The 57,671-nt window shown below is 71.8% G+C and carries 49 protein-coding genes and 1 pseudogene (1 of these 50 running past the window's edge); 19 read left to right on the top strand and 31 right to left on the bottom strand.

The features are described from left to right. From AB0M11_RS16170 to ybaK, 5 genes and pseudogenes are all read left to right on the top strand, one after another. Nucleotides 1–198, top strand: the end of a protein-coding gene (locus AB0M11_RS16170) for an oxidoreductase (RefSeq protein WP_365705721.1). 1,380 nt of this gene lie to the left of the window's left edge; 198 of the gene's 1,578 nt are visible here — the last part of the coding sequence; its start codon lies off the left edge, out of view; it ends in the stop codon at nt 196–198. Between the two features lie 28 nt (nt 199–226). After that, nucleotides 227–313: pseudogene (locus AB0M11_RS16165) on the top strand (pentapeptide repeat-containing protein); the annotation flags it as partial. A 108-nt stretch (nt 314–421) separates the two neighbouring features. Further along, nucleotides 422–1,474: a hypothetical protein gene (locus tag AB0M11_RS16160; RefSeq protein ID WP_365705719.1), complete on the top strand. Its 1,053-nt coding sequence runs from the start codon at nt 422–424 to the stop codon at nt 1,472–1,474. An 11-nt stretch (nt 1,475–1,485) separates the two neighbouring features. After that, on the top strand, nt 1,486–2,226 hold the full coding sequence (locus AB0M11_RS16155; RefSeq protein WP_365705717.1) for an LON peptidase substrate-binding domain-containing protein: 741 nt from the start codon (nt 1,486–1,488) through the stop codon (nt 2,224–2,226). A 17-nt stretch (nt 2,227–2,243) separates the two neighbouring features. Next, complete coding sequence (gene ybaK / locus AB0M11_RS16150) at nt 2,244–2,750, top strand: Cys-tRNA(Pro) deacylase (protein ID WP_365705715.1); 507 nt, start codon at nt 2,244–2,246, stop codon at nt 2,748–2,750. Between the two features lie 63 nt (nt 2,751–2,813). Here ybaK and AB0M11_RS16145 read toward each other — a convergent pair whose 3' ends face one another. The 4 genes from AB0M11_RS16145 to AB0M11_RS16130 form a co-directional block, all read right to left on the bottom strand. Beyond that, a complete protein-coding gene (locus AB0M11_RS16145) occupies nt 2,814–3,488 on the bottom strand; it encodes an AAA family ATPase (RefSeq protein WP_365705713.1) in 675 nt (224 codons plus the stop codon). Between the two features lie 34 nt (nt 3,489–3,522). After that, complete coding sequence (locus tag AB0M11_RS16140; protein WP_365705711.1) at nt 3,523–4,350, bottom strand: ABC transporter permease; 828 nt, start codon at nt 4,348–4,350, stop codon at nt 3,523–3,525. 94 nt (nt 4,351–4,444) lie between these two features. After that, nucleotides 4,445–5,419, bottom strand: a complete 975-nt coding sequence (locus tag AB0M11_RS16135) for an ABC transporter ATP-binding protein (protein ID WP_365705810.1) — start codon at nt 5,417–5,419, stop codon at nt 4,445–4,447. 253 nt (nt 5,420–5,672) lie between these two features. Next, complete coding sequence (locus AB0M11_RS16130) at nt 5,673–6,896, bottom strand: NYN domain-containing protein (RefSeq protein ID WP_365705708.1); 1,224 nt, start codon at nt 6,894–6,896, stop codon at nt 5,673–5,675. Between the two features lie 220 nt (nt 6,897–7,116). Between AB0M11_RS16130 and AB0M11_RS16125 the strand changes: the two genes are divergently transcribed. Continuing rightward, nucleotides 7,117–7,293, top strand: a complete 177-nt coding sequence (locus AB0M11_RS16125; RefSeq protein WP_365705705.1) for a hypothetical protein — start codon at nt 7,117–7,119, stop codon at nt 7,291–7,293. Between the two features lie 111 nt (nt 7,294–7,404). Here AB0M11_RS16125 and dnaE read toward each other — a convergent pair whose 3' ends face one another. Beyond that, entirely contained in the window at nt 7,405–10,944 is a 3,540-nt protein-coding gene (gene dnaE, locus AB0M11_RS16120) for a DNA polymerase III subunit alpha (RefSeq protein WP_365705703.1), read from the bottom strand. Nucleotides 10,945–11,166: 222 nt separating this feature from the next. On the opposite strand from dnaE, the gene AB0M11_RS16115 reads away from it, so the two are divergent. The 4 genes from AB0M11_RS16115 to AB0M11_RS16100 all read left to right on the top strand — a co-directional run bounded on the left by AB0M11_RS16115 (nt 11,167) and on the right by AB0M11_RS16100 (nt 16,011). After that, complete coding sequence (locus tag AB0M11_RS16115) at nt 11,167–12,516, top strand: DUF2252 domain-containing protein (protein ID WP_365705700.1); 1,350 nt, start codon at nt 11,167–11,169, stop codon at nt 12,514–12,516. A 67-nt stretch (nt 12,517–12,583) separates the two neighbouring features. Beyond that, nucleotides 12,584–13,276, top strand: a complete 693-nt coding sequence (locus tag AB0M11_RS16110; RefSeq protein WP_365705698.1) for a hypothetical protein — start codon at nt 12,584–12,586, stop codon at nt 13,274–13,276. A 127-nt stretch (nt 13,277–13,403) separates the two neighbouring features. Next, complete coding sequence (locus AB0M11_RS16105) at nt 13,404–14,246, top strand: thioredoxin domain-containing protein (protein ID WP_365705695.1); 843 nt, start codon at nt 13,404–13,406, stop codon at nt 14,244–14,246. Between the two features lie 94 nt (nt 14,247–14,340). Beyond that, on the top strand, nt 14,341–16,011 hold the full coding sequence (locus AB0M11_RS16100) for an alkaline phosphatase D family protein (RefSeq protein ID WP_365705692.1): 1,671 nt from the start codon (nt 14,341–14,343) through the stop codon (nt 16,009–16,011). A 6-nt stretch (nt 16,012–16,017) separates the two neighbouring features. On the opposite strand, the gene AB0M11_RS16095 is transcribed toward AB0M11_RS16100, so the two are convergent. After that, the gene (locus tag AB0M11_RS16095; protein ID WP_365705687.1) at nt 16,018–16,587 is read right to left on the bottom strand and encodes a dienelactone hydrolase family protein; all 570 of its coding nucleotides are present in this window, start codon (nt 16,585–16,587) and stop codon (nt 16,018–16,020) included. 122 nt (nt 16,588–16,709) lie between these two features. Between AB0M11_RS16095 and AB0M11_RS16090 the strand changes: the two genes are divergently transcribed. Then, nucleotides 16,710–17,828 (top strand): mechanosensitive ion channel domain-containing protein, encoded by a 1,119-nt coding sequence (locus tag AB0M11_RS16090; protein WP_365705808.1) that lies wholly within the window; start codon nt 16,710–16,712, stop codon nt 17,826–17,828. 27 nt (nt 17,829–17,855) lie between these two features. Here the strand turns inward: AB0M11_RS16090 and AB0M11_RS16085 are convergent, their stop codons facing one another. From AB0M11_RS16085 to AB0M11_RS16060, 6 genes are all read right to left on the bottom strand, one after another. After that, nucleotides 17,856–18,596 (bottom strand): SDR family oxidoreductase, encoded by a 741-nt coding sequence (locus AB0M11_RS16085; RefSeq protein ID WP_365705685.1) that lies wholly within the window; start codon nt 18,594–18,596, stop codon nt 17,856–17,858. 161 nt (nt 18,597–18,757) lie between these two features. Further along, entirely contained in the window at nt 18,758–20,344 is a 1,587-nt protein-coding gene (locus AB0M11_RS16080) for a Na+/H+ antiporter (RefSeq protein WP_365705683.1), read from the bottom strand. 61 nt (nt 20,345–20,405) lie between these two features. Continuing rightward, on the bottom strand, nt 20,406–20,876 hold the full coding sequence (locus AB0M11_RS16075; protein WP_365705681.1) for a GNAT family N-acetyltransferase: 471 nt from the start codon (nt 20,874–20,876) through the stop codon (nt 20,406–20,408). Beyond that, nucleotides 20,873–21,817: an RluA family pseudouridine synthase gene (locus AB0M11_RS16070; protein ID WP_365705679.1), complete on the bottom strand. Its 945-nt coding sequence runs from the start codon at nt 21,815–21,817 to the stop codon at nt 20,873–20,875. The genes AB0M11_RS16075 and AB0M11_RS16070 overlap by 4 nt, the downstream gene beginning before the upstream one ends. 163 nt (nt 21,818–21,980) lie before the next feature. Next, the gene (gene lspA / locus AB0M11_RS16065) at nt 21,981–22,595 is read right to left on the bottom strand and encodes a signal peptidase II (RefSeq protein ID WP_365705677.1); all 615 of its coding nucleotides are present in this window, start codon (nt 22,593–22,595) and stop codon (nt 21,981–21,983) included. Between the two features lie 67 nt (nt 22,596–22,662). Next, nucleotides 22,663–23,469, bottom strand: coding sequence for a TraR/DksA C4-type zinc finger protein (locus AB0M11_RS16060; protein ID WP_365705675.1), 807 nt, complete (start codon nt 23,467–23,469; stop codon nt 22,663–22,665). A gap of 602 nt (nt 23,470–24,071) precedes the next feature. Between AB0M11_RS16060 and ileS the strand changes: the two genes are divergently transcribed. Further along, entirely contained in the window at nt 24,072–27,209 is a 3,138-nt protein-coding gene (gene ileS / locus AB0M11_RS16055) for an isoleucine--tRNA ligase (RefSeq protein ID WP_365705673.1), read from the top strand. 211 nt (nt 27,210–27,420) lie between these two features. Here ileS and AB0M11_RS16050 read toward each other — a convergent pair whose 3' ends face one another. From AB0M11_RS16050 to rsmH, 16 genes are all read right to left on the bottom strand, one after another. Further along, a complete protein-coding gene (locus AB0M11_RS16050) occupies nt 27,421–28,698 on the bottom strand; it encodes a DivIVA domain-containing protein (protein WP_365705671.1) in 1,278 nt (425 codons plus the stop codon). 55 nt (nt 28,699–28,753) lie between these two features. Continuing rightward, on the bottom strand, nt 28,754–29,038 hold the full coding sequence (locus AB0M11_RS16045) for a YggT family protein (protein ID WP_046729537.1): 285 nt from the start codon (nt 29,036–29,038) through the stop codon (nt 28,754–28,756). Between the two features lie 51 nt (nt 29,039–29,089). Further along, entirely contained in the window at nt 29,090–29,731 is a 642-nt protein-coding gene (gene sepF / locus AB0M11_RS16040) for a cell division protein SepF (protein ID WP_365705668.1), read from the bottom strand. Between the two features lie 126 nt (nt 29,732–29,857). Beyond that, on the bottom strand, nt 29,858–30,577 hold the full coding sequence (locus tag AB0M11_RS16035; RefSeq protein ID WP_365705666.1) for a YggS family pyridoxal phosphate-dependent enzyme: 720 nt from the start codon (nt 30,575–30,577) through the stop codon (nt 29,858–29,860). Nucleotides 30,578–30,583: 6 nt separating this feature from the next. After that, nucleotides 30,584–31,312: a peptidoglycan editing factor PgeF gene (gene pgeF / locus AB0M11_RS16030; protein WP_365705664.1), complete on the bottom strand. Its 729-nt coding sequence runs from the start codon at nt 31,310–31,312 to the stop codon at nt 30,584–30,586. Between the two features lie 10 nt (nt 31,313–31,322). Continuing rightward, nucleotides 31,323–32,519 (bottom strand): cell division protein FtsZ, encoded by a 1,197-nt coding sequence (ftsZ, locus tag AB0M11_RS16025; protein ID WP_365705662.1) that lies wholly within the window; start codon nt 32,517–32,519, stop codon nt 31,323–31,325. 277 nt (nt 32,520–32,796) lie between these two features. Beyond that, entirely contained in the window at nt 32,797–33,594 is a 798-nt protein-coding gene (locus AB0M11_RS16020; RefSeq protein ID WP_365705806.1) for an FtsQ-type POTRA domain-containing protein, read from the bottom strand. A gap of 29 nt (nt 33,595–33,623) precedes the next feature. Beyond that, nucleotides 33,624–34,712, bottom strand: a complete 1,089-nt coding sequence (gene murG / locus AB0M11_RS16015) for an undecaprenyldiphospho-muramoylpentapeptide beta-N-acetylglucosaminyltransferase (protein ID WP_365705660.1) — start codon at nt 34,710–34,712, stop codon at nt 33,624–33,626. Nucleotides 34,713–34,718: 6 nt separating this feature from the next. Continuing rightward, a complete protein-coding gene (gene ftsW, locus AB0M11_RS16010; protein WP_365705658.1) occupies nt 34,719–36,071 on the bottom strand; it encodes a putative lipid II flippase FtsW in 1,353 nt (450 codons plus the stop codon). A 66-nt stretch (nt 36,072–36,137) separates the two neighbouring features. Beyond that, the gene (gene murD, locus AB0M11_RS16005) at nt 36,138–37,571 is read right to left on the bottom strand and encodes a UDP-N-acetylmuramoyl-L-alanine--D-glutamate ligase (protein ID WP_365705656.1); all 1,434 of its coding nucleotides are present in this window, start codon (nt 37,569–37,571) and stop codon (nt 36,138–36,140) included. Next, complete coding sequence (mraY, locus tag AB0M11_RS16000; protein ID WP_365705804.1) at nt 37,553–38,623, bottom strand: phospho-N-acetylmuramoyl-pentapeptide-transferase; 1,071 nt, start codon at nt 38,621–38,623, stop codon at nt 37,553–37,555. The genes murD and mraY overlap by 19 nt, the downstream gene beginning before the upstream one ends. Beyond that, nucleotides 38,623–40,035, bottom strand: a complete 1,413-nt coding sequence (murF, locus tag AB0M11_RS15995; protein ID WP_365705654.1) for a UDP-N-acetylmuramoyl-tripeptide--D-alanyl-D-alanine ligase — start codon at nt 40,033–40,035, stop codon at nt 38,623–38,625. The genes mraY and murF overlap by 1 nt, the downstream gene beginning before the upstream one ends. Before the next feature lie 28 nt (nt 40,036–40,063). After that, complete coding sequence (locus AB0M11_RS15990; protein WP_365705652.1) at nt 40,064–41,728, bottom strand: UDP-N-acetylmuramoyl-L-alanyl-D-glutamate--2,6-diaminopimelate ligase; 1,665 nt, start codon at nt 41,726–41,728, stop codon at nt 40,064–40,066. Between the two features lie 42 nt (nt 41,729–41,770). Further along, on the bottom strand, nt 41,771–43,756 hold the full coding sequence (locus tag AB0M11_RS15985) for a penicillin-binding protein 2 (RefSeq protein ID WP_365705650.1): 1,986 nt from the start codon (nt 43,754–43,756) through the stop codon (nt 41,771–41,773). A 5-nt stretch (nt 43,757–43,761) separates the two neighbouring features. Continuing rightward, nucleotides 43,762–44,352 carry a septum formation initiator family protein gene (locus AB0M11_RS15980; protein ID WP_365705648.1) on the bottom strand — a complete coding sequence of 197 codons (591 nt, stop codon included), beginning with the start codon at nt 44,350–44,352 and terminating at the stop codon, nt 43,762–43,764. Between the two features lie 33 nt (nt 44,353–44,385). After that, nucleotides 44,386–45,342: a 16S rRNA (cytosine(1402)-N(4))-methyltransferase RsmH gene (gene rsmH, locus AB0M11_RS15975; protein WP_365705646.1), complete on the bottom strand. Its 957-nt coding sequence runs from the start codon at nt 45,340–45,342 to the stop codon at nt 44,386–44,388. 288 nt (nt 45,343–45,630) lie between these two features. Between rsmH and AB0M11_RS15970 the strand changes: the two genes are divergently transcribed. From AB0M11_RS15970 to AB0M11_RS15955, 4 genes are all read left to right on the top strand, one after another. Further along, nucleotides 45,631–46,242 carry a carbonic anhydrase gene (locus AB0M11_RS15970; RefSeq protein WP_365705644.1) on the top strand — a complete coding sequence of 204 codons (612 nt, stop codon included), beginning with the start codon at nt 45,631–45,633 and terminating at the stop codon, nt 46,240–46,242. A gap of 334 nt (nt 46,243–46,576) precedes the next feature. Continuing rightward, nucleotides 46,577–47,617, top strand: a complete 1,041-nt coding sequence (locus AB0M11_RS15965; protein WP_365705642.1) for a MoxR family ATPase — start codon at nt 46,577–46,579, stop codon at nt 47,615–47,617. Beyond that, the gene (locus AB0M11_RS15960) at nt 47,617–48,963 is read left to right on the top strand and encodes a DUF58 domain-containing protein (RefSeq protein WP_365705640.1); all 1,347 of its coding nucleotides are present in this window, start codon (nt 47,617–47,619) and stop codon (nt 48,961–48,963) included. Before AB0M11_RS15965 ends, AB0M11_RS15960 begins: the two co-directional genes overlap by 1 nt. Next, nucleotides 48,963–51,350 (top strand): DUF3488 and transglutaminase-like domain-containing protein, encoded by a 2,388-nt coding sequence (locus AB0M11_RS15955; RefSeq protein ID WP_365705638.1) that lies wholly within the window; start codon nt 48,963–48,965, stop codon nt 51,348–51,350. Before AB0M11_RS15960 ends, AB0M11_RS15955 begins: the two co-directional genes overlap by 1 nt. Before the next feature lie 337 nt (nt 51,351–51,687). Here the strand turns inward: AB0M11_RS15955 and AB0M11_RS15950 are convergent, their stop codons facing one another. The 3 genes from AB0M11_RS15950 to AB0M11_RS15940 all read right to left on the bottom strand — a co-directional run bounded on the left by AB0M11_RS15950 (nt 51,688) and on the right by AB0M11_RS15940 (nt 53,839). Beyond that, on the bottom strand, nt 51,688–52,080 hold the full coding sequence (locus AB0M11_RS15950; protein WP_365705636.1) for a DUF3040 domain-containing protein: 393 nt from the start codon (nt 52,078–52,080) through the stop codon (nt 51,688–51,690). Between the two features lie 277 nt (nt 52,081–52,357). Then, the gene (locus AB0M11_RS15945; RefSeq protein ID WP_365705633.1) at nt 52,358–53,128 is read right to left on the bottom strand and encodes a methyltransferase; all 771 of its coding nucleotides are present in this window, start codon (nt 53,126–53,128) and stop codon (nt 52,358–52,360) included. 147 nt (nt 53,129–53,275) lie between these two features. Then, entirely contained in the window at nt 53,276–53,839 is a 564-nt protein-coding gene (locus AB0M11_RS15940; RefSeq protein WP_365705631.1) for an SAV_6107 family HEPN domain-containing protein, read from the bottom strand. A 173-nt stretch (nt 53,840–54,012) separates the two neighbouring features. Between AB0M11_RS15940 and AB0M11_RS15935 the strand changes: the two genes are divergently transcribed. The 3 genes from AB0M11_RS15935 to AB0M11_RS15925 all read left to right on the top strand — a co-directional run bounded on the left by AB0M11_RS15935 (nt 54,013) and on the right by AB0M11_RS15925 (nt 57,500). Beyond that, the gene (locus AB0M11_RS15935; protein WP_365705629.1) at nt 54,013–54,756 is read left to right on the top strand and encodes an ATP-binding cassette domain-containing protein; all 744 of its coding nucleotides are present in this window, start codon (nt 54,013–54,015) and stop codon (nt 54,754–54,756) included. Next, entirely contained in the window at nt 54,728–56,812 is a 2,085-nt protein-coding gene (locus AB0M11_RS15930; protein WP_365705627.1) for a YhgE/Pip domain-containing protein, read from the top strand. Before AB0M11_RS15935 ends, AB0M11_RS15930 begins: the two co-directional genes overlap by 29 nt. Before the next feature lie 61 nt (nt 56,813–56,873). Then, entirely contained in the window at nt 56,874–57,500 is a 627-nt protein-coding gene (locus AB0M11_RS15925) for a TetR/AcrR family transcriptional regulator (protein ID WP_365705625.1), read from the top strand. Nucleotides 57,501–57,671: the final 171 nt, after the last annotated feature.

Genomic DNA, 57,671 nt, shown 5'->3' with positions numbered 1-57,671 from the left:
GACTCCGGCGGTCACCCGGTGTGGGATCCGGCGCTGTTCGTCCTGGACCTGCTGCTCCCGGTGATCGACCTGGGCCAGGCCGGCCAGTGGCGGCTCACCGGCGGCTGGCAGTGGGCGGCGGCGGTGATGATCCTGCTGGGCTGGATCCTGGCGACGACGGTGGCGGCGGGGGCGACGCGGCTGCTGCGGCGGGGCTGACTTCCGCGGGGCCGACTTCCGCAGGGCCGACTTCCGCGGGGCCGATCTCCGCGGGGCCGATCTCCGCGGGGCAGGGGCCGACGGCAGTGCTCGCCGACTGGAACCGAACAGATGAACAACAGTCACCTTTTACTCGTCCTTGACCATCGCCCGTACAACTTTCATGGAATTGGTCATACCGTCTGGCGCTGCCCCGACCTGCGGACTTTCAATGGTCGACGCCATGGGTTCGCTGCGCGCGCTCTTCCGTTCCGCACGGAGGGCAACGACCGTCCCGCCTCCCGCCGCCGGACCGCTTCCGGCCGACGACGAGGTGTTCCTCGACGCGCCCGACGAACGGCTCGCTCCCGCGCTGGTCGGGGCCGGCCGGGGCGAGTACGTCCCCGCCGCGGGGCTGCTGGCCGGCACCCGGAGCGCGGCCGAGTGGGAGGAGCGGGACCGCTACGTCCGCCGGCTCGCCCTCTTCGCCCGCTCCCGCACCGAGTGGCTCGACCACTGGGCCGCGGCCGCCCCGCACGACCCGGACCTGCTGGTGGTCCAGGCGCAGCTCGCGGTGGACCACGCCTGGGACTCCCCCGCCCGCGCGGAACTGCTGCGCCCGCTCAGCCCCCTGATCACGGCGGCCGCGCGCGGCGACGACCGGGACCCGGTGCCGTGGCGGATCGCGCTCGACCACGCGCGCGGGACGAACGCCGGCCACAAGTACTTCGAGGAGCTGTGGGAGGCCGCGGTCCGCCGCGCCCCGCACCACTACGGCTGTCATGTGGCGGCGATGCGCTACCTGGGCACGTACTGGCACGGCTCGCACCGCGAGCGCTTCGACTTCGCCGACCTGGCCGCGCAGGACGCGCCGCCGGACTCCCTGGTCCAGGCCCTGCCCGCCCGCGCGGCCTTCGCCTACCTCACCGACGGCTGCGGCCCCGAGGTGCCGCGGGCCCGCCTGGACGCGGCGGCCGACCGGGCGATCGCCCTGTCCGCGCGGTTCACGGCGGCCGATCCCTGGCCGGCCGAGGTCCGCAACAAGCTGATGTACCTGCTGGTCCGGCTGGAACGCTGGGAGGCCGCCCGCACCCAGGCGCGGCTGATCGGCCCGTACGTCACGTCCTTCCCCTGGGACCGGATCTCCGACGATCCGCTGGGCCATTTCGTACGCCTGCGCGACCACCTGCTGGCCGGTGCGGAACCGCCGCCCGCGGTGGTCCTGATCCCCTCGCCCCAGGCCGCGGGACGCCCACCGACCGAGCACGGCGGACATGTTCTCGCCGATGACCACTAGGCTGTGGCGCCGTGACCACCGTCCGTCTCCCCCTCTTCCCGCTGAACTCGGTGCTGTTCCCGGGGCTGGTGCTGCCGCTGAACGTCTTCGAGGAGCGCTATCGCGCCATGATGCGCGACCTGCTGAAGACGCCCGAGGAAGAACCACGCCGGTTCGCCGTCGTGGCCATCCGCGACGGCCACGAGGTGGCACCGAGCGCACCCGGCATGCCCGATCCGACGGCCCAGCCCGAGCGGGGCCCGGCGGCCGGCTTCGGGCCCGAGCCGCTCAGGTCCTTCCACCGGGTGGGCTGTGTGGCGGACGCGGCGACGATCCGGGAGCGGGCGAACGGCACGTTCGAGGTGCTGGCGACCGGGACGACCCGGGTGCGGCTGCTCTCCGTGGACGCGTCGGGACCCTTCCTCACGGCGGAGCTGGAGGAGCTGCCGGAGGAACAGGGCGACGAGGCCGGGGCGCTGGCCGAGGGCGTCCTGCGGGCCTTCCGCCAGTACCAGAAGCGACTGGCGGGAGCGCGGGAGAGATCGCTCTCCACCGGTGTCGACCTCCCCGACGAGCCGTCCGTGGTCTCCTATCTGGTCGCGGCCGCGCTGATGCACGACACCCCCACCAAACAGCGCCTGCTCCAGGCCCCGGACACCGCCTCCCGCCTCCGTGACGAGCTGAAACTCCTTCGCTCGGAGACGGCGATCATCCGTAACCTGCCGTCACTGCCCGCGGCGGAGCTGACGCGGGCGCCGACGAGTCTGAACTGAGCAGGGGTCTTCCTGGCATGGCGAAGAAGCCGAAGAAGCAGCAGTCCGGGGGCGGCGGCACCCCGGCGACGGTGGCCCTGACCACCGCGGGGGTGGACTTCACGGTCCACTCCTACGACCACGACCCGGCCCACCCGTCCTACGGCGAGGAGGCGGCGGAGGCGATGGGGGTGTCGCCCGAGCGTGTCTTCAAGACCCTGGTCGCGGACGTCGACGGCGCGCTCACGGTGGCGGTCGTCCCGGTGGCCGGCACGCTGGACCTCAAGGCCCTGGCCACGGCGGTCGGCGGCAAACGCGCGGCGATGGCCGACCCGGCCCTGGCCGAGCGCACCACGGGTTATGTCCGCGGCGGCATCTCCCCACTGGGCCAGCGCAAGAGACTTCCCACTGTCCTGGACGCGTCGGCCTCGGGCCACCCCACGATCTGCGTCTCGGCGGGCCGCCGCGGCCTGGAGGTGGAACTCGCCCCGGCCGACCTGGCCACCCTCACGAACGCGACCCTGGCCCCCATCGGGCGTGCGTGACCTCTGGACGACGTCTCCGCGATGCGGGGGGGCCGGGGGCGGCAGCCCCCGGGGCGGGGTTGCCTAGGCCGGTGGAGCGGCGTACGGGCCGTCCTCGTACGGCGGCTCGGGGTCGCGCGGACCGAACAGCGCCGTCAGCCCCAGATGCACCAGCAACGCCGCCAGCGGCCACGCGAGCAACGCCCCCTTCGCCCCGAGCTTCAGCGGCGCCGAGAACGTCACCCCCTTGCCCACAGCCTTCGCGTGGGCGATCACATCCTGCTCCGGCCCCAGCCACACCCCGAGCCGCCAGGCCAGCAGAGAGCCGAGCAGGCCCCCGACGCCCAGCGCCACCACCAGCGGCACACCGCCGCGCCGCCGCCACGCGAACACGCCAGCCGCGCTCACCGCGCCGAAGGCCAGCGCCAGCAGGGTGAACGTTCCGTCCACCCCTGCCGCCTGCTCCCCCTCGCTGTCCTTGAGGTAGACCGCCCAGCTCTTGCCGGACTCGTCCCCCACCAGCGGCACATGCGGTGCCAGCCACAGCCACAGCAGCCCGAGCAGCACCCCGCTCACCGCCACCGCGACGGCGATCACGGCGCCCTCGCGCAGCTCGGTCTTCATCCCGGGACCGTCCTGTCCGTACTCGCCGTGCTGTCGGTGCTCCTCCGCGGCCTCCCCCGCAGGCGGCGGTGCCTGCCAGGCCTGGTGCGAGGACTGGTCGTGCGGCGGCGGAGGCGGCGTCAGCGGTGCGGTCACGATGCCATCGTGCCAGGTCGGCCTGTGGGGCGCGTCACCGGACGGCGGCCCTGCGGTACGCCAGGGTGGCGACGGCCAGGGAGACGACCCCCACCCCCGCGCACACGCCCAGGTCAGCGAGGACGACGGCCCAGTCGGGCCGCGTCCCGAAGGTGCGGGCGTAGGCCTCGACACCGTACGTGGAGGGCAGCAGGTCGCGGGCGAACCGGATGATCTCCGGCATCCGGTCCGGCGGCAGCACTCCGAGCAGCAGCGCCGCCGACATGCCGAGCTGACCGAGGAGCGTGGCGAGTTCGGGGCGCGGCGCGAGCAGTCCGCAGGCCGCGCCGAGCCCCGCCAGGGCCGCCCCCGCGAGCGGGATCACGGCGAGGAGGATCCACAGGTTCCCGAGCGGCAGCCCGAAGAGCACGCAGCCGAAGACGGCCGTCACCAGCGTCCCCGGCACGGTGAAGGAGGCGTAGGCCGCGGCCGCCCCGAGCACCACCGAGGCCGGCGGCACGGGCAGCGTGGCGTAGTGGTCGAGCCCGCCGCTCGCCCGCAGCTGTCCGAAGTACTGCGCGAGCAGGTTCAGCGCCACGAAGGCCACCACGACCACCGACGAGCCCGCCACCACGGACTGCGCCTCGCCCCGCGAGTCCACCACCCCGCGCATCATGATCATGATGCCGACGGACTGGAAGGTGGCGACGAACAGCAGCGGGATCCGGGCCACCCGGGCCCGGGACAGCTGCGCCCGGTAGACGGCCGCCAGCGCCGGCCACAGCCGCGCCCGCGGGCCCAGCTCCGCCACCGGGCCGCCCGACGCGGTCTCCTCCACGGCCAGGGCACCGCCCGGCAGAACGTCAGCGGGTACGACACTCATGTCGCGCTGCTCCCTTTCCGTGCGGCGCCTGCGGCCCGGACCGCTGCCGCGTCTTCCGGTACGCGCCCGGCCGCCGTCCTGTTCACGTCCGCCCTCACGCCTTCACCAGCCCCTGCCGTGCGGCGCCGCCCAGCGCCAGGTAGACGTCTTCCAGGCTGGGGGTGGCGAGGGTGAAGTCGTCGAGGGCGGCGAAAGCGGCCCCGCCGGTCACCGTGGCGACGGCGGCACGCGCCTCCTCGGGCGCGAGCCGCAGCGTCCAGCGCCGGCCGGACTCCAGGGCACGCTCCCGCAGGGCGGCCACCTCGGGCACGTCCAGCGGCGCCTGCTCCCGCCACACCAGTTCGACCCGCACCTCGTCGGCGACGCCTTCCTTGAGCCGCGCCGGGGTGTCGCAGGCGATGACCCGGCCCTGGTCGAGGACGGCGACCCGGTCGAGGACCGTCTCGGCCTCGATGACGTTGTGGGTGACCAGCACCACGGTGGCCCCCCGCTCGGCCCGCCGCCGGTCGACGGCGGCCCACACGGCCCGGCGGGCGACGGGGTCCATGCCGGTCGTCGGCTCGTCGAGCACGAGCAGCGGCCGCTCCCCGACCAGCGCGGCGGCGAAACAGGCGAGCCGCCGCTGTCCGCCGGAGAGCTTCTTGAGCGCCCGCCCGGCGATCGGCGTCAGGCCCAGCTCCTCCAGCACGGCGTCGCGCTCGGTGCGGGCCTGCCGTACGTCCAGTCCGCGCAGCCGCCCGGTGGTCTCGGCGGCGAGGGACACGGTCAGCTCGTCGAGGGCGCTGGACTCCTGTCCGAGGTAGGCGAGGATCCGCGCCGCCCGCTCCGGGTGCCGCACGATGTCGTGCCCGAGGATCTCGACGCTGCCCGCGTCGGGCCGCAGCAGGCCGGTCAGCTGCCGGACGAGCGTCGACTTGCCCGCCCCGTTCGGCCCGAGCAGTCCGAAGATCTCGCCGCGCCGGACATCGAGCTCCACCCCGTCGGTGGCCCGTACCGCGGGCACCGCGGGGGCGCCGCGCCGTCCTTTGACCGCGGCGTAGGTCTTGGTCAGCCCGCGCACCGCGCACACGACATCGCTCTGCCGCCGAAGTGCCTGACCCACGCCCGTACTCACAAAGCACGAGGGTACGGGGTCACCCCCGTTTACTCGCCTTTGGGGCGCCCGGCCATGCGAACCCGTGAGGACCGACGCGCCCCGCGGGGGCGCGGGGCCGCGTCGGACATGCGGCGCGCCGTGCGGGCGCGAGCAGCCCCACCGGCCCGCAGTCGCCGACGCACCGCCCGCCGCTCCCCGGCCGCCCCTCGCCGCCCCTCCTCGTCCGCTACTCTCCCGCCGACGCGTGCTCCGCGGCCCCCGCCGGGACATCGAACTCCCGCCAGAAACCCGCCCGGATGGCGTACCGGTCGTGCTCGTCGATCTGGTCGTCCTTGTGCGCCAGCAGCCCGAACCGCGCCGCGTACCGCAGCAGCTCGCCGTCGATCCGGTGCGGGATCCGCGGATACATCCCGGACAGCCTGTGCAGGTGGATCTGGTCCCCGAGCCGCGACATCCACCGCCGCGCGAACACCTGCCCGACCTCGTACGGATCACCGCCGACAGTCGTGATGTCCTCCTCCCGGTCGGCCCACCGCTGCTCCGCCGTGGTCAGCTGCGCCAGCGTCGGCATGGAGGCCGCCTCCGCCGACTCCGCCGCACCCCCCGGCCGGTCCACCCACCCCTTGTCGGAGGACCACCGCAGGGTGGCCGTCGCCGGGTGCTGGACCGGCTGCGCGCCCGGCGCCCGCAGCGCGGCGAGGTCCTTGGGGGTCGGCACCCCCTTGGGCGCCGGCACCCGCTCCGCCGCTCCGTTCTCCACCGCGCTCGCCGCCGGGGCCCGGCCGCCGTCCTCGGCCCTCGGCTCCGCCGCGGCGGTCAGCGACGACTCCGGCAGCGGCGCCGAGAGGATCGCGGCGATCTCCGGCCGCGGGGCCGGCGGCGGCGCGCAGACCGCGGTGAGTTCCTTGGCCCGTACCGCCTGGGTGATCCACGCCCGGTCCAGCACCCGCCGCTCGTCGGCCTCGGCGACCAGGTCCTCGGACTGGTTGTAGTCCCCGTCGGCGGCCTGCACCGCCCACAGGTGCACGGCGACCCCGTGCTCCTTGGCGGCCATCATGCCCGGCAGCAGGTCCCCGTCCCCGGTCACCAGGACGACGTCCGAGCAGGCCCCGTTCCTGGCCAGTTCGGTCAGCTCGGCGTGCATGGCCGCGTCCACGCCCTTCTGCGCCCAGCGACCGTCGCTGCGGGTCAGCGCGCCCAGCCGCACGGTGACCCGGGGCATGACGCGCAGCCGCCGGTGTTCCGGCTGGGGGACGCGGTCGGGTGCACCGTCGAACCAGTAGATGCGCAGCAGTGGACGCTCGGTGTCGGATTCCGCGCGGTCGCGCAGCGCCTGGATCAGCGCGGCGTGGTCGACGGTGATCCGGGATCGGGAGGGCTCACCGGCGAGGAGACTGGCGGCGGCACCCAGCAGATACCCGGCGTCCACCAGGACGATGCAGCGGTCCACGCGACTCACCCTCTTTCCGGGAGGTTTGCTTTTGGGGCTTCCTTCGAGTCTGCCCGACCACGCGGGGGTTAACGGCCCGAACTCGATCTTCGGCGTGGCGTTTCGGGGCCTTGCTCTCCGACAAGCCCTGTTACAGACGGTAATTATCCGAAATGCGTCTGTTGCCAGCCTATGTGAATCTGATTTCGGCCCCTAGATCCCCCACAGGAGGCAGATCACCATGGCCAAGAACAAGAACCGCAAGGGTGGCTCCCAGAACCGCACCCCGCAGGCCGAGCAGAGCCACGAGCACGGGCAGCGCGCGCAGAGCGAGTCCCACGAATCGCCGGTGTCGCACATCCAGGGCAGCCCCGCCGACGTCGCCCGGAAGAAGCAGAAGAGCTTCGGCCACAACTGAGCGGACCCCCAGGTCCCACTGGGCTGTTGAAGCCCGGACACGCAGGAGGGGCGCACCCGTGGCGGGTGCGCCCCTTCCGCGCGCTCACGGCCTCGCGTACCGGGTGCGGGCCTATCCGGCCAGGCAGGACGGGCCGAGCAGCACCTTGAGGTCACCGAAGAGCGCCGGGTCCGGCTTCACCCGGTGCCGGTCCAGCCGCAGCACCGTGGTCTTGGTCGGGCCCTGGAGCTTGATCCGGACCTCGCTGTCGCCCTTGTGGTGGCTGAGGATCTCGCCGAGGCGGCTGACCATCGGCGGGGTGACCCGGGTGGCCGGGATGGTGAGGACCACGGGCGCGTTGGTGCCGGCGTTGGACAGGTCGGGAACCGCCAGCTCCATCGCCACCAGCCGGGGCACGTCCTCGCGCTTGTCCAGGCGGCCCTTGACGAACACCACCGCGTCCTCGACGAGTTGGGTCGAGATCAGCTGGTAGGTCGCCGGGAAGAACATGCACTCGATGGAGCCCGCGAGGTCCTCGACGGTGGCGATCGCCCAGGCGTTGCCCTGCTTGGTCATCTTGCGCTGCAGGCCCGAGATGATGCCGCCGATGGTCACCACCGCGCCGTCCGCGTGCTCACCGCCGGTGAGCTGGGCGATGCCCGCGTCCGCCTTGTCGGACAGCACGTGCTCCAGGCCGAAGAGCGGATGGTCGGAGACGTACAGACCGAGCATCTCCCGCTCCTGGGCGAGGAGATAGGTCTTGTCCCACTCCTCGTCGGTGAACTGCACGTCGAGTCCGAAGCCGGGCTCGCTGCTCTCCTCCTCGCCCATCCCGCCGAAGAGGTCGAACTGGCCCTCGGCCTCCTTGCGCTTGACCGCCACCACGTTGTCGATCATCGGTTCGTACTGCGCGGTGAGCCCCTTGCGGGTGTGCCCGAGGGTGTCGAACGCGCCCGCCTTGATCAGCGACTCCGTGGTGCGCTTGTTGCACGCGACGGCCTCGACCTTGTCGAGGTAGTCGGGGAAGGAGGCGTACTTGCCCTTGGCCTTGCGGCTCCTGATGATCGAGTCGACCACGTTGGTACCGACGTTGCGCACCGCCTCCAGGCCGAACAGGATCACGTCGTCGCCCTGGGCGGCGAAGTTGTGCACCGACTCGTTGACGTTCGGCGGGAGCACCTTGATGCCCATGCGGCGGCATTCGTTGAGGTAGATCGCCGACTTGTCCTTGTCGTCCTTGACGGAGGTCAGCAGCGCGGCCATGTACTCGGCCGGGTAGTTCGCCTTGAGGTAGGCGGTCCAGTACGAGACCAGGCCGTACGCGGCGGAGTGCGCCTTGTTGAACGCGTAGCCGGCGAACGGGACCAGCACGTCCCACAGGGCCTGGATCGCCTCGTCGCTGTAGCCGTTCTTCTGGGCGCCCGCCTGGAAGATGGTGAAGTTCTTGGCCAGTTCGTCGGGCTTCTTCTTGCCCATCACGCGCCGGAGGATGTCGGCCTCGCCGAGCGAGTAGCCGGCGATGATCTGGGCGGCCTTCTGCACCTGCTCCTGGTAGACGATCAGGCCGTAGGTGACCGCGAGGACCTCTTCGAGGGGCTCCTCCAGCTCCTTGTGGATCGGGGTGATCTCCTGGAGCTTGTTCTTGCGCAGCGCGTAGTTGGTGTGCGAGTCCATGCCCATCGGGCCCGGCCGGTACAGCGCCGACACGGCGGAGATGTCCTCGAAGTTGTCGGGCTTCATCAGGCGCAGCAGGGAGCGCATGGGGCCGCCGTCGAACTGGAAGACGCCCAGGGTGTCGCCGCGCTGGAGCAGTTCGAAGGTCTTCGGGTCGTCCAGCGGCAGCGACAGCAGGTCGATGTCGACGCCCTTGTTGGACTTCACCATCTTGACGGCGTCGTCCATGATCGTCAGGTTGCGCAGGCCCAGGAAGTCCATCTTCAGCAGGCCGAGCGACTCACAGCTCGGGTAGTCCCACTGCGTGATGGTCACGCCGTCGGTGTGCCGCACCCAGACCGGGACGTGCTCGGTGATCGTCTCGCTGGACATGATCACGCCGGCGGCGTGCACACCCATCTGCCGGACCAGGCCCTCGACGCCCTTCGCGGTGTCGATGACCTTCTTCACGTCCGGTTCGTTCTCGTACATCCCCCGGACCTCGCCCGCCTCGTTGTAGCGGGGGTGGGAGGGGTTGGTGATGCCGTCCAGGTCGATGCCCTTGCCGAGGACGTCGGCGGGCATGGCCTTGGTGATGCGGTCGCCCATCGCGTACGGGTAGCCGAGCACCCGCGCGGAGTCCTTGATCGCGTTCTTGGCCTTGATCTTGCCGTAGGTGCCGATCATGGCGACCTTGTCGGCGCCGTACTTCTCGGTCACGTACCTGATCACCTCGACGCGCCGGCGCTCGTCGAAGTCGATGTCGACGTCGGGCATGGAGACGCGCTCGGGGTTGAGGAACCGCTCGAAGATCAGGCCGTGCGGGATCGGGTCGAGGTCGGTGATGCCCATGGCGTAGGCGACGATCGAACCGGCCGCGGAGCCTCGGCCGGGGCCGACCGCGATGCCGTTGTTCTTGGCCCACATGATGAAGTCGGCGACGACGAGGAAGTAACCCGGGAACCCCATCTGGATGATGACGTCCATCTCGTACTCGACCTGCTTCTGCCGGTCCTCGGGGACACCGCCCGGGAAGCGGCGCTCCATGCCCCGGCGGACCTCCTCCTTGAACCAGGTGATCTCGGTGTAGCCCTCCGGGATGTCGAACTTCGGCATGAGGTTCTTGGCCTCGAACATGCCGGTGGTGTCGACCATCTCGGCGACCAGGAGCGTGTTGGCGCACCCCTGCTGCCAGGCGTCCGAGGAGTCGATGGCGTACATCTCGTCCGTGGACTTCAGGTAGTAGCCGGTGCCGTCGAACTTGAAGCGGTCCGGGTCGGAGAGGTTCTTGCCGGTCTGGATGCACAGCAGGGCGTCGTGGGCGGCCGCCTCGTGCGCGTACGTGTAGTGCGAGTCGTTGGTGACCAGCGGGGGGATGCCGAGCTTCCTGCCGATCTCCAGGAGGCCGTCGCGGACCCGGTGCTCGATGTCGATGCCGTGGTCCATCAGCTCCAGGAAGTAGCGGTCCTTGCCGAAGATGTCCTGGTAGTCGGCGGCGGCCTTGAGGGCCTCCTCCTCCTGGCCGAGGCGCAGCCGGGTCTGGACCTCTCCCGAGGGGCAGCCGGTGGAGGCGACGATCCCCTCGGACCACTGGGCGATGGTCTCCTTGTCCATCCGGGGCCACTTCTGCAGCCAGCCCTCGGCGTAGGCGTCCGAGGAGAGCCGGAAGAGGTTGTGCAGGCCCGTGCTGTTCACGGCCCACATCGTCTTGTGGGTGTAACCACCGGAACCGGAGACGTCGTCCCGCTTCTGGTGCGGCTGACCCCACTGGATCTTGCGCTTGTTGCGGCGCGACTCCGGCGCGACGTACGCCTCGATCCCGATGATCGGGGTGACCCCGGCCTTCTTCGCCGAGTGGAAGAAGTCGTACGCCCCGTGCAGGTTGCCGTGGTCGGACATGGCGATGTGCGTCATGCCCATCTCGTTGCAGGCGTTGAACATGTCCTTGAGCCGCGCGGCACCGTCCAGCAGCGAGTACTGGGTGTGGACGTGCAGGTGCGTGAAGGGCGGCTTTGACACGGTTTCGGCCTCCAAGGGAAACAGACGTCGACGTTCTTCCCACCGGGCGCGGGCAGTCTGGCGGGACAGCGGAATCCTATGCCTCGACACTGACACCGGGCGGGCTGCCCCGCGTACCTTCATGCGAAGAAAGCGGGCACTCCCGGGGACCTTCGCGCGTTGGTCCCGGCGAGAGATCCGTGCCACATGTCAGGCATCACCCGTACCAGGAGGCACCCAGCGATGTCGGTCCCCCAGCTCAACGACGAGCAGCGCGGCGAGGAGATCCTCGCCGTCTTCGACACCGCCTTCGGCGAGCTCCTGGCCGCCGACCCGGCCGCGTTCCGCGTGAAGTTCCGGAAGATGGCGGCCTCGGCCTTCGCCTTCTACCGGGGCACGGCCGCGCTCTTCTACCACGACCTGGACGCGGAGCACGCCGGCCTCGGTGCCGGGCGGACGTACACCGGCCCGTACCTGGACGAGCGGACCTCGCGCGTGTGGATCCACGGCGACCTGCACGCGGAGAACTTCGGCACCTACATGGACTCCAACGGCCGCCTGGTCTTCAACGTCAACGACTTCGACGAGGCCTACGTCGGCCCGTTCACCTGGGACCTGAAGCGCTTCGCCGCCTCCGTCGCGCTGATCGGGTACGCGAAGGCGCTCAGCGACGAGCAGATCACCGAGCTGGTCGAGGTGTACGCGGGCGCCTACCGCGAGCGCATCCGCGCGCTGGCGACGGGCGCGAAGAGCGACGAGGTGCCGCCGTTCACCCTGGACACCGCCGAGGGCCCGCTGCTGGGCGCGCTGCGCGCGGCCCGCTCGCTGACCCGCTTCGAGCTGCTGGACTCGATGACGGAGATCCGCGACTGGGAGCGCCGCTTCGCCTCCGGCGGCGGCTCCATCGAGCTGGACGCGGCGACCCGCTACAAGGTGCTCGCGGCCTTCGACGGCTACCTGGAGACGCTCCCCGAGGCGTCCCTGTCCCGGCCGGACTCCTACCGCGTGAAGGACGTCGTGGGCCGCCGCGGCATCGGCATCGGCTCGGCCGGCCTGCCGTCGTACAACATCCTCCTGGAGGGCGCCACGGACGCCCTGGAGAACGACGTGGTGATCTACATCAAGCAGGCCCAGACCCCGGCCGTGTCCCGGCACGTCACGGACCCGGCGATCCGGGACTACTTCCGGCACGAGGGCCACCGCACGGTGATCTCGCAGCGCGCCCTGCAGGCGCACGCCGACCCGTGGCTGGGCTGGACCGAGCTGGACGGCGCGGGGCAGCTGGTCGCCGAGGTGTCGCCGTACGCGGTGGACCTGGACTGGGGCGACATCGACGACCCGGAGGAGATCGCGGCGGTCGTCGCCGACCTCGGCCGGGCCACGGCGTCCATGCACTCGGCGGCGGACGACACCTCCGGCGAGTCCCTGGTGCCGTTCTCCACCGAGCGGGCCATCGACGCCGCGATCGCCGCCGACGAGGACGGTTTCGCGGGCCTGCTCACCGACTTCGCGCACAGCTACGGCGCCCGCGCGCGTGCCGACCACCAGATCTTCGTCGACCTCTTCCGCAACGGCCGCATACCGGGGCTGTAACCTTCGCCGATTCTCAGGCCCCTTTTAGGGGTCTCCTACAGGAGTACGTGACAGACTCTCCACCGCTATGGACATATCCGGGAGCCAGCTCAGAACCGTGCGCGCGGCGCTGTTCACGGCCTTCGTCGTGACGCTCAGCACCGCGTCGCACGTGCTGCTGTCCCGGGCCCCGCTGCCGTTCGCGACGGTGGCCGCGGTCGCCGCCGGGGTGTTCGGCACGGCGTACGCGCTGGCGGGCCGCGAGCGCGGATTCGGGCGGATCGCGGCCCTGCTGGTCCCGCTGGAGCTGGCCGCCGACACGGTCCTCACCACCGGCCAGCACGCCTGCTACGGCCGGGCGGGCGGCCCCGTCGCCGGTCCGCTGCGCGCGGTCGGCCTGGACGTCCTCTGCCACGGCGGCACGGTCGGCGCCCCGCTGGCCCGGATGACCGGCGGCTCCCGCGCCGCCGCGGCCCTCGCGCAGGCCGACCCGGCCGCCGCCTGGCTGCTGCTCGCCGCACACGTGGGCGTCGGGCTGCTCGCCGCCGCCTGGCTGCGCCGCGGCGAGCGCGCCCTGACCCAGCTGCTGCGCGCCGTCGCCGCCACCACCTTCCGCCCGCTGCTCCTCGCGGTCGCCGCGGGCACGGTCCGGCCGGCTCCGGTACGGCGGCTGCCGCGCCCGGCGCCCCGCCCGGCCGCCGCCCGCGACCTGCTCCTCGCGCACTCCCTGGGACGGCGCGGACCGCCGTGCTCCGGGGCGCTCGCCCTGCCCGTCGGCTGAGTGCCTCTCCCACCCGAGCACGCCCCTCGTCCGAGCGCTCGGACCACTCCGAGCGCTCCGAGTACGACGAGTCCCCCACACGTATCCCGCGTACGACATGTGCGCGTCCCCTATGGAGATCACCAACATGAGCAAGCGGAACAGCGCAGCTGCCAAGAACGCGGCCCGGGAGCGGCTGCGCGCCGAGCGCGAGAAGCAGGCCAAGCGCGCCAAGGTCAGGCGGCAGGTCATCGTGGCCTGCTCGGTCGTGGCCGTGCTGGCCGCGGCGGGCGGCATAGGCTACGCCGTCGTCCAGGCCAACAAGCCGAGCCACTGGGAGGCCGTGAAGGACGAGAAGGTCGTCGCCCCGGCCAACACCACGGGCACCGACGGCACCACCGTCATCATCGGCAAGTCCACCGCCAAGAAGACCCTGAAGGTCTACGAGGACCCGCGCTGCCCGATCTGCGCCCAGTTCGAGCAGACCGTCGGTTCGACGGTCAAGAAGGACATCGACGACGGCAAGTTCAAGATCCAGTACATCGGCGGCACGTTCCTCGACGGCGACTCGCTCAGCAAGGGCCAGATCGGCTCGCGTGGCGAGGGCTCGAAGAACGCCATGGCGGCCATGGGCGCCGCGCTGAACGTCAGCGACGAGGCGTTCCTGGAGTACAAGACCGCCCTGTACTCGAAGAAGTGGCACCCGGACGAGTCGACCGACAAGTTCAAGAACGACAGCTACCTCATCGAGGTCGCCAACACCGTCCCGGCGCTCAAGGACAACAAGTCCTTCCAGGCCGACGTCAACTCCGGCAAGTACGACGCCTGGGCGCTGGCCATGTCGAAGACCTGGGACACCAACAAGGACGGCGTCACGGGCACTCCGAGCTTCGTCATGAACGGCAAGATCCTGACGGCCGACTCCAGCGGCAACCCGCCGATGACGGTCGACGCCTTCAACTCCGTGGTGGACGCGGCCCTGAAGGCCTGACGCCCGAGCGGAATCCCCGGCTCCACGTGAAGAGCAGGCGAACTTTGGTCAGTTCGCCTGCTCTTGTTCATACTGGTCAGTAACCTGAGCGCTCGTGACCAGTCGAAACAGATCAACACAGTCTTCCGAGAGTGCACACTCCCTCTCCCCCCGCCGCCGTACGGTCGTCAAGGCCGCGGCGGCGACCGCTGTCCTGGCCGCACCGCTGGCCGCCGCGCTGCCGGCCCGGGCCGCCACGGACGCGCCCGCCTTCCTGCACGGCGTCGCCTCGGGCGACCCGCTGCCCGACGGCATTCTGCTGTGGACCCGGGTGACGCCGACCGCCGACGCGACCCCGGGCTCCGGGGTCGGCCCGGACACCGAGGTCAGCTGGGTCGTCGCCACCGACAAGGCGCTGACGAACATCGTCTCCAAGGGCTCCACCACCGCGACCGCCGCCTCCGACCACACGGTCAAGGCCGACATCCGCGGCCTGGCGCCGGCCACCGACTACTGGTTCCGTTTCTCGGCCGGTCCCACGGACTCCCCGGTGGCGCACACCCGCACCGCGCCCGCGGCCGACGCCGCCGTCCCCGGCCTGCGCTTCGGCGTGGTCTCCTGCGCCAACTGGGAGGCGGGCTACTTCGCCGCCTACCGGCACCTCGCGGCCCGCGGCGACCTCGACGCCTGGCTGCACCTCGGCGACTACATCTACGAGTACGGCACCGGCGAGTACGGCACCCGCGACACCGTGGTCCGGGAGCACGCCCCCACCCACGAGATCATCACCCTCGCCGACTACCGCATACGGCACGGCAAGTACAAGACCGACACCGACCTCCAGGCCCTGCACGCCAAGGCGCCGGTGATCGCGATCTGGGACGACCACGAGTTCGCCAACGACTCCTGGTCCGGCGGTGCCGAGAACCACACCGAGGGCGCCGAGGGCACCTGGACGGCGCGTCAGGCCGCCGCCAAGCAGGCCTACTTCGAGTGGATGCCGGTCCGCCCGGCCATCGCCGGCACCACCTACCGGCGGCTGCGCTTCGGCAAGCTCGCCGACCTCTCCCTGCTCGACCTGCGCTCCTTCCGCTCCCAGCAGGTCTCCACGGGCAGCGGCTCGGTCGACGACCCGGACCGCACCATCACCGGCCGCGCCCAGCTCGACTGGCTCAAGGCCGGTCTCAAGGCCTCCGACACCACCTGGCGGCTGGTCGGCAACTCGGTGATGATCTCGCCGTTCGCCATCGGCTCGCTCTCCGCCGACCTGTTCAAGCCGCTCGCCAAGCTGCTCGGCCTGCCCCAGGACGGCCTCGCCCTCAACACCGACCAGTGGGACGGCTACACCGACGACCGCCGTGAGCTGCTGGCCCACCTGCGCTCCAACGCGATCACCAACACGGTGTTCCTCACCGGCGACATCCACATGGCCTGGGCCAACGACGTGCCCGTGGACGCCGGGACCTACCCGCTGTCCGCCTCGGCCGCCACCGAGTTCGTGGTCACCTCGGTGACCTCCGACAACCTCGACGACATCCTGAAGGTCTCCCCCGGCGTCGTCTCCACCGTCGCCGCCCCCGTCATCCAACTGGCCAACCGCCATGTGCACTGGGTCGACACCGACCGGCACGGCTACGGGATCCTGGACATCACCCCCGCGCGGGCGCAGATGGACTACTACGTCCTCTCCGACAAGACGAAGGCCGACGCCACCTCGTCCTGGGAACGGTCCTACCGCACCCGCACGGGCACACAGAAGGTCGAGCGCACCTACGATCCGGTGTAACCGTCGCTACAGCGTGTCGAGGAAGCCGAGTGCCACTCGCCAGGTGGCCTCGGCGGCCTCCGCGTCGTAGTCCGGCAGGCCGGGGTCGGTGTAGAGGTGGCCGACGCCCGGGTACCGGTAGATCTCCACGTCGGCGCCGGCCCGGCCCATCTGCAGATACCACGCGCTGAGCCAGTCGTCCGTCTCGAACGCGTCCGGCTCGGCCACGTGCAGCTGCACCGGCAGCTCCTCGACCGAGGCGCTGGGCGCGATGTCCGACGTGCCGTGCAGGAGCAGCAGCCCCCGGGCCCGCTCGTCGCCCAGCGCCAGCGTCTGCGCGATCGAGGCGCCCAGCGAGAAGCCCGCGTACACCAGCCCGCGCTCCGAGTACGGCGCCGCCGCCAGCACGGCCCGCTTCAGCACCTCGTCCTTGCCGAGCGACTCGTTGAACTCCATGCCCTCCTCGACCGTGTCGAAGGTGCGCCCCTCGAAGAGGTCCGGCGTCCACACCTCGTGCCCGGCGGCGCGCAGCCGGTCCGCGGCCTCGCGCACCGCGGGCCTGAGGCCGTAGGTGGAGTGAAAGAGCATGATGTTCATGCGCCCATGGTGCCAGCCGCCGCCGGGGGCACCGACCGCCCTCCACCTCGGACCGTGACGTCCTTCTCACCGGTCGACATGTTCAGGACCCCGCAAATCCGGTTACGTTCGGAGCCATGGAGATGGAGAACGTACTCCGCCCGCTGATCGTGTTCGGCGGCGCCGTCGTCCTCACCCTGCTGATCGGCTGGGCGAGCGATCTACTGCTGCGCAAGGCCGACGCGCGGCACAGCGAGACGCCGCTGTGGGGTCTGCTGCGCCGCGGCCGCATCCCCTACCAGCTGGTGCTGTGCGCGGCCATGCTCAGAGGCTCCTACGACCAGGCCGAACTGATCCGGGAGCACCGGGTCGCCGTCGGGCAGGTCCTGACCCTGGTGCTGATCGGGTCGGCCGCCTGGCTGGTGGTGCGGATCGCGGCGGCCGTCGTGCAGTCGACCTACGACCGCTACGCCCGCGCCCACCACGACGCGGCCCGGGTCCGCCGGGTGCGCACCCAGGTCTCGCTGATCATGCGGGTGGTGACGGCGATCGTCGGTGTGGTGGCCGCCGCGGCGATGCTGCTGACCTTCCCGGCGATGCGCACAGCCGGCGCCTCGCTGCTGGCCTCCGCCGGAGTCCTCGGCATCGTCGCCGGTGTGGCGGCCCAGTCCACGCTGGCGAACATGTTCGCCGGTCTGCAGATCGCCTTCGGTGACATGGTGCGTCTCGGTGACACCGTCGTGGTCGACGGCGAGTGGGGCACGGTGGAGGAGATCACCCTGACCTTTCTGACGGTACGGACCTGGGACGAGCGCCGGATCACCATGCCGGTGTCGTACTTCACCTCCAAACCCTTCGAGAACTGGTCGCGGGGCACCCCGCAGATGACCGGGATCGTCTACTGGCACGTCGACCACTCGGCACCGGTCGACGCCATGCGGGACAAGCTCCAGGACATCCTGCGCGCGTGCCCGGCCTGGGACGGGCGTGCCTACGGTCTGGTGGTCACCGACTCCACACCGAACACGATGCAGGTCCGGGCGCTGGTGACCGCCAAGGACGCGGACGACATCTGGACGGTCCGGGTGACCGTCCGCGAGCAGATGATCGCCTGGCTGTGCGCGGAGCACCCCTACGCCCTGCCCCGGGTCAACACGGCCGACGCGGTCCTGCCGCCCGGCGGGATCATCCCCTCCCAGGACGGGGTGGCGGCAGGCGCCGGCCGGCGCCTGCACGAGCGGCCGTACACCGGCCCCCGCTGACCGCTTCGCTCTCCCCGCCCCGCGCCCTCAGTGGCCGCGTTCCGCGCCGCCGTTGACCTGGATGATCTGCGAGGTGACGTGCCCGGCGGCCGGGGAGGCCAGCCAGTGCAGGGTGGCGGCGACGTCACCGGGGATGCCGGCCCGCCCCGTGGACGTCTCGGCGACGAGCCGCTCCCGCCGGGCCTCGTCGACGGGGCCGCCGAAGAACTCGGTGTCCTCGACATATCCGGGCGCGACCACGTTCACCGTGACCCCGCGCGGCCCCAGCTGCCGGGCCAGGTCGTGGGCGTAGGGGTGCAGGGCGGCCTTGGACGCCGCGTAGGACCCGGTTCCCGAGCCCCGGAAGGCCGCTATGGAGCTGAGGAACAGCACCCGGCCGCCGGGGTCGGCGAGCCGGTCCTTCAGGGCCTCCGTGAGCAGCACGGAGGTCAGCGTGTTCTGCCGGAAGTTGCCGCTCCAGACGCGGGCGACCGCGTCGAGCGGGTCACCGCTGTCCGCCTCGGGCGCGAACGCGGCGTTCCCCCCGGCGCTGTGGATGAGCACGTCCACGGTGCCGAACTCGTCGGCGACGAACCGCGCGACGTCGCGCACCTCGGCCGGCTCGGCGAGGTCCGCCGCGAGGGCGACGGCCCCCGGCACCCCCGCCCGCTCCAGCACCTCCCTGCGCCGCCCGAGGAGCAGCACCCGATCCCCGTCCCCGGCGAACACCCGCGCCGCCGCGAGCCCGATCCCGGTTCCTCCACCACTGATCACAATGTTCCGAGCCATGATCCGAGACTACGAGCGGGAAGCCGACGGCGCCTGCGACTGTCCACAGCCGCCATGTACTTGTATGACTGGCGCCCCGTGAGGGGCGCGGGGAACTGCGCGACCAGCCACGACGAAGCCGCAGCCGAACGACGGCACGTCACTGCACCCCCAGCGGAGCGTCAGCGCAGGCTGCGCACGTCCAGATGCCGCAGCACCCGGTCCACGATCTCCGGATCCGCCCCCGGCTCGCTACGCGCCGCCAGCACCTCGTGCCGCGCCGCGCTCAGCATCTCCTGCTGGATCCGCCGCAGCCGCTTCAGCCGCCGCATCCGCTTCTCGTGCCCCTCCCGCCGCTCGTCCTCCACCACGTCGGGACTGATCCGGAACCCGATCTCGAAGGCCCGCCGCAGCATCTGCTCCGTCACCTCCTCCGGCAACTCCTCGACCTGCTCGATCTCCTTCAGGCGCCGCCGTGCCGCCTTCGCCGCCCGCACCGCCAGCTCCTTCTCGATCTCCTTCTCCCGGTCGGTGTCGGCCCGTACCCCCAGCCGCTTCACCAGCCACGGCAGGGTCAGCCCCTGGAGCACCAGTGTCGCCATGATCACGCCGAAGGCGATGAAGACGATCTCGTCCCGGTCCGGGAAGGCCGACCCGTCGTCGGTCTTCAGCGGGACGGCCAGGGCCAGCGCCACCGACGCCACCCCGCGCATCCCGGACCACCACATCACGATCGTCTCCCGCCAGCTGGTCGGGATCTCCTCGTCGTAGTCCCGCCGGGCGTGCAGCCGCTTGGTCAGCCAGGTCGCCGGCAGCAGCCAGACCAGCCGTACCACCACGACCACGGCGACGATCGTGGCCGCCCAGCCGAGCAGCTCGCCCCAGCGGCCGGACGCCGTGCGGATCGCGTTGTGCAGCTCCAGGCCGATCAGCCCGAAGGCGACGCCGGTCACAAGCGTGTCGACGATGTCCCAGAAGGTGTAGCCGGCGAGCCGGGTCATCACGTCGTCGGCGTCCGTGGCGTACTCGGCGATGAACAGCGCGGTCGTGAGCACGGCCAGGACCCCGGAGCCGTGCAGTTCCTCGGCGATGACGTAGGAGGCGTACGGGACGATCAGGGTCAGACCGATCTGCAGGGTGGCGTCACCGAGCACGTCCATCAGCTTGTTGGCGCCCCAGCCGAGCACCAGACCCACCACGACCGCGACCACGGCGGACAGCAGGAAGTCCAGCCCGGCCCGCCACGGCGAGAACGTGCCGCTGACCACGGCCGCGATCGCGACGTGGTAGAGCACGATGGCCGTGACGTCGTTGAAGAGGCCCTCGCCCTCCAGGATCGACACCAGCCGGCGCGGCAGCCCGAGCTGCCCGGCGACGGCGGTCGCGGCGACCGGGTCGGGCGGGGCGACCAGGGCGCCCAGCGCGACCGCGGCGGCGATCGGCAGTCCGGGCACGATCGCGTTGGCGACGACGGCCACGCACACCGTGGTGACGAAGACCAGAGCCACCGCGAGCAGGAAGATCGGCCGTTTGTTCGCCGCGAACTGCCGCCAGGAGGTCCGCCGCACGGCGGCGTAGAGCAGCGGCGGCAGCAGGCCGGGCAGGATCAGCTCAGGCGGGATGTTGACGTTCGGCACGAAGTCGGCGACCGCGAGGACGATCCCGAACAGCGTCATCAGCACGGGCGCGGGCAGTCCGAACCGGTCTCCCACCGGGACGCTCACCAGGGCCCCGAGCAACAGCACGAACAACAGGGCCAACTGATCCACGGCGAGCGCTCCGGGTGTAGACGATCACACAACGGGCCTCCAGCCTGCCATGCGACCCCGGTCAGAGCGCGCGCCGCATCCCCCGGTGCGCGATGCCCGCCTCCTCGTACTCCGGGCCGTAGGGCTCGTAGCCCAGCCGCTCGTAGAAGCCCAGCGCGTGGGTCTGCGCGTGCAGGTCCACCGCGGTCAGGCCACGGGCGCGTGCGGCCTCCTCGATGGCCCGGACCAGCGCGACGCCCACGCCGAGGCCGCGGGCCTCCGCGATGACCGCGAGACGGCCCAGCGAGCCGAGGGACGGGGCGCCGCCCGTCCTGGCCGCGGCGACCTCGCCGTACAGCAGCCGGCCGGTGCCGAGCGGTACGCCGTCCGCGCGGACCGCCAGGACGTGCACGGCGACGGGGTCGTACGCGTCGTACTCCAGGTCCTCGGGGACACCCTGCTCGGCCACGAAGACCTGCTTGCGGACCGCGAAGCACGCCTCCAGGTCGGCGGGGTCCTCGGCGACGCGCACCACGTACGCGCGCGTGCTCATCCGTAGGTCTCCTCGCGGACCTGGTCGAGCGCCTTCTGCAGGTCGGCCGGGTAGTCGCTGGCGAACTCGACCCACTCGCCGTCCCCGGGGTGCTCGAAACCGAGCCGGACCGCGTGCAGCCACTGCCGGGTCAGGTGCAGCCGCCTGGCGAGCGTCGGGTCGGCACCGTAGGTGAGGTCGCCGACGCACGGGTGGCGGTGGGCGGCCATGTGGACGCGGATCTGGTGGGTGCGGCCCGTCTCCAGCTTCACGTCGAGCAGGGAGGCCGCGCGGAAGGCCTCGATGAGGTCGTAGTGGGTCACGGAGGGCTTGCCGTCGGCCGTGACCGCCCACTTGTAGTCGTGCTGGGGGTGGCGGCCGATCGGGGCGTCGATGGTGCCGCTGGTCGGGTCGGGGTGGCCCTGCACGAGCGTGTGGTAGCGCTTGTCGACCGTGCGCTCCTTGAACTGGCGCTTCAGCGAGGTGTACGCCCGCTCGGACTTGGCGACCACCATGAGGCCCGAGGTGCCGACGTCGAGGCGGTGCACGATGCCCTGGCGCTCGGCGGCGCCGGAGGTGGAGATGCGGTAGCCGGCGGCGGCCAGACCGCCGATCACGGTGGGGCCGGTCCAGCCGGGGCTGGGGTGCGCGGCGACGCCGACCGGCTTGACGATCACGACCACGTCGTCGTCGTCGTGCACGATCTCCATGCCTTCGACGGGCTCGGCGACGATCTGGACGGGCGCGGGCGCCCCCGGCATCTCGACCTCCAGCCAGGCCCCGCCGCGCACTCGCTCGGACTTGCCGACCACCGAGCCGTCGACCTGGACCTTGCCCGCCGCGGCCAGCTCCGCCGCCTTGGTGCGGGAGAAGCCGAACATGCGGGAGATGGCGGCGTCGACACGCTCGCCCTCCAGGCCGTCGGGCACGGGCAGGGTTCGGATCTCGGGAAGCGTACTCACCCGTCGAGTATGCCGGACGGCACCGACGGCCCCGTACGCACGCCTGTGCGGGGCTCGTGAGCGGGCCCGTGCAGGGTCCGTGCGGTGCCGTGATCGCGCCACCCGTGCAGCGCCCGTGAGCGGGCCCGTGCGAGGCCGTGAGCGCGCCCGTGCGGGCGGCCCCTCAGTCCTTGTGGACGGTCCCGTCGGGGTCCAGGCCGCGGAAGGAGAGCAGCACGATCAGGACGCCGCCGCAGACGATCGCCGAGTCGGCCAGGTTGAACACCGCGAAGCCCTTGGGCGCGATGAAGTCGACCACCTGGCCCTCGAAGACCCCCGGTGAGCGGAAGATCCGGTCGGTGAGGTTGCCGAGCGCGCCGCCGAGCAGCAGGCCGAGGGCGATCGCCCAGGGGAAGCTGTACAGCTTGCGCGCCAGCCGGAAGATCACGACGATCACGGCCGCCGCGATCACCGTGAAGATGATCGTGAAGGCACCGCCGAAGCCGAAGGCCGCGCCCGGGTTGCGGATCGCGTGGAACTCCAGCCAGTCCCCGACGACCTCGATCGGCGCGTGGTGCTCCAGCTTCGCGACCACGATCATCTTGCTGACCAGGTCGAGGGTGTACGCGAAGGCCGCCACCGCGAAGAGCACGGCGATCCGGCGCCCACGTCCGGGCCGCCGGTCCGCGGTGGACTGCTGATCCGCACCGGACGCGTCGAAGGCGCGGGGCGCCGCCGTCCGCTCGCCGCCGTCGTCCGGGGTGCCCGGCGTACCGATGATGCGTTCCGCCTCTGCCACGTGAGTCCCTCAACCTAGGTGCCTGCCTCGGGACGAGACTACGGCACGCCCCGGACGACCCCGATGCTCAGTAGCGGCGTTCCTGCTTCTGCTTGCACTCGACGCACAGGGTGGCCCTCGGGAAGGCCTGCATCCTGGCCTTCCCGATGGGGTTCCCGCAGTTCTCGCAGAGGCCGTAGGTGCCCGCGTCCAGCTTCTGCAGGGCACGCTCGGTCTGGTCGAGCATCTCGCGCGCGTTGGCGGCCAGCGCCAGTTCGTGCTCGCGGGTGATGTTCTTCGTGCCGGTGTCGGCCTGGTCGTCACCGGCGCCGTCGCCGGAGTCCCGCATCAGCCCGGCCAGGGCGCTGTCGGACGCCTCGATCTCGGCCCGCAGCCGCACCGCCTCGGACGTCAGCTCGGTGCGCGCCTCCTCGACCTCCTGCGGTGTCCACGGGTCCTCGCCGGGGCGTACCGCGAGCTCGCCCGGAGCCGCCGTGGCGACCCGTGCCTTGGGGACGGCCGTCTCCGCCGCCGTGGCCGTGCCAGGAGTCTTCTTCGCAACCACCGTCGTGGCTCCCGTCTGCTTCGCGGCCCGCGCCGCGCCCGCTTTCTTGGCCGTGCTCTTCTTGGCCGTGCTCTTCTCCGCCGCAGTCCTCGCCGCCGCGGCCCTGGACGCGCCCTTCTCCGGCTTCCCGGCCTTCTCCCGCTTCGCCGACTTCGCCCCGTCGGCCTTCTTCACCGCGGGCTTCCCCTCGGCCGTCTTCCCCGCCGGTGCCCTCTTCACGGCCTCTTTCCCGGCGGAGCCCTGCTCGGCCGGCGTCTTCCTGGAAGGAGCCGTCGCTGTCGCGCGCGTGCTCTTCTTTTCGGCGTCCCCCGCGGTCTTCTTCGCCACCATGGCCGCGGCCCCTTCACATATTGTGATCTTGCACGCGCATCGTGCTGGGACGATAAATCGACTTGAGTCCCGCGGCAACGGGGCACGCCGCCCGATCCGCCCGCCCCGCACCCCCCACGCAGCAGGTATGCATGCGTTGTGCCCAGCTCCCCGCGCGGTAATCCGCCGAGCCGGACATCACAGGATGCGAACACGCGTACCGCGCCATTCGGGTCATCTCGGCAGCCGGACGGGCCCGCTCTCCCGGCGGCGGGAAAACGGGTCGGCCGCTGTCCGTGCGGCGCCGTACACTGGGCGGAGCGAGAAGCGTGGATGGGGACGAGTAGCGGCGTACGCAGCCCAGAGCGACCCGGGGACGGTGGAAGCCCGGGGGCGAGCGCGACGTGAAGATCACCCCGGAGCCGCCGGAAGAAAGCAGCCGCTGAGGAGCGGCGGCGAGTAGAACCGGCTTCGCGACCCCAATGAGGGGGCTCACCGGCGCGTACGGCGCCCGGGGAGCCAAGGAGGGTGGTACCGCGGGAGCGCGCCGCACACGGCGTACGGAAGGCAAGGCTCTCGTCCCTCCGACGGAAGGCAGCAAGTCCGTTGGAGGAAGCTCGCAGATGACAGCGCCGACGTACCGCCAGGTGCCCGCCCAGGTCGACCTGCCCGCCCTCGAGCACGCCGTGCTCGACTTCTGGCGCGAGCAGAAGATCTTCGCCAAGACCCTGGAGCAGTCCGAGGGCCGCCCCGAGTGGGTGTTCTACGAGGGCCCGCCCACCGCCAACGGCATGCCCGGCGCCCACCACATCGAGGCGCGCGTCTTCAAGGACGTCTTCCCCCGCTTCCGCACCATGCGCGGCTACCACGTGGCCCGCAAGGCCGGCTGGGACTGCCACGGCCTGCCCGTGGAGCTCGCGGTCGAGAAGGAGCTGGGGTTCAGCGGCAAGCCGGACATCGAGAAGTACGGCATCGCCGAGTTCAACGCCAAGTGCCGGGAGTCGGTGACCCGCCACACCGACGCCTTCGAGGCCCTGACGACCCGCATGGGCTACTGGACCGACCTGGACGACGCCTACCGCACGATGGACCCCGAGTACATCGAGTCGGTCTGGTGGTCGCTGAAGACGATCTTCGACAAGGGCCTGCTGGTCCAGGACCACCGCGTCGCCCCCTGGTGCCCGCGCTGCGGCACCGGCCTGTCCGACCACGAGCTGGCGCAGGGCTACGAGACGGTCGTCGACCCCTCCGTGTACGTCCGTTTCCCGCTCACCTCCGGTCCGCTCGCCGGCCAGGCCGCGCTCCTGGTGTGGACGACCACTCCGTGGACCCTGGTGTCCAACACGGCGGTCGCCGCGCACCCGGAGGTCACCTACGTCGTCGCGACCGACGGCGAGGAACAGCTCGTCGTCGCCGAGCCGCTGCTCGCCAAGGCGCTCGGCGAGGGCTGGGAGACCACGGGCCAGACCTTCACGGGCGCCGACATGGAGCGCTGGACGTATCAACGTCCGTTCGAACTCGTAAAGTTCCCGGAACCGGCGCACTACGTCGTGAACGCGGAGTACGTCACGACCGAGGACGGTACGGGTCTGGTGCACCAGTCCCCCGCCTTCGGTGAGGACGACCTCAAGGTCTGCCGCGCCTACGGCCTGCCGGTGGTGAACCCGGTCCGTCCGGACGGCACCTTCGAGGAGGACGTGCCGCTGGTCGGCGGCGTCTTCTTCAAGAAGGCCGACGAACGGCTCACCGAGGACCTCAAGCAGCGTGGCCTCCTCTTCAAGCACCTGCCGTACGAACACAGCTACCCGCACTGCTGGCGCTGCCACACCGCGCTGCTCTACTACGCGCAGCCGTCCTGGTACATCCGCACGACGGCGATCAAGGACCGTCTCCTCGCGGAGAACGAGAACACCAACTGGTTCCCGGACACGGTCAAGCACGGCCGGTACGGGGACTGGCTGGACAACAACATCGACTGGGCGCTGTCCCGCAACCGCTACTGGGGCACCCCGCTGCCGATCTGGCGCTGCGAGGACGACCACCTGACCTGCGTCGGCTCCCGCGCGGAGCTCACCGAGCTGACCGGCACCGACCAGTCGGAGCTGGACCCGCACCGCCCGTTCATCGACGACGTCACGTTCGCCTGCCCGCAGTGCGACAAGACGGCCACACGCGTGCCGGAGGTCATCGACGCCTGGTACGACTCGGGTTCGATGCCGTTCGCGCAGTGGGGCTACCCGCACAAGAACAAGGAGCTGTTCGAGAGCCGCTACCCGGCGCAGTTCATCTCCGAGGCGATCGACCAGACGCGAGGCTGGTTCTACACGCTGATGGCCGTCGGCACGCTGGTCTTCGACAAGTCGTCGTACGAGAACGTGGTGTGCCTCGGCCACATCCTCGCCGAGGACGGCCGCAAGATGTCCAAGCACCTGGGCAACACCCTGGAGCCGATCCCGCTGATGGACCGGCACGGCGCGGACGCGGTGCGGTGGTTCATGGCGGCCGGCGGTTCGCCGTGGGCGGCCCGCCGGGTCGGGCACGGCACGATCCAGGAGGTCGTCCGCAAGACGCTGCTGACGTACTGGAACACGGTCGCCTTCCAGGCGCTGTACGCCCGTACGTCGAACTGGGCGCCGTCCGCGGCCGATCCGGCCCCGGCCGACCGCCCGCTCCTGGACCGCTGGCTGCTCTCGGAACTGCACGCGCTCACCGACCAGGTCACGCAGTCGCTGGAGGCGTACGACACGCAGCGTGCCGGCAAGCTGCTGTCGGCGTTCGTCGACGACCTGTCCAACTGGTACGTCCGCCGCTCGCGGCGCCGCTTCTGGCAGGGCGACAAGGCCGCGCTGCGCACGCTGCACGAGGTCGTGGAGACCGTCACCAAGCTGATGGCCCCGCTGACCCCGTTCATCACCGAGCGGGTGTGGCAGGACCTGGTGGCGCCGGTGACCCCGGGCGCCCCGGAGTCGGTGCACCTGGCGGCGTGGCCGGAGGCGGACCTGTCCGCGATCGACCCGGAGCTGTCCAGGCAGATGGTCCTGGTACGACGGCTCGTGGAGCTGGGGCGGGCCACGCGCGCGGAGTCGGGCGTGAAGACGCGGCAGCCGCTGTCCCGGGCACTGGTCGCGGCGGTCGGCTTCGACGCGCTCGACCCGGAGCTGCACGCGCAGATCACCGACGAGCTGAACGTGTCCTCGCTGGCCTCGCTGTCCGAGGTGGGCGGTTCGCTCGTGGACACCACGGCCAAGGCCAACTTCCGGGCGCTGGGCAAGCGGTTCGGCAAGCGGGTGCAGGAGGTCGCCAGGGCGATCGCCGGGGCGGACGCGGCCGCGCTGTCGCTGGCGCTGCGCGAGGGTACGGCGTCGGTGGAGGTCGACGGCGAGACGGTGACGCTGGCACCGGACGAGGTGATCATCACGGAGACGCCGCGTGAGGGCTGGTCGGTGGCGTCGGACTCCGGGGCGACCGTCGCGCTCGACCTGGAGATCACGGAGGAGCTGCGGCAGGCGGGGCTCGCCCGGGACGCGATCCGGCTGATCCAGGAGGCGCGGAAGAACAGTGGGCTGGATGTGGCCGACAGGATCGTGCTGAGGTGGGTGTCGACCGACCCGGCGGTGATCGCGGCGCTGGCGGAGCATGCTTCGCTGATCGCCGACGAGGTTCTGGCGACCGACTTCGCCCAGGGCGAGGGTGACGAGGGGTACGGCGACCCCTTCACCGACGAGGGGCTGTCGCTGACGTTCCGGCTGCGGAAGGCGTAGGCGCCGGCGTCTTCTCTAGGGGCCCGGTCTCCACTGTGGGGATCGGGCCCCTCGTATGTGCGGGTCGGACCAGGCACCGTGCGCGGTTCCCCGCGCCCCCTGCAGTGGGCCCCTGATCACACGTGCGGGAAAAGGGCGGGGCCCCGGATGGTGATCCGGGGCCCCGCCCTTTGGAGGCTGCCGACGCCTGCGCGGTGTTACGCGGCGGCCGTCAGTTGTCGTCCTCGTCGATGAGGAAGCCGCGCATCGGGGACGGTGCCTGGCCCATCGGGGACGGGCCCTGCGGGCGTACCGGTGCCATCGGCTGGGTCATCGCCGGCGTCATCTGCTGCTGGCCGCCGTAGGACGGGGCAGCGGGGGACGGGCCGCCCATCGGCGGGTTGCCGCCGTAGGACGGGGCGCTCGCGCCGGCCGGGGCCATGGAGGGCGCCGGGGACGGCGGGAGGGAGGCCGTGGCCGGGGTGCGCGGCGGCGCCAGGGAGTCGTCGGCCTGGGTCTCCAGCTGACGCAGCTGCGACTCCAGGTACGACTTCAGACGCGTGCGGTACTCGCGCTCGAAGCCGCGCAGGTCCTCGACCTTGCGCTCCAGCGTGGCGCGCGCGGACTCCAGGGAGCCCATGGCGACGCGGTGCTTCTCCTGCGCGTCCCGCTCCAGCGCGTCGGCCTTGGCACGGGCGTCACGCTCCAGACCTTCGGCGCGGCTGCGGGCCTCGCCGACGATCTTGTTGGCCTCGGAGCGGGCCTCGGCGATCGCCTGGTCGGCGGTCTGCTGGGCCAGCGAGAGGACACGGGCGGCGCTGTCGCCACCGGGGCCCTGACCGGGGCCGCCCATCGGACCGCCCATGGGGCCGCCCATCGGGCCACCCATCTGCTGCTGCATGGGCGGCTGGCCGCCCATCATGCCCTGGCCCATCGGACCGGGACCCTGGCCCATGCCCTGACCCATCGGTCCGGGACCCTGGCCCATCGGACCGGGACCCTGGCCCATCGGACCGGGACCCATCGGGCCGGGACCCTGCGGACCGCCCTGGCCACTGGGACCGGCCGGCAGCTGCGGGGCACCGCTCGGCAGCTGCGGGGGACCGCCCATGGGGCCACCCATCTGCTGCTGCGGCGGGCCCGATATGCCGGCGGGCACCGGAGCGCCGGGGCCTCGCATGCCCTGCTGGGGCATTCCGCCCTGCTGCGGCATGCCCTGCTGCGGCATGCCCTGGGGCATCCCGCCCTGCTGGGGCATTCCGCCCTGAGGCATGCCGCCCTGCTGCTGGTCCTGCGGCTCCGGAGGCTTGCGCATGTTCTGCTGGTTCTGGGCAGCGGCGCGCGTGGCCGCGGCCAGTTTGGCGCGCAGGTCCTCGTTCTCGCGGAGCAGACGCGTCAGTTCGGCTTCGACCTCATCGAGGAAGGCATCGACCTCGTCCTCGTCATAGCCTTCTCGGAGGCGGACGGTCGTGAACTGCTTGTTCCGCACGTCCTCGGGGGTCAACGGCATCTCTTCACCTCAACGTAGTCGTCGGCATCGGCAAGACGGTAGGTCACATCGCTCATCACAGCCGACCAACGATCGCGATCAGGATGTAGACGATGATCATCAGTACGAAGAAGGACAGGTCGAGCGCCACGCCCCCGAGACGCAGCGGCGGGATGAACCGCCGCAGAAGCTTGAGCGGTGGATCGGTGACAGTGTAGGTGGCCTCAAGTACGACCACCATCGCCTTGCCGGGTTGCCATGAGCGGGCGAACTGGAACACGTAGTCCATGACCAACCGGAAGATGAGCACGATGAGGAAGCACATCAGCGCGATGTAGATCACATCCAGGAACACGCTCATGGTCCGTGCTTTCCCTCTCCCCTGTTCCGTGCTTTGTACCGGTCTTGCGTCTCAGCTCTGGTTGAAGAACCCGCCCTCTGCGATGCGGGCCTTGTCCTCCGCCGTGACATCGACGTTAGCAGGCGACAACAGGAACACCTTCTGCGTCACCCGCTCGATGCTGCCGTGAAGACCAAACACCAAACCGGCCGCAAAGTCGACAAGTCGCTTCGCGTCTGTGTCATCCATCTCAGTCAGATTCATGATCACCGGGGTGCCCTCACGGAAGTGTTCCCCGATGGTACGGGCCTCGTTGTAGGTCCGGGGGTGAAGCGTGGTGATCCGGTAAGGCTCTCGTTCCGACACGACCTTGGGCATGATCACCGGTGCGTTCTTCTCCAGACTTGCGCGTTCTTGTGTGATGGACGCCACGGGGGCGATGCGCGCCGGGCGTCCCGATTCCGCGGCGAGCGCAGCGGAATGCGACACCGGTTCGCGGGGGGGCGACGGCTGCACCACTCGTACCGAATCGTCCCTTTGGGACTGGTGTGATCCATGGGACTGGTGTGACGGCTCGTGCCGTCGATGATCCCGCTCGGGCTCCGGGTCCAGTTCGGGCTCGAAGTCGTCATCGGGGTCGAATCCGCGGCCGTCGTACCCATCGTCCTCCACGAGGCCGAGGTAGACCGCCATCTTGCGCATCGCGCCGGCCATGCTCTGAGTCCTCCGCTCTGTGGTGGATCGGTGACGACTGCCAAGTCCCGCGATCCACGCGGTCTTTGCGCCCGCCTAAGGCGGCATTGACCATATTTTCTGCTGTGGTCCGACTTCCTGGCGACGTTACCCGAGCCTGGGGCGGACTCCGAGTACCGCGGTGCCGACGCGTACATGTGTCGCCCCGGCGGCCACGGCTTCCTCAAGGTCCGCACTCATCCCTGCGGAGACCATGTTCGCAGCCGGATGGGCTCGGCGCAGGTCGGTCGACAAATCCATCAACCGCTCGAACGCCGCGCGTTGACGCCCCGCGTACTCGCCGGTGAGCGGGGCGACGGTCATGAGGCCGTCGAGCCGCAGACCCGGCGAGCCGGCGACGAGGGCGGCCAACTCTTCGATTCCGCCCGGCGCCACGCCGCCGCGCTCCCCCCTTCCGCTCGCGCCCGCGTCGAGCGCGACCTGGATGAGGCAGCCGACCTCGCGCCCGGCCCGCACCGCCTCCCTGGACAGCGCGTCCACGAGCTTGGCGCGGTCGACGGACTGCACGAGATCCGCATACCCCACGACAGATCGCACCTTGTTGGTCTGCAGTTGGCCGACAAAGTGCCAACTCATGGGCAGATCCGAACATTCGGCGGCCTTGGGGGCCGCGTCCTGGTCCCGGTTCTCGGCGACGTGGCGCACCCCGAGCCCCGACAGGATCCGCACGTCGCTCGCGGGGTAGGTCTTGGTGACCACGATCAGGGTCACCTCCTCCCGCTTGCGCCCCGCCGCCACGCAGGCGGCGGCGATGCGCTCCTCCACTTTCGCCAGGTTCGCGGCGAGTTCGGTCCTACGGTCGGTCATGTCCTATCAGTCCAGCCACACATAGCCGGCGAGCCGACCGGTCACGCGGTCACGCCGGTACGAGAAGTGATCACCCGACTCCAGCGTGCACACCGGCGACTGCGCCCGGTCGAGCACCCCGGCGCGCGCGAGCTGTGCGTGCACGCCGGCGCTCACGTCCACCGCCGGAGTGCCCCAGCCGGTCTCGGCGTGCGCCGCCGGTTCGACCGCGGCGACCTCGGCGCGCATCGCCTCCGGAACCTCGTAGCAGCGGCCGCAGACGGCGGGGCCGGTGCGGGCGACGATCCGGGCCGGCTCGGCGCCGAGTTCCGCCATGGTCCGTACGGCGGCGGGCACGACCCCCGCGACCATCCCGGGCCGGCCCGCGTGGGCGGCGGCCACGATGCCGGCGACCGGGTCGGCGAGCAGCACCGGCGTGCAGTCGGCGGTGAGGACGGCGAGGGCGAGCCCCCGGCGCGCCGTGACGACCGCGTCGACCTCGGGCACCGGCCGCTCCCCCCAGGGCTCATCCACCACGGCCACGTCCTTGCCGTGGACCTGGTTCATCCAGACCACCCGGCCGGGGTCCAGGCCGAGCGACTTGGCGGCGATCTCCCGGTTGGTACGTACCAGCTCGGAGTCGTCGCCGACCGCCCCGCCCAGGTTGAGCTCCTCATACGGAGCGGCGCTCACCCCGCCCCACCTGTCGGTGAAGGCGAAGTGCGCGCCGCTCACGGTCTCGCGCTGTCCTGTCACGTCGTAAGGATCACTTGAGGAAGTCCGGTACGTCCAGTTCCTCGGCCGCACTGTCCGTGTAGGTCCGGGACGGCGGGACCGGCGGGGCGACCGGGATGTCGGCCACCGGCTCGGGCGCCGGCTCCGGCTCCTCCTTGGGGGTCACGCTGCCGAGCGAGCCGAAGGAGGGGCGCTCGGGCTCCCGCCGGGCCGGTGCGGGCTCGTCGCGGCGGGCGGTGGCCGAGGACGAGCCGAGGACGTTGTCCCGGCGGGCGGGCGGCTGGCCCCCGTCGAAGCCCGCCGCGATGACGGTGACGCGGACCTCGTCGCCGAGGGCGTCGTCGATGACGGCGCCGAAGATGATGTTGGCCTCCGGGTGGGCCGCCTCGCTGACCAGCTGGGCGGCCTCGTTGATCTCGAACAGGCCGAGGTCGGAGCCGCCGGAGATGGAGAGCAGCACGCCCCGGGCGCCGTCGATGGAGGCCTCCAGGAGCGGCGAGGAGATCGCCATCTCGGCGGCGGCCACCGCCCGGTCGTCGCCGCGGGCCGAGCCGATGCCCATGAGGGCCGAGCCGGCTTCCGACATGACCGACTTCACGTCGGCGAAGTCGAGGTTGATCAGGCCGGGGGTGGTGATGAGGTCGGTGATGCCCTGGACACCGGAGAGCAGCACCTGGTCGGCCGACTTGAACGCGTCGAGCACCGAGACCTGGCGGTCCGAGATGGACAGCAGACGGTCGTTGGGGATGACGATGAGGGTGTCGACCTCTTCGCGGAGTTCGGCGATGCCGTCCTCGGCCTGGTTGGCGCGGCGCCGGCCCTCGAAGGTGAACGGGCGGGTGACCACGCCGATGGTGAGGGCGCCGAGGGAGCGCGCGATGTTGGCCACGACGGGCGCGCCGCCGGTACCGGTGCCGCCGCCCTCGCCGGCCGTCACGAAGACCATGTCGGCCCCCTTGAGGACCTCCTCGATCTCCTCGCGGTGGTCCTCGGCGGCCTTGCGGCCGACGGCCGGGTTGGCGCCGGCGCCCAGTCCCCGGGTGAGTTCACGGCCGACGTCGAGCTTGACGTCGGCGTCGCTCATCAACAGCGCCTGCGCGTCGGTGTTGATGGCGATGAACTCGACGCCCTTGAGACCGACCTCGATCATCCGGTTGATGGCATTGACACCACCGCCGCCGACACCGATGACCTTGATGACTGCGAGGTAGTTCTGCGGTGCTGCCACGTCGAAGGCCTCTCGCCTCGAATTACGTCGCCGTCCCGTGCGGTGCCCCGCGCGGGCCGGCAGATGCCGATGGGGACGGTCCGTAGCGCCGACCCGAACCCTAACCCTGAAGTTTAGGGTTACCAGTGTGTCTGTTCCTTGGAGTCTTCTGAACAGGACACTAAGTCGACAAGTGGCGCCCGTTCAACGAACACGCCGAACCTCCCGTTTTTCTTTTCACCCTATGTGATCAGGCACAGCGGTGCCCAACCAGGGTGCTGGCCTGCGCTGATGTGCGTCAACTCACCGATGACGCGGGGGCGGTGGGAACACTCACGTCGAAGTGCCGGGCGCCGGAGGCGGCTTTCATGAGTGCGGTCAGCGTGCGCGCTTTCGCGGCGCCGTTCTCGGAACTGCCCCACTCGACGACCCGCCCGTCCCCCAACTCCAGCGAGATGTCGTCGTAGGAACGGACCTTGAGGGTCCGGGTGTCCCCGCGGACGGCGGCCGGGACGGCGCGCGCGACGTCGACCGCTTCCCGCACCAGCCGGTCGGTGCCGAATCGGCGCAGGCTCGCGGTGGCCGAACCGGACCGGGACAGGCTCAGTTCCAGCGTCGGAACACCTTTCGGTGCCTGCGAAACCGTGGCGAAACGGACGCCTTCCCTGTCCACTTCAACGAAATTTCCGCCCTTTTCGATCAGCAGCACCGGGATGCGCTCGACGACTTTCAGCCCGATTCCACGGGGCCAGGAACGGACGACGTCCACCGTGTCGATGCGGGGCAGTTCGCGACGCAGCCGGGCCTCGATCCCGTCGGTGTCGACGGAGACCATCGGCGCACCGACCGGGACGTCGGCGGCCGCGAGGACCTGTTCGGGGGTCAGAACGGCTGTGCCGGACACGGCGACATGGCGCACCCGCAGCCACGGGGAGCCGTACAGCAGCCAGCCGGAGCCGGACCCGAGCAGCACCACGGCCAGCACCAGGACGAGGGTCCTGCGGAAGCGGCGGTTGCGCAGCCGGCGGACGAGCGGCGGGCCGGACGACTCCTGTCGGCGTTCACCGCGTTCGGCGGTGGTGGTCGGTCCGGCCACGCTGCTCACTTGCCTTTCGTCATACGGTCCTATCGGCGTGAGGCGATCGCCTCGTACACCATGCCGACGAGCAGGTCGTCGGCGTCCCGTCGGCCGAACTCGCTTGCCGCGCGGGACATCTCGTACAGCCGGTGCGGGTCGGCGAGCACGGGCAGGAGGTTCTGCTGCACCCACTCCGGGGTGAGTTCCGCGTCGTCGACCAGCAGGCCACCGCCGGCCTTGACCACCGGCTGGGCGTTCAGCCGCTGCTCGCCGTTGCCGATGGGCAGCGGGACGTAGGCGGCCGGGAGTCCGACGGCGGAGAGTTCGGCGACGGTCATCGCGCCCGCGCGACAGAGCATCATGTCGGCCGCGGCGTACGCGAGGTCCATCCGGTCCAGGTAACTTACCGGGATGTAGGGGGGCATTCCCGGCATCTGGTGTACCTGCGGCAGTTCGTTCTTCGGACCGACCGCGTGCAGGATCTGGATGCCGGCCTGCTGCAGCCAGGGCGCGACCTGCTGGACGACCTCGTTGAGGCGGCGCGCACCCTGGGAGCCGCCCGAGACCAGCAGGGTGGGCAGGTTGGGGTCGAGGCCGAAGCGGTGCCGGGCCTCGGGGCGGGCGGCGGCCCGGTCCAGGGTGGCGATGGAGCGGCGCAGCGGGATGCCGATGTAGCGGGCGTCGCGCAGCTTGCTGTCCGGGGTGGAGACGGCGACCTGGGCGGCGTACCGGGAGCCGATCTTGTTGGCGAGACCGGGGCGGGCGTTGGCCTCGTGGATCACGATCGGCACGCCGAGGCGCTTGGCGGCGAGGTAGCCGGGCAGGGCGACATAGCCGCCGAAGCCGACGACGCAGTCCGCCTTGGTGCGCTCCAGGATCTGCTCGGCGGCCTTGATGGTGCCGCGCAGCCGGCCCGGGACGGTGATCAGTTCGGGGGTGGGCTTGCGGGGCAGCGGCACCGCCGGGATCAGCGCGAGCTCGTAGCCGCGCTCCGGGACGAGCTTGGTCTCCAGACCGCGTTCCGTGCCCAGGGCCGTGATCCCCACGGTGGGGTCCTGCCTGCGCAGGGCGTCCGCGAGGGCGAGCGCGGGCTCGATGTGGCCGGCGGTCCCCCCACCGGCGAGTACGACATGCACCGAAATTCACCGCTCTCCGGACGAGCGCGCCGCCGAGGCACGCCGTCGCATCGTGTTCCATCTCCGAGGCCCCTGCGGGCCGGCTCCCCGCTTTCTACCAAAGCGAGGTTGCCGCATCGCAAGCGCCGCCCGCGCAGCGGGCTCGTCGCGCGCGAAGGCGATCATCAGCCCGATGGCGAACATGGTCGGCAGCAGGGCGGAGCCTCCGTAGGAGAACAGCGGGAGGGGGACACCGGCGATCGGCAGCAGGCCGAGCACCGCACCGATGTTGATCACCGCCTGGGCGGTGATCCAGGTGGTCACGCCTCCCGCGGCGTACCTCACGAAGGGGTCCTCCGTGCGTCCGGCCACGCGGATACCCGCATAGCCTAGAGCCGCGAAGAGGGCCAGCACCGACAGCGTCCCCGCCAGGCCCAGTTCCTCACCGGTGACGGCGAAGATGAAGTCGGTGTGGGCTTCGGGCAGTTGGCCCCATTTTTCCACACTCGCACCGAGTCCGGAGCCGAAGAGCCCGCCGCTGGCCAGGGCGTAGATGCCGTGCACCGCCTGCCAGCAGTCGGCGACGCCGGTCTTCGGCTCGGTGGCGCCGATGCAGGCGAGCCGGGCCATCCGGTTGGGGCTTGTCTTGATCAGGATCACCCCGAGCACGCCCGCGATCGACAGCACCCCCGCGAACAGCCGGGTCGGCGCCCCCGCCAGCCACAGCAGCCCGAACAGGATCGCGGTGAGGATGATCGCGGTGCCCATGTCGCCGCCGAGCATGATCAGCCCGAGCAGCAGGAAGCTCACCGGCACGAGCGGCACCAGCATGTGCTTCCACTGGGCCAGCAGCCGCTTCTCCTGTTTGCGCGCCATCAGGTCGGCGCCCCACAGCACGAGGGCGAGCTTGCCGAACTCGCTGGGCTGGATCTGGAAGGAGCCGCCGAGGGAGATCCAGTTCTGGTTGCCGTTGACGGACATCCCTATCCCCGGGACCTGCACAAGCGCCATCATGAAGACGGCGCCGGCGAGGATCGGGTAGGCCAGCGCCCGGTGCAGCTTCACCGGCATGCGGGACGCCACGAGCAGCAGCACGCCCCCGATGCAGGCGGCCAGGAACTGTTTGCGGAAGAAGAACGAGCCGGGCAGCGACATCTGCAGCGCGGTGACCTGGGAGGCCGAGTAGACCATCACCAGCCCCAGCACGATGATCAGCAGACTGCCGCCGAGGATCAGGTAGTAGGCGGTCAGCGGCCGGTCCCAGGCCCGGAGCGCCCGGGTGTGCAGCCGCCGCAGCGGGTTGTCGCGGGCGGCGCGGGGGGCGGCGGGACGGCGGACCGCCCGCTGCACGGGCGGCCGGCCGGTGCGGCTACCGGGCATCAACGCCTCCGCTGAACGTCGAGCGTCCCACGCGTCCCTCCCAAGGTCGCCCGGCAGGCGGCCGGGTCAGGCGCCGAGTTCGCGAACGGCCTGAGCGAACGCGTCACCGCGCTTGTTGTAGTTGGCGAACATGTCCATGGAGGCACAGGCGGGTGCCAGCAGCACCGTGTCTCCGGCGACGGCGAGTCGCCGTGCCTCGCGGACCGCCGCGAGCATCGCCCCAGTGTCGGTCCGGTCGAGGTCGACGACGGGTACTTCCGGCGCGTGTCGCGCGAGGGCGTCCCGGATGAGGGCGCGATCGGCGCCGATGAGCACCACACCGCGAAGCCGCGCCGCCGACCTGGCGACCAGCTCGTCGAAGGTCGCGCCCTTCGCCAGACCGCCCGCGATCCACACGATCGACTCATACGACGCCAACGAGGCTTGTGCCGCGTGGGTGTTGGTGGCCTTCGAGTCGTCGACGTACGCGACACCGTCCAGGTCGGCCACGTGCGCGATGCGGTGGGCGTCCGGCGTGAAGGCCCGCAGCCCGTCCCGTACGGCCGTGGGCGGCACGCCGAAGGCGCGCGCGAGGGCCGCCGCGGCAAGGGCGTTGGCGATGTTGTGCGGGGCCGGCGGGTTGACGTCGGAGATCTCGGCCAGTTCCTGGGCGTTCTTGTGCCGGTTCTCGACGAAGGCGCGGTCGACCAGGAGGCCGTCCACGACGCCGAGTTGGGAGGGACCCGGGGTGCCGAGGGTGAAGCCGACGGCCCGGCAGCCCTCCTCGACGTCGGCCTCGCGCACCAGCTCCTCGGTGAGCTTGTCGGCGACGTTGTAGACGCACGCGACCCGGTTGCCCTCGTAGACGCGGCCCTTGTCGGCGGCGTAGGCCTCCATGGAGCCGTGCCAGTCGAGGTGGTCGGGGGCGAGGTTCAGCACGGCCGCCGAGTGGGCGCGCAGGGAGGGCGCCCAGTGCAGCTGATAGCTCGACAGTTCCACGGCCAGGACGTCGTACCGCTCGTCCCCGAGGACCGCGTCGAGCAGCGAGACGCCGATGTTGCCGACGGCGGCCGTGCGCAGGCCCGCGGCCGTCAGGATCGACGCCAGCATCTGGACGGTGGTGGTCTTGCCGTTGGTGCCCGTGACGGCCAGCCAGGGGGCCGCGTCGGGCCCCCGGAGCCGCCAGGCCAGCTCGACGTCGCCCCAGATGTCGACACCCGACGCGCGGGCCGCCTGGAACAGCGGCTTGTCCGGCTTCCAGCCGGGCGCGGTGACGATCAGCTCGGTGCCCTCGGGCAGGGTGGCCCCGTCGCCGAGGCGCACGGTGACGCCCAGCGCCTCCAGTTCCGCGGCCTGTTCACGCGCGCGTGCGTCGTCGCCGTCGTTGACGACCGTGACGACCGCCCCGCGCGCGTGGAGCGCCTTGGCCGCCGGGACGCCCGAGACGCCGAGCCCGGCGACGGTGACGTGCATGCCCTGGAAGTCCGGGGACACCGAGGAGGTCACTTGTCCGCTGCCCATCCTGCGTAGAAGAGGCCGAGTCCGACGATCACGCAGATGCCCTGGATGATCCAGAAGCGGACCACCACAAGGACCTCGGACCAGCCCTTGAGTTCGAAGTGGTGCTGGAGCGGTGCCATCCGGAAGACGCGCTTGCCGGTGAGCCGGAAGGAGCCGACCTGGATGACGACCGACATGGTGATGAGGACGAACAGGCCGCCCATGATGGCGACGAGGAGTTCGGTGCGGGACAGGATCGCCAGGCCGGTGAGGACACCGCCGAGCGCCAGCGAACCGGTGTCGCCCATGAAGATCTTGGCCGGCGAGGTGTTCCACCACAGGAAGCCCAGGCAGGAACCCATCAGCGCGGAGGCGATGACCGCGAGGTCCAGCGGGTCGCGCACCTCGTAACAGGCGTTGGGGTTGGTCAGGGTCGTCGCGTTGGCGCAGGACTCCTGGAACTGCCAGACGCCGATGAACGTGTAGGCGCCGAAGACGAGGACGGAGGCGCCGGTGGCGAGGCCGTCCAGACCGTCGGTCAGGTTCACGCCGTTCGACATCGCGAGGATCATGAACAGCGCCCAGACGACGAACAGCACCGGGCCGATCGACCAGCCGAAGTCCGTGATGAACGACAGCTTCGTGGAGGCCGGGGTGTTGCCGCGGGCGTCGGCGAACATCAGCGACAGCACCGCGAAGGCGATGCCGACGATCAGCTGGCCGGCCATCTTGGCCTTGGCCCGCAGACCCAGCGAACGCCGCTTGACGATCTTGATGTAGTCGTCCAGGAAGCCGACCAGGCCCATCCCGCACATCAGGCCCAGCACCAGCAGGCCGGAGTAGGTCGGGGTGTAACCGGTGATCACCTTGGACAGGAAGTAGGCGGCGACCGTCGAGAGGATGAAGGCGATACCGCCCATCGTCGGCGTACCGCGCTTGCTGGCGTGCTCGCGCGGGCCGTCGTCGCGGATGTACTGGCCGTAGCCCTTGCGGGCGAGGAGCTTGATCAGCAGCGGGGTACCGATCAGCGTCAGGAAGAGACCGATGACGCCCGAGAAGAGGATCTGCTTCATCATCGGGCATCAACACCCTCGGCACCGGCCTCCAGGAGCGCCTGCGCAACGCTCTCCAGGCCCACCGACCGTGACGCCTTCACGAGTACCACGTCCCCCGGGCGCAACTCGCTGCGCAACAGGTCGATCGCCGCCTGTGCGTCGGACACGTGCACCGACTCCTCACCCCACGAACCCTCGTTGTATGCGCCCAGTTGCAGCCAGGAGGCTTCCACTCCCCCGACGGCGACGAGCTTGCCGACATTGAGCCGGACGGCGAGCCGTCCGACCGCGTCGTGCTCGGCGAGCGCCTCGTCCCCGAGCTCGGCCATCTTGCCGAGCACCGCCCACGTGCGGCGCCCCTGACCCATGGCCGCGAGCGCGCGCAGCGCGGCTCGCATGGACTCGGGGTTGGCGTTGTAGGCGTCGTTGACGATGGTCACGCCGTCCGGGCGCTCGGTGACCTCCATACGCCAGCGGGAGAGGGAGCCCGCCTCGGAGAGCGCGAGGGCGATCTCTTCCGCGGACATGCCCAGCTCATGGGCGACGGCGGCCGCGGCGAGCGCGTTCGACACGTGGTGCTCACCGTACAGGCGCATGGTCACATCGCTTGCACCGGAGGGTGTGTGAAGGCTGAACGCGGGCTGTCCCGTGTCCGTGAGTCGTACGTTCTCGGCCCGTACGTCCGCTTCGGCCGACTCTCCGAAAAGGACCACCTTCGCCTTGGTACGGGAGGCCATGGCCCGCACCAGCGGGTCGTCCGCGTTCAGGATCGCGGTCCCGCCGTCCTCGGCCGCCGGCAGCGCCTCCACCAGCTCGCCCTTCGCCTGGGCGATCTGCTCCCGGCCGCCGAACTCGCCGATGTGGGCGGTGCCGACGTTCAGGACCAGGCCGATCTTCGGGGGCGTCAGACCGGCCAGGTAGCGGATGTGCCCGATGCCGCGGGCGCCCATCTCCAGCACCAGGAACTTCGTCTCCTCGGTGGCGGACAGGGCGGTCAGCGGCAGCCCGATCTCGTTGTTCAGCGAGCCGGGCGTGAACACGGTCGGCGCCTTGGTGCGCAGCACCTGGGCGATGAGGTCCTTGGTACTGGTCTTGCCGGCCGAGCCGGTCAGCGCCACGAGGGTCGCGCCGAGCCGTCGTACGACATGCCGGGCGAGGGCGCCGAGGGCGGTCTGGACGTCGTCCACGACGATCGCGGGCACGCCGACGGGGCGCGACGCCAGTACGGCGACCGCGCCCTGTCCGACAACCTGGGCGGCGAAGTCGTGGCCGTCCACGCGCTCGCCCACGAAGGCGGCGAACAGACTGCCCGGCCCCGCCTCGCGGGAGTCCCGGACGACCTCGCCGGTGACCTGGACCGACGGATCCGGTATGTCGTGCGTCTGCCCGCCGACGACTGCTGCGATCTCGGCGAGAGAGAGGGCGATCACAAGTTCATCCCCTGGGTCTTCTGGATTTTCATCCCTGGGTTTTCTGGATGGCTTCGCGGAGGACCTGGCGGTCGTCGAAGGGACGGATCACGCCGGCGATGTCCTGGCCCTGCTCGTGGCCCTTGCCGGCGACCAGCACGGTGTCGCCGGGGTGCGCGCGGGCGACGGCGGCCTCGATCGCGGCGGCCCGGTCCTCGAAGAGGAGCACCTCGCCGCGCTCGTGGGCGGGCACCGAGGCGGCGCCCTCGAGCATGGTCGCGAGGATGGCGAGGGGATCCTCGGAGCGGGGGTTGTCGGAGGTCAGTACGGCGGTGTCGGCGAGCCGGGCCGCGGCGGCGCCCATCGGGGCCCGTTTGGTCCGGTCGCGGTCGCCGCCGCAGCCGAGGACGATGAGCAGCCGGCCCTTGGTGACCTTGCGCAGGGCCCTGAGGACCGACTCGACGGCGTCCGTCTTGTGGGCGTAGTCGACGACCGCGAGATAGGGCTGTCCGGCGTCCACGCGCTCCAGGCGGCCCGGCACGCCCGGCACGGCGGCGATGCCGTCGGCGGCGGTCCGCGGGTCGAGCCCGGCTGTGGCGAGGGCGACGATCGCGGCGAGGGTGTTGGCCACGTTGAAGGGGCCCGGCAGCGGCGACTTGGCGGCGATGCGGACGCCCTCGGGCCCGGTGACCGTGAACGTCGAGTCCATCGGCCCGATGTGGACGTCGGTGGCCCGCCAGTCGGCGTCCGGGTGGCCCTCGGCGGAGTAGGTGACGACCGGGACGGAGGCCTCCCGGGCGAGCCTGCGGCCGTACTCGTCGTCGACGTTGACCACACCCCGTCTGCTGCGTTCCGGGGTGAACAGCTGTGCCTTGGCCCGGAAGTAGTCCTCCATGTCGGAGTGGAACTCCATGTGCTCCGGGCTGAGGTTGGTGAAGACGGCGATGTCGAAGACGCAGCCGTCGACCCGGCCGAGGACCAGGGCGTGGCTGGAGACCTCCATGGCGACCGCCTCGACCCCGCGCTCGCGCATCACGGCGAAGAGGGCCTGGAGGTCGGTGGCCTCGGGAGTGGTGCGCTCGGACTTGATGCGCTCGTCGCCGATGCGCGTCTCGACGGTGCCGATGAGCCCCGTGTTCCGGGTCGACTTCAGGCCGCCCTCGACCAGGTAGGCCGTGGTGGTCTTGCCCGAGGTGCCGGTGATGCCGATCTGGAGCAGGTCCCGGCCCGGACGGCCGTAGATGGTGGCCGCGAGTTCGCCCATCCGCGCGCGGGGGTCGTCGGCCACCAGGACCGGCAGGCCGGTCGCGGCGGCGCGTTCGGCGCCCGTCGGGTCGGTCAGCACGGCGACCGCGCCGAGGCCGGCGGCCTGGGCGACGAAGTCGGCGCCGTGCAGCCGGGCGCCCGGCAGGGCGGCGTACAGGTCGCCGGGGCGGACCGCGCGCGAGTCGTGGGTGATGCCCGTGACCTCGACCGTGCTGTGCGCGGGTTCCGGGGCGGCGGCACCCAGCTGGCCGGCGAGCTCCGCGAGGGGTGTGGCGGAGGTCTGAACCGGCCTGGGCGGCCCCGGGTATGTCACGGAAGCGCCCTTCTGGGTGGTTTGGGACTGATCAGCGTGTGGCACGGCGGTGAGCGTACCGGGCTCACCCGCTCCGGAGCGAAGCGAGGGGCGCGGCATGCTGTGGTTCCCGGGATCGGGGGTGATCATGGTCACGAGCTCGTTCCTGGTGGTCTGTGCGAGGTGCTGAGGCGCTGATCAGGGCTTGTAGTCGACGGGCAGATCGGCCGCCTTGGCGCCGGTCGGCGGGATCTGGAGGGTCTTGAGGGCGAACTCCATCACCTGCTTGTAGATCGGGCCGCAGATCTGGCCGCCGAAGTAGCTGCCGACGGTGGCGTTCTGGATGGCGCAGTAGACGGTGATGCGGGGCTTGTCCGCGGGTGCGAACCCGGCGAACGACGAGGTGTAGCCGCGGTAGCGGCCGGTGGCCGGATCCACTCGGTTGGCGGTGCCGGTCTTGCCGGCCACGTTGTAGCCGGGGATGGCCGCCTTGGCGCCGGTGCCCTGCTCGTCGTCCACCACGGACTCCAGCATCTCGGCCAGGGTCCTGGCCGTCTTCGCGCTGATCACGCGGGTCTTCCTGGGCTGGGCGGCCGGGGTGTAGCGGCCGTCGGCGCCCTTGGTGCCGCGCACCAGGGTCGGCTGGACGCGGACCCCGCCGTTGGCGATGGTCGAGTAGACGGAGGCCGCCTGCATGGCGTTGATGGAGAAGCCCTGACCGAAAGGGATGGTGTACTGCTGCGACGTCGACCACCGGTCGGGTGCGGCCAGGATGCCCCTGGTCTCGCCGGGGAAGTCCAGCCCGCTGTAGCTGCCGATGCCGAACTTGCGCAGGTACGAGTAGAGGACCCGGTTGGCCTGCTGCTGGGTCCTGCCGAGCTGGCCGGTGGCGAGGATGGTGCCGATGTTGCTGGACTTGGCGAGCACGCCGTTGAGCGTGAGGTACCAGGTGGCGTGGTCGACGTCGTCCTTGAAGAGCCGGTCGCCGCGGTGCAGCCGGTTGGGCACCACCACGTGCGTGAGCGGGGTGGCGGCGTTCTGCTCCAGCACGGCCGCCATGGACATCACCTTGGCGGTGGAGCCGGGCTCGTAGGCGTCCTGGAGGGCGGCGTTGCCCAGGTCGGCGGCGTCGGCCGACGCCAGGTCGTTCGGGTCGAAGCCGGGCGAGTCGGCCATCGCCAGGATCTGCCCGGTCCGCGTGTCCTGGACGACCACGTAGCCGCGGTCCGCCTTGGACTTCCTGACCTGCTCGGTGATGGCGTTCTGCGCGGCCCACTGGATGTCGCGGTCGATGGTCAGCTCGACGTCGGAGCCGGCCACGGCCGGGGTCTCGGTGGAGCCGGCGGTGGGCACCTCACGGCCGCCGGACTGGGCGTAGCGGATCTTGCCGTCCTTGCCGGTCAGCTCCTTGTCGAGCTGTGACTCGATGCCGCCGCCGCCCTTGCCGTCGGCGTTGACCCAGCCCAGTATCCCGGCGGCCAGGTCGCCGTTCGGGTAGACCCGCTGGCTGCTGGGGTCGGCGAAGACGCCGGCCAGCACGTTGACGGTGGTGCGGTCGGTCCCGGCCTTGGCGGTGAGCGCGGCCTTCAGGTCCTTGATCTGCTTCCAGACCTGCGGGGTCTGCCGGGTGGCGAGCCGGACGTAGCGCAGCTCCCTGTTCGCGGGCCGCAGCAGCCTGACGAGGTCGGCCTGGTTCCTGCCGAGGATCGGGGCGAGCAGCGCGGCGGCCTGCTCGGGGCCGTCGCCCACCTTGAGCTGCTTGCGGGTGAACATCGTGGGGTCGGCGGTGATGTCGTACGCGTCCTCGCTGATCGCCAGTGCCACGCCGTTGCGGTCGGTGATCCCGCCGCGCTCGGCGGCCAGGGTGTGCACGACGTACCGGTTCTGCTCGGCCTTCGCCGCGTACGCGCTGGCGTCGACGGCCTGGACCTGGAGCAGGCGCCCGACGAAGACCAGCAGCACCAGGGTCAGGGCGAGGCCGACCATGCGCAGCCGGGGGCGGGGGCTGCCCAGACGCAGGGCCGGCGCGGCCGCGGGGCGGGGGGCGCCCGGACGGCGGACCGGGCGGGCGCCGGGGCCGGGCTGCCGCCGGACGGCGCCTCTGGGCTCCCGGGGGCGGGGCGGTTTGGGCGGGCCGGGCACACGGCGGCGCGGCGCTTGCCTTTCTCCGGAAGAGCCTGGCACGTCCGTCACCTGCCGGGGGTCGGGGTCGTCACGGGGGGCGTCACGGGGGTCGCCGTCGGGGTGAGCACCGGCCCGGAGGCGGTGGGCGTCGGGGTGGGCGTGGACCCGGAGGCGGTGGGTGTCGGGGTGGGCGTGGCCCCGGGGGCGTTGGGCGTCGGGGTGGGCGTCGGCACGCCGGTGGACGGGGTGCCGAGGGCCTCGGGGGCGAGGGGCACGCCGTTCTCCTGGAGGGCGGCGGGGCTGGGGACGCCCTTGACCGTGCCGTCCGGGTCGAGGAAGGCCGGGTCGCCGCCGGGCACCATGCCGAGCTCGCGGGCGCGGCGCTGGAGGGCGTCGGGGGCGGAGTAGGCGTCGATGTCCCGCTGCAGGGCCTGTTCCTCGTCGGTGAGGTTCTTGGTCTGCTTCTGCAGGTCGTCGAGTTTGAACGAGCCCTCGCTGAGCGCCGAGTTCAGCACCAGCAGGCCGATCAGACCGCTGCCGAGGAGCAGGACGACGAGCAGGACGAACGGGGTGCGGGCGGCCTGGTTGGCCCGGCCGGCGGGAAAGAGCCGGGCGAGCCGGGCCGCCCGCCCCCGCAGCTCGGGTTTCCTACTCACGTGTCCTCCGGTGGGTCCGGAAACCCCGCTCGCTCACTCGGCTTCCTCCCTGATGCGCTGCGCTCCCCGAAGACGCGCGGGCGCGGCCCGGCGGTTCTCGGCGACCTCTTCCTCGGTGGGAAGTTCGGCACCGCGCGTGAGCAGCTTGAGCCGGGGCTGGTACTGCTCGGGCACGACCGGCAGCCCCGGCGGCGCGGTGGTGGCGGCGCTGGCCGCGAACACCTGCTTGACCAGACGGTCTTCGAGCGAGTGGTACGACAGTACGGCGATCCGGCCGCCGACCGCGAGGGCCTTCACGGCGGCCGGGATCGCCCTTTCCAGGACGGCCAGTTCGCCGTTGACCTCGATGCGCAGCGCCTGGAAGGTGCGCTTGGCCGGGTTGCCGCCGGTGCGCTTGGCGGCCTGCGGCAGCGCGTCCCGGATCAGCTCGACGAGCCGTGCGCTGTTGCTGAAAGGCTCCTTCTCCCGCTCCCGGACGATCGCCGCGACGATCCGCTTGGCCTGCTTCTCCTCGCCGTACGCGTACAGGAGGCGGACGAGGTCGCCGGCCGGGTAGGTGTTGAGGACCTCGGCGGCGCTGATGCCGGTCGACTGGTCCATGCGCATGTCCAGGGGCGCGTCCTGGGCGTAGGCGAAGCCGCGACCGGCCTCGTCGAGTTGCATGGAGGAGACGCCGAGGTCGAAGAGCACGCCCTGCACGCGCGCGATACCGAGCCGGTCGAGCACCTCGGGGAGTTCGTCGTAGACGGCGTGCACCAGGGTGGCGCGCTCGCCGAACGGGGCGAGCCGCTCGCCGGACAGGCGCAGGGCCTCCTTGTCGCGGTCCAGGGCGACCAGGCGGGCCTCGGGGAAGCGGGTCAGCAGCGCCTCGCTGTGGCCGCCGAGGCCGAGGGTGCAGTCGACGACCACGCTGCCGGGTGCTTCCAGGGCGGGTGCCAGCAGATCCAGGCACCGCTGGAGCATCACCGGGACGTGTCGACTGTTGCTCAAGGGGGCCTCTCAGGTCCGGCACCGGAGACGCACCGCCGGGTCCCCGCCCGCTCGGTACGCGCGCCGCGCACGTGGGGAGACGGTCCGGGCGCCGTGCCGGGTCTCCAGGGGATTTCACCAGCGGGGAGAGCCTCGCCTCCCGCTTCGCGTCACTTTAGTCCACCGTGTCGCGCGGTCAATCAACCGGCCTGCACGGCGCGTACGCACCCGACCGGGACGTGATTCACCGGGAATCACCCGTGCGGCCCCGGTCTGCCCTCCGTGTGGGTTAGCTCACAACAAGCCACGATGACGTTCTTTGTCCCCTCCCGCAGGACCCCGCGACCGCCCCTGACCAGTAACGTCATGACTATGACGACTTCCGCAGCAGTTCCCACTGGACCCGAAGGCGCCATAACCACGGACGGCACCGTGACGGATCGCCTGGTCGACGCCAACCGTACCTACGCGTCCGCCTTCTCCGACCCCGGCATGGACGCCCGCCCCGTGCTGCACGTGGCCGTGGTGGCCTGCATGGACGCCCGCCTCGACCTGCACAAGGCACTCGGCCTGCAGCTCGGCGACTGCCACACCATCCGCAACGCCGGCGGCGTGGTCACCGACGACGTGATCCGCTCCCTCACCATCAGCCAGCGCAAGCTCGGCACCCGCAGCATCGTGCTGATCCACCACACCGGCTGCGGCCTGGAGGCCCTCACCGAGGACTTCCGCACCGAGCTGGAGCTGGAGGTCGGCCAGCGCCCGGCCTGGGCGGTGGAGTCCTTCCGGGACGTCGACCAGGACGTACGGCAGTCCATGCAGCGGGTGCGCACCTCGCCGTTCCTGCTGCACACCGACGACGTGCGCGGCTTCGTCTTCGACGTGCGCACCGGCCTCCTGCGCGAGGTCGACCCCGCCTGACCCGGCCTTCCGACCGCCCGCGCCCCGCCGGCCCCCGCCAGGGGACCGACGGGGCGCTCCGTCACCCCGGCCCCCGCCCCGGCGTCTCCGCCGCACCTGCGCCGGACCCCGCCGCAAGCTGTCGAGCCGCTGTCGAATAGGCGGTCGAATGGCCGCAAGACCGACAAAGTGCGGGCAGTTGTCCACAGGCGAGTGACACGAAACGGTAACGGCAGCAAGAATGCGGTGTGGGACGTCGCGCGGAACCATTCACGCGTGGTGTCCGTGATTCGGGGTGGGCCGGTTATGCGTGACGAAGCGCCGGTCCGAGCAATAACGGGCCTAGGAGGGCCGGGTGACGACCTATGACGATCGAGCGAGCCTCACTGATCTGACCGCCACTGTGGAGCGGGTCCGCAGTTCGGTGGAGGGTGTGATCGAGGGCAAGCCCGAGGTCGTACGGCTTTCGCTGACCGTGCTGCTCGCCGAGGGACATCTTCTGATCGAGGACGTCCCGGGCGTGGGCAAGACGATGCTGGCGAAGGCGCTGGCGCGGTCCATCGACTGCTCGGTGCGGCGCATCCAGTTCACGCCGGACCTGCTCCCGTCGGACATCACCGGGGTGTCCATCTGGGACCAGCAGCGCCGGGACTTCGAGTTCAAACCGGGCGCCATCTTCGCCCAGATCGTGATCGGCGACGAGATCAACCGCGCCTCTCCCAAGACCCAGTCCGCGCTGCTGGAGTCGATGGAGGAGCGGCAGGTCACCATCGACGGCCAGACCTATGAACTGCCCAGCCCGTTCATGGTGGTGGCCACCCAGAACCCGGTCGAGATGGAGGGCACCTACCCGCTGCCCGAGGCCCAGCGCGACCGCTTCATGGCCCGCGTCTCGGTCGGTTACCCCAGCGTGGAGGCCGAGTTGCAGATGCTCGACGTCCACGGCTCGGTCAACCCGCTCGACGACCTGCAGCCGGTGGCACACGCCCATGACGTCGCGAAGCTGATCGAGGCCGTGCGCGGCGTCCACGTCGCCCAGCCGGTCCGCCGTTACGCGGTGGACCTGGTCGCCGCCACCCGCGCCCACCCCGACCTCAGACTCGGCGCCTCCCCGCGTGCCACGCTGCACCTGCTGCGCGCGGCGAAGGCGTCCGCCGCCCTGAGCGGCCGGGAGTACGCGCTGCCGGACGACGTGCAGGCGCTCGCCGTCGCGGTCCTGGCCCACCGCCTGCTGCCCACCGCCCAGGCCCAGCTCAACCGGCGCACCGCGGAGCAGGTCGTGCAGGAGATCCTGCAGTCCACCCCGGTGCCCGCGGCCCCCCAGCAGCAGACCGGCTTCGGCGGTCCGGGCCGGGGCGTGCCGGCCTATCCCCAGCAGCCCCCGCGGAGTCTGTGATGAGCGCCCCGGCGGAGACCGACCGAGGGGAGACGGGCGGGATCCGTACGGCCCTGGCCGGGCTGACCACCCGCGGCCGGTCCTTCCTCGCGGCCGGCATCGCGGCGGTGATCTGCGCGTACATACTCGGCCAGGCCGACCTGCGCCGGGTCGGGCTGCTGCTCGCCGTACTGCCGCTGATCTGCGCCGCCGTGCTCTACCGCACCCGCTACCGGGTGGCCGGCAGCCGCCGGCTCTCCCCCGCGCGGGTGCCGGCCGGCAGCGAGGCCCGGGTCCATCTGCGGATGGACAACGTCTCGCGACTGCCCACCGGCCTGCTGATGCTCCAGGACCGGGTGCCCTACGTCCTCGGCCCGCGCCCCCGCTTCGTCCTGGACCGGGTGGAGCCGGGCGGCCGCCGCGAGGTGTCCTACCGGGTCCGCTCGGACCTGCGCGGCCGCTATCCGCTGGGCCCGCTCCAGCTGCGCCTGACCGACCCGTTCGGCATGTGCGAACTGACCCGTTCCTTCTCGACCTTCGACACCCTGACCGTCGTCCCGCGCGTGGAGCCGCTGCCGCCGATCCGGCTCGGCGGCGAGGCGAAGGGGTACGGCGACGGGCGGCAGCGCTCGCTGGCCCTGGCCGGCGAGGACGACGTGATCCCGCGCGGCTACCGCCACGGCGACGACCTGCGCCGGGTGCACTGGCGCTCCACCGCCCGCTACGGCGAGCTGATGGTGCGCCGCGAGGAGCAGCCGCAGCGCGCCCGCTGCACGGTGCTCCTCGACACCCGGGGCGGCGCCTACGAGGGAGCGGGCCCGGACTCGGCGTTCGAACGGGCGGTCTCCGGTGCCGCCTCGGTCCTGGTCCACATGCTCGAACGCGGTTATTCGGTGCGTCTGTTGACGGACACCGGCAGCTCGGTGCCCGGCGAGGGCGCCGACGGTTTCGCGGGGGTCGGACAGGAGTCGGCGGAGGCGGCCGGGCTGCTGATGGACACCCTGGCCGTGATCGACCACTCGGACGGCACCGGCCTGTCCCGCGCCTACGACGTGCTGCGCGGCGGGAACGAAGGGCTGCTGGTGGCCTTCCTGGGCGACCTCGACGAGGAACAGGCGACGGTGGTCGCGAAGATGCGCCGGCGCAGCGGCGGTGCCGTCGCCTTCGTGCTGGACCCGGACACCTGGGTCAGGGAACCGACCGACGTGCCCGCGCCCGGCGACGCGCACGAGGAGCGGCTGCGGATGCTGCGCGAGGCCGGCTGGACGGCCGTCGGCGTGGAGCGCGGCGCCTCGATGACCGAGCTGTGGCGGCAGGCCGACCGGGAGCGCACCGGGCTCGCCGCGCTGGGCCAGGAGGCACGGTGATGAGCGGACGGGCCCGGCTGGCCCTCACCGCGGCCGCGGCCACGCTGATGGCGTCCTGCGCCCTGCTGCCCCTGGTCTCCCCGATCACCTGGCTGTTCCAGGCGGCGTTCCTGGTGGCGGTCCAGACCGGCGTGGGAGCGGCCGCCCGGCGGGTGCCGCTGGCCCGGCCGCTGACCGTGGCCGCGCAGGCCCTGGTCACGCTGCTGACGCTGACCGTGGTCTTCGCCCGGGGCCACGCGCTCGCCGGGGTGATCCCCGGCCCGGACACCTTCCGGTACTTCGGCGACCTGCTCCAGCAGGGCTCGGACGACGTCAGCCGGTATGCGATACCCGCGCCGCTGACGCCCGGCATCCGGCTGATGGTGATCGGCGGGGTGCTGGCCGTCGGACTGGTCGTGGACACCCTCGCGGTGACCTTCCGCAGCGCCGCCCCGGCGGGGCTGCCGCTGCTCGCGCTCTACTCGGTGGCGGCGGGCCTGTCGGACGGGCCGAGCGACTGGCTGTGGTTCCTGGTGGCGGCGGCCGGCTACCTGATGCTGCTGCTCGCCGAGGGCCGGGACCGGCTCTCGCAGTGGGGCCGGGTCTTCGGCGGGGTCCCGCGCACCCCGGGCGGCCGGGAGAACGGCGTGGTGGCCCCGGTGCGCACCGGGCGCCGGATCGGCTTCGCCGTGCTGAGCGTCGCCCTCTTCGTGCCGCTGGCGATGCCCTCGATCCAGGGCGGCCTGCTGGACGGCGCCGGGACCGGGGTCGGCGTGGGCGACGGGAGCGGCGGCACGATCTCCGCGGTCAACCCGCTGGTGTCGCTGCGGGACAGCCTCAACGTGGACGAGGACCGGCAGGTGCTGTCCGTGCGGACCGGCGCCGACGCCGACGTCTCCGACCTGTACCTGCGGATCGTCTCCCTGGACGACTTCGACGGCACCACCTGGAAGCCGGCCCAGCGGCACATCACCGGCGTGCCGGGCACCTTCCCGACCCCGCCCGGTCTCGGCGGCGACGTCAGGCGGACGACGGTGCGGTCGACGATCACGGCGGCCGACTGGTACGCCCAGGACTGGCTGCCGATGCCGTACCCGCCGAGCGGGGTGAAGGTGGCCGGCACCTGGCGCTACGAGCCGGTCGGGATGACCCTCGTCGGCGACCACGGGCAGAACACGCGCGGCGAGACCTACCAGGTCACCAGCCTGGACGTGCAGCCGACGGCGGAGCAGTTGGCCGCGGCGCCGGAGCCGTCGGCGGCGCTGCGGGAGGAGTACACCAAGGTGCCCTCCTCGCTGCCGTCGGTGGTGGCGAGGACGGCGAAGGAGGTGACCGCCGGCGCGGCCAACCACTACGAGGAGGCGGTCAGGCTCCAGGACTACTTCGCGGTGTCCGGCGGCTTCCAGTACGACACCCAGGTGGAGGTCGGCCGGGGCGAGGGCGCGATCGCGAACTTCCTGAAGCAGAAGCGCGGTTTCTGCGTGCACTTCTCCTTCGCGATGGCCGCGATGGCCCGGACACTGGGCATCCCGGCCCGGGTCGCGGTCGGCTTCGCGCCGGGCACCCCACAGGCCGACGGCACGGTGTCGGTGGGCCTGAAGGACGCGCACGCCTGGCCGGAACTGTACTTCGAGGGCGTGGGCTGGACCCGCTTCGAGCCGACCCCGACCCGGGGCACGACGCCGTCGTACACGGTGCCGGACACGCCCGGCTCCTCCGTGCCGGACGAGACCCTGCCGTCCAAGGGCGCCTCGGCGGCGCCGTCGGCCTCCGCCTCGGCGAGCGAGAGCTGCACGGCGCAGCTGCGCAAGCTGGAGGCCTGCTCCAGCCCGTCGGCGGCGGCCGCGGCGCGGAGCGGCGACGGGGGGGCGCCCTGGTGGCAGCTGGCCCTGTGGGCGGCCGGCGGGCTCGCCGTGCTGGCGGTGCCGCTGGCGCCGATGCTGTACCGGCAGCGGGTGCGGGCCGGGCGGCTCGGGACCCATGACCGCACGCCCGCGGCCGTGGCCGCGCACACGCTCGCCGTCTGGCTGGAACTGACCGACACCGCCTGGGACTTCGGCGTCCTGCCGGACGAATCGCAGACGCCGCGCAACGCGGCCGCCCGGATCGTCCGGCTGGGCCGTCTGGATCCGGCCGCCGGGGCCTCGGTGCACCGGGTGGCGGACGCGGTGGAACAGGTGCTGTACGCGCCGCGGCCGCGGCCGGCGGCGGGCCTCGCGGACGACGTCCGCAGGGTCTCGGCCGCGTTCCACGGCACGGTCGGGGTCCGGGCGCGGCTGCGGGCGCGGTTCGCTCCGCGGTCGGCCGTGCGTGCGGTGTGGGCGGCGTCGGCGGGCTGGGCGCGCCTCCGGGAATGGGCGACCACCCTCCGCCCGACCCTGCGCAGGCCGTCGGGGCAGCGGGGCTGACGTCGGCCGGGGGCGGGGGTGGGGACGCTTGCCGGCGCTTGCGGGGTGCCTCCCCCAGCCTCCGGCCGGGGCCCCAGCACCCACCCGTGCCACCCCAGCGGCGCGACTGCCGGCGGCCATGCAGCTGACGCGACTGCAACGCGCCGTCGGGGGCGCTCGGGCTGGGGGTCCCCCCCGGCCCGAGGCCCGGGGAGGAATTGCGCGGCCGACCGGCCCCCACCGGCCCGCAGCGAAGTCTCTGACTACGACACCCGGCAACGACCGAGGGGCGGCCGCTCATCGGCGGTCACCCCTCGGTCACGCTCTGTTCGGTCCGTCGGCCCCTCCGGCGAAGCCGTCACCGCCCCTGTTCGTCGCGGCGGCGCTGCCAGCGCTCCTCGATGCGGTCCATCACGGACCGCTTCGGCCGGCCCTGACGGCGGCCCTGCGGGCCACCCGCGGGCTGCTCGCCGGGCTTGGGGGCCCTGCGCCAGCCGTTGACGGCGAGGACGGCGCAGCCCAGCATGACCAGGAACCCCACCACGCTGACCCAGATGATCTGCTGTGCGACCATTCCGGCGATGAGGAGCGCAATACCCACGAGGAAGCCGACGACCGCCAGGTAGACCCGTCGCCGGGTGAACGTCCGCAACCCGTTGCCCTCAAGCGCTGTCGCGAACTTGGGGTCTTCGGCGTACAGCGCTCGCTCCATCTGCTCAAGCATTCGCTGCTCGTGCTCCGAGAGCGGCACGGCGTCCTCCTCATCGTGCAGTCGCCGGGGCGACCCGGGGGGTCCCTTCAGGATAGGCAGGGAATCGCCCCCGTGAAACCCGCCCCTCTAGGCCAATTGGCCAACCGGACTCCGCCATGACAGACCCGGCTCGCTGATGCTTCCATTCCCCAGCGGCCGACCCGTCATGCCGGGCGATCTCCCTCGATCATACGGCGCAAACCCCTCGATCGGGGGGCCTGTGGCGTACTCCATCCGCTGTCGCGCCCCTGATCAGCGGGGCCGTCCCAGGAGAATCTCAGGCCCCGGCGGCACCCGGTGTCTCGCCGAGCACATGGAGCTGGGTGGCGACGGAGTGGAAGTCGGGCAGCTCGGCCGCCGCGGCCTCCAGCCTGAGCAGGGCGTCGAGGGCGCCGGGCTCGGTGTCCACCAGGACGCCCGGGACCAGGTCGGCGAAGACCCGCACGCCGTGCACCGCGGCCACTCTCAGGCCCGCGCCCTCGACCAGCGCGGTGAGTTGCCCGGCGGTGAAGCGGCGCGGCATCGGGTCGCCGTCGCCCCAGCGCCCGTCGGGGTCCTCCAGGGCCTGCTTGGCCTCCTTGAAGTGGCCGGCGAGGGCGCGGGCGACCACGGCCCCGCCGAGCCCGGCGGCGAGCAGGCTGAGGACGCCCTCGGAGCGCAGCGCGGCCACGGTGTTGCGCACGCCCTCGGCCGGGTCGTCGACGTACTCCAGGACGCCGTGGCACAGCACCACGTCGTGGGCGCCGCGCTCGACCACGTCGAACAGGCCGAGGACGTCGCCCTGGACGCCCTTGACCCGGTCGGCCACGCCGGCCTCGGTGACGCGGCGCTCCAGCGCGAACAGCGCGTTCGGACTGGGGTCGACGACGGTGACGCGGTGGCCGAGGCGGGCCAGCGGTACGGCGAAGTTGCCGCTGCCGCCGCCGGTGTCCAGGACGTCCAGCGCGTCCCGGCCGGTGGCCTTGACCCGGCGGTCGAGGGCGTCCTGGAGGACCTCCCAGACCACGGCGGTACGGAGAGAGGCGCGGGGTCGAGTGGGGTCCGGCACGGCAGTTGACTCCTCGGCGCGGCACCGCCTGTTGCCCGGCGGCGCGAACTCGGTGCCTCCCCGGCCCGGGGTGCGGGTGGAAGGAAGGCTTCAGGCGCTCTCCACCCTATTGCCTCGGCGCCCGATTGCCGCCGCTGCCTTGCCTGGTCATCCCGCGTCGGGCAGCTCCCTCCCCCGGGCGCCGGCCGGCCGCTCGCCGTCCTCCCGGCGCGGCTGGGGCAGCACCGGCTGGAGGACGAGCATCCGCTCGACGATGCGCAGGAACATCGCCACGTCGCGTATCAGGTCGTCGGCGTCCCGGCGGCTGGCCGCGCCCTGGATGCCGGCCTCGGCGCGGGCCCGGCGGGGGGCACCGGAGGCGAACAGGGCGCTCCACTCGGTGAGCTCGGGCGTGACCTCGGGGAGCACCTCCCAGGCGCTGCGGATCCGGGCCCGGCGCCGGGGCGAGGTCTCGGGGCGGGCGCGGGCGGCGAGCACGGCGGCCGCGGTGCGCAGGGCGGCCAGGTGGGCGGTCGCGTACCGCTCGTTGGGGGTGTCGAGCACTTCGGCCTCGTCCAGCGCGGCGCGGGCCTGGGCGAGCAGGTCGAGGGCGGCGGGCGGGGCCGTGGCCCGGCGGAGCACGGGGTGCACATCGCTCGCCGGGCCGGTCAGTGAGGGGGCAGGGCCGGTGGCGCGGCGCCGGTGGCCGGCGGCCGCTGAGGAGTTGGCCATGACGAACCTCCTGTCGTCTCGGTGACGGCGCCCTCACACGGGGTGCCGTATGTGCCCATCGTGGGGTATGGCACTGACAATCCGTTCTGACCTGGTCTTTTGCTTCGATCGTAGGTTCGGAGTACTTTTGCACTGACCAGTCAGTTCAAAAAACGACGCCACAAGGGGAACCTGTGCACGGCGTACCTGTCACAGCCGAGCACCTCGGGCTCAAGGGCCCGCGGGGCTGGGCGTTCCGGGAGGTCTCCCTGGACGCCGGGCCCGGCGCGCTGATCGCGGTGGAAGGGCCGTCCGGCTCCGGCCGCACGTGCTTGCTGCTCGCGCTCACCGGCCGGATGAAGGCGACCGAGGGCACCGCGACCGTCGGCGGGCACCGACTGCCCAAGAAACTCGCGGCCGTGCGGCGGATCAGCGCCGTGGCCAACGTACCCGGGGTCACCGACCTCGAACCCGCCCTGACCGTCGGCGAGCACCTGCGCGAACGGGCGCTGCTGCAGCGCCGGTTCGGCGGCTCGCTGCGTGACCTGGTGCGCCCCCGCGCCGAGCGGGCCGCCGGCGCGGGGCAGCGGGTGAGCGACGCGCTGGCCGCCGCCGGGCTCGACCTCCGGTCGCTGCCGAAGGGGTCCCGGACCGCCGTACGGGATCTGGAGCGGATCGAGGCGCTGCGGCTGTCCGTGGCGCTGGCTCTGGTCGGCGCGCCCCGGCTGCTGGCCGTGGACGACGCGGACCTGAAGCTGTCGCAGACCGAACGGGAAGAGATGCAGGCGCTGTTGGCGTCGATCGCCGCGGCCGGGACGACGGTGGTGGCGGTCTGCGGGAAGGCACCGGCCGGGGCCGTGGTCGTCCGTACCGAGAACACGGAGACATCACACGATGAGGAGGCCGGCGATGCGCTCGCCGCGACTGGCCGCGCTTGAGCTCAGGCGCTTCGGACGGGGCAGGCTGCCGCGCGCGGCCCTGGTCGCCCTGCTGGTGCTGCCGCTGCTGTACGGCGCGCTGTACCTGTGGTCGTTCTGGGATCCGTACGGCCGCCTCGACCGCGTCCCCGTGGCGCTCGTCAACGACGACAAGGGGGCGACCGCGAGCGGAAAGCGGGTCACCGCGGGCGACGACATCGTGGCCGGGCTGAAGGACAGCAAGAGCTTCGACTGGCAGCAGGTGAGCGCCGCCGAGGCCCGCCGGGGCGTGGAGAACGGCACGTACTACCTGTCGCTGACCGTGCCCGCCGACTTCAGCGCGCGCATCGCCTCCAGCGCGGGCGACTCCCCGGAGACCGGCGCGCTCCAGGTCCGCACGAACGACGCGAACAACTACATCGTCGGCCAGATCTCGCGGACGGTCTTCAACGAGGTCCGGTCGGCCGCCTCCACCAAGGCGTCCCGGTCCTTCCTGGACCGGATCTTCGTCTCGTTCTCCGACATCCACGGGCAGACGGTCAAGGCCGCCGACGGCGCCGACACGCTCGCCGGCGGCATCGGGAAGGCCGAGCAGGGGTCGAAGGACCTCGCGGACGGCCTGTCGGACGCCAGGACCGGCAGCGCGAAGCTGGCCAAGGGGATCAGGAAGCTGGACGCGGGCGCGGGCACGCTGGCGGACGGCTCGCGGCAGGTCGCGGACGGCACCCAGGTGCTGGCGGACCAGGTCGACGGCGTCTACGGCAAGGTCGGCCCGTACCTGGCGAAGAACGAGAAGACCATCGGGGACACCGCCCGGCTGGTCGCCGACTCGGCGCGGACCGTCCGCGGCAACCTGGGCGTCCTGGTGAAGACCGCCCCGGCGGCCGCGAAGACCGCGCACGCGGCCGCGGACACCCTGGACCGGGTCTACGCGGCACGCTGCTCGGCGGACCTGCTGAGCGACCCGGTCTGCCCCGACCTGAAGAAGGCCAGGGACGCCGCCGACGACGTGGCGTCGGTCGCCGACGACCTCAACACCCTGATCGCCGACCAGAACGGGGACCTGAGGACGCTCGACGTGAACCTCGGCACGCTCCAGACGCAGGCGCAGGCCCTGGCCGACCGCGCCCCGCACCTCTCCGAGGACGTCGCCGACGCCGTCAAGAAGATCGACAAGCTGAACGACGGCGCGGCACAGGTGGCCGCGGGCGCCGCGAAACTGCACACCGGGCTGGGCACGGCCGTCACGGGCGCCACCGGCCTCGACAGCGGCCTCGGCAGGCTGGAGTCCGGCGCCTACGACCTCGACGGCGGGCTCTACAAGCTCGTCGACGGCTCGAACACGCTCGCCGGCGGTCTGCACGACGGTGCGGCGAAGATCCCCGACTACGACAAGCAGGACCGCGACCGGCGCACCGGCGTCATGGCCGACCCGGTCCAGCTCGCCTCGCACGACCTGCACAAGGCGCCCAACTACGGCACCGGCTTCGCCCCGTACTTCATCCCGCTCTCCCTGTGGGTCGGCGCGATGGTGGCCTACATGCTGATCCAGCCGCTCAACCGGCGCGCCCTGGCGGCCGGTTCGGCGGCCTGGCGGATCGCGCTGGCGGGCTGGCTGCCGGTGGTCGCGGTCGGGATACTGCAGACGGCCGCCCTGATGGCCGTACTGCACTGGGCGATCGGGCTCCAGATGGTCCGCGCGGCCGGGACGGTCGGGTTCCTGTTCCTGGTGGCGGCCTGCTTCGCGGCGATCGTGCAGTGGCTGAACGCACGCTTCGGGGCGGCGGGACGGATCCTGGTCCTCGCCCTGCTGATGCTCCAGCTGACGTCGGCGGGCGGTACGTATCCCGTGCAGACCAGTCCGGGCTTCTTCAACGCGATCCACCCGTTCCTGCCGATGAGCTATGTCGTGGCGGCGCTGCGGCGGCTGATCACGGGCGGCGGGCTGGGGCCGGTGTGGCAGGCCTGCGCCGTCCTGCTGGCCTTCACCGCCGGAGCGCTCGCGCTCACCGCCCTCTCGGCGCGGCGCCGCCAGGTGTGGACGCTGGACCGCCTGCACCCCGAGCTGAGTCTGTGAGGCCGCGATGACCTCCTCCTCCGTGCCCGCGCGGGCCTCCGTTCCTGTGAGAATCGGGACCATGGAAAGCAGCAGCACCTCGGGCGGCGGCACCCGCCGTGAGGCCACCCGGCAGAAGCTCTACGAGGCCGCCGTCACGCTCATCGCCGAGCAGGGCTTCTCCGCCACCACGGTGGACGAGATCGCCGAACGGGCAGGCGTCGCGAAGGGCACCGTCTACTACAACTTCGCGAGCAAGTCGGTCCTCTTCGAGGAGCTGCTGCGGCACGGGGTGGGCCTCCTGGCGGCGTCCCTGAGGGACGCCGCCGAGCAGACCGAACGGGAGGGCGGCAGCCGGGTCGACGCCCTGGACGCGATGGTCCGCGCGGGCCTCGTCTTCATCGACCGCTACCCGGCCTTCACACAGCTCTACGTGGCGGAGCTGTGGCGCACCAACCGGGCCTGGCAGTCGACGTTGATGGTGGTCCGGCAACAGGCCATCGCGGTGGTCGAGGGGGTGCTGCGTGAGGGCGTTGCGAACGGCGAGTTCAGCGACGAGATCGACATTCAGCTGACGGCGGCCGCGCTCGTCGGGATGGTGCTGGTGGCGGCCCTGGACTGGAAGTCCTTCCAGCCCGAACGCTCGCTGGACGACGTCCACGCGGCCCTGTCCCGGCTGCTGCAGGGGCGGGTGAGCGGGAAGGGCTGAGCACCGCACGCGCGCGTGGACGGACGAGAGCCGCACGCGCGCGTGGACAGCCGAGAGCCGCACGCGCGGGACGGAACGAGAGCGCCGGTCCGTGGCGGCCGCGTCCCCCGCGGGCCGCCGGCGGTCCGGGCCCTGTCGGTGACCCCCGTGTCTCGCGTCACCCGCCGACAG

It is taken from the genome of Streptomyces sp. NPDC051987 (genome assembly GCF_040680735.1).
GTDB lineage: Bacteria > Actinomycetota > Actinomycetes > Streptomycetales > Streptomycetaceae > Streptomyces.
The sequence above is the reverse complement of the archived record's forward strand: the minus strand, read 5'-3'. Positions and strand labels throughout refer to the sequence as shown.

Coding starts and splice junctions, on each gene's coding strand:
- AB0M11_RS16060 (WP_365705675.1), bottom strand. CDS start 23,469: ATGGTGGCGAAGAAGACCGCGGGGGACGCCGAAAAGAAGAGCACGCGC.
- sepF (WP_365705668.1), bottom strand. CDS start 29,731: ATGGCCGGCGCGATGCGCAAGATGGCGGTCTACCTCGGCCTCGTGGAG.
- AB0M11_RS16115 (WP_365705700.1), top strand. CDS start 11,167: ATGTCGGTCCCCCAGCTCAACGACGAGCAGCGCGGCGAGGAGATCCTC.
- AB0M11_RS15925 (WP_365705625.1), top strand. CDS start 56,874: ATGGAAAGCAGCAGCACCTCGGGCGGCGGCACCCGCCGTGAGGCCACC.
- AB0M11_RS16090 (WP_365705808.1), top strand. CDS start 16,710: ATGGAGAACGTACTCCGCCCGCTGATCGTGTTCGGCGGCGCCGTCGTC.
- AB0M11_RS16105 (WP_365705695.1), top strand. CDS start 13,404: ATGAGCAAGCGGAACAGCGCAGCTGCCAAGAACGCGGCCCGGGAGCGG.
- AB0M11_RS15940 (WP_365705631.1), bottom strand. CDS start 53,839: ATGGCCAACTCCTCAGCGGCCGCCGGCCACCGGCGCCGCGCCACCGGC.
- AB0M11_RS16045 (WP_046729537.1), bottom strand. CDS start 29,038: ATGAGCGTGTTCCTGGATGTGATCTACATCGCGCTGATGTGCTTCCTC.
- ftsW (WP_365705658.1), bottom strand. CDS start 36,071: ATGCCCGGTAGCCGCACCGGCCGGCCGCCCGTGCAGCGGGCGGTCCGC.
- mraY (WP_365705804.1), bottom strand. CDS start 38,623: ATGAAGCAGATCCTCTTCTCGGGCGTCATCGGTCTCTTCCTGACGCTG.
- AB0M11_RS16125 (WP_365705705.1), top strand. CDS start 7,117: ATGGCCAAGAACAAGAACCGCAAGGGTGGCTCCCAGAACCGCACCCCG.
- AB0M11_RS16075 (WP_365705681.1), bottom strand. CDS start 20,876: ATGAGCACGCGCGCGTACGTGGTGCGCGTCGCCGAGGACCCCGCCGAC.
- ileS (WP_365705673.1), top strand. CDS start 24,072: ATGACAGCGCCGACGTACCGCCAGGTGCCCGCCCAGGTCGACCTGCCC.
- AB0M11_RS15960 (WP_365705640.1), top strand. CDS start 47,617: ATGAGCGCCCCGGCGGAGACCGACCGAGGGGAGACGGGCGGGATCCGT.
- AB0M11_RS15930 (WP_365705627.1), top strand. CDS start 54,728: ATGCGCTCGCCGCGACTGGCCGCGCTTGAGCTCAGGCGCTTCGGACGG.
- AB0M11_RS16095 (WP_365705687.1), bottom strand. CDS start 16,587: ATGAACATCATGCTCTTTCACTCCACCTACGGCCTCAGGCCCGCGGTG.
- murD (WP_365705656.1), bottom strand. CDS start 37,571: ATGGGCAGCGGACAAGTGACCTCCTCGGTGTCCCCGGACTTCCAGGGC.
- AB0M11_RS16140 (WP_365705711.1), bottom strand. CDS start 4,350: ATGAGTGTCGTACCCGCTGACGTTCTGCCGGGCGGTGCCCTGGCCGTG.
- AB0M11_RS16160 (WP_365705719.1), top strand. CDS start 422: ATGGGTTCGCTGCGCGCGCTCTTCCGTTCCGCACGGAGGGCAACGACC.
- AB0M11_RS16110 (WP_365705698.1), top strand. CDS start 12,584: ATGGACATATCCGGGAGCCAGCTCAGAACCGTGCGCGCGGCGCTGTTC.
- AB0M11_RS16035 (WP_365705666.1), bottom strand. CDS start 30,577: ATGACCGACCGTAGGACCGAACTCGCCGCGAACCTGGCGAAAGTGGAG.
- AB0M11_RS16050 (WP_365705671.1), bottom strand. CDS start 28,698: ATGCCGTTGACCCCCGAGGACGTGCGGAACAAGCAGTTCACGACCGTC.
- AB0M11_RS15955 (WP_365705638.1), top strand. CDS start 48,963: ATGAGCGGACGGGCCCGGCTGGCCCTCACCGCGGCCGCGGCCACGCTG.
- AB0M11_RS15970 (WP_365705644.1), top strand. CDS start 45,631: ATGACGTTCTTTGTCCCCTCCCGCAGGACCCCGCGACCGCCCCTGACC.
- AB0M11_RS16085 (WP_365705685.1), bottom strand. CDS start 18,596: ATGGCTCGGAACATTGTGATCAGTGGTGGAGGAACCGGGATCGGGCTC.
- ybaK (WP_365705715.1), top strand. CDS start 2,244: ATGGCGAAGAAGCCGAAGAAGCAGCAGTCCGGGGGCGGCGGCACCCCG.